The organism is Bacillus sp. ISL-75, from assembly GCF_018613095.1.
In genome coordinates, this window is sequence record NZ_JAGGQX010000037.1 from 1 (window position 1) to 44814 (window position 44814).

44 protein-coding genes, 4 pseudogenes and 3 riboswitches are annotated in these 44814 nt (G+C 40.1%); of the genes and pseudogenes, 6 read left to right on the forward strand and 42 right to left on the reverse strand.

The window, feature by feature from the left end; all coding sequences use genetic code 11:
• Positions 1 to 1200: pseudogene (locus J7E63_RS15780) on the forward strand (IS110 family RNA-guided transposase); the annotation flags it as partial.
• A 146-nt stretch (positions 1201 to 1346) separates the two neighbouring features.
• Here J7E63_RS15780 and J7E63_RS15785 read toward each other — a convergent pair.
• The 4 genes from J7E63_RS15785 to J7E63_RS15800 form a co-directional block, all read right to left on the reverse strand.
• On the reverse strand, positions 1347 to 1808 hold the full coding sequence (locus J7E63_RS15785; protein WP_251033565.1) for a hypothetical protein: 462 nt from the start codon (positions 1806 to 1808) through the stop codon (positions 1347 to 1349).
• A 171-nt stretch (positions 1809 to 1979) separates the two neighbouring features.
• A complete protein-coding gene (locus J7E63_RS15790; protein ID WP_215014034.1) occupies positions 1980 to 3533 on the reverse strand; it encodes a hypothetical protein in 1554 nt (517 codons plus the stop codon).
• Between the two features lie 119 nt (positions 3534 to 3652).
• The gene (locus tag J7E63_RS15795; RefSeq protein ID WP_215014035.1) at positions 3653 to 4195 is read right to left on the reverse strand and encodes a hypothetical protein; all 543 of its coding nucleotides are present in this window, start codon (positions 4193 to 4195) and stop codon (positions 3653 to 3655) included.
• Between the two features lie 649 nt (positions 4196 to 4844).
• Positions 4845 to 5117, reverse strand: a complete 273-nt coding sequence (locus J7E63_RS15800; RefSeq protein WP_215014037.1) for a hypothetical protein — start codon at positions 5115 to 5117, stop codon at positions 4845 to 4847.
• A gap of 253 nt (positions 5118 to 5370) precedes the next feature.
• Between J7E63_RS15800 and J7E63_RS15805 the strand changes: the two genes are divergently transcribed.
• From J7E63_RS15805 to J7E63_RS15815, 3 genes and pseudogenes are all read left to right on the forward strand, one after another.
• Positions 5371 to 6135, forward strand: coding sequence for a DeoR/GlpR family DNA-binding transcription regulator (locus J7E63_RS15805; RefSeq protein WP_215014039.1), 765 nt, complete (start codon positions 5371 to 5373; stop codon positions 6133 to 6135).
• 83 nt (positions 6136 to 6218) lie between these two features.
• Positions 6219 to 6395, forward strand: a pseudogene (locus tag J7E63_RS15810) (HAD family hydrolase); the annotation flags it as partial.
• Between the two features lie 32 nt (positions 6396 to 6427).
• Entirely contained in the window at positions 6428 to 7198 is a 771-nt protein-coding gene (locus J7E63_RS15815; RefSeq protein ID WP_215014041.1) for a Cof-type HAD-IIB family hydrolase, read from the forward strand.
• A 212-nt stretch (positions 7199 to 7410) separates the two neighbouring features.
• On the opposite strand, the gene J7E63_RS15820 is transcribed toward J7E63_RS15815, so the two are convergent.
• Both J7E63_RS15820 and J7E63_RS15825 read right to left on the reverse strand, forming a co-directional pair.
• Positions 7411 to 7848 carry a VOC family protein gene (locus J7E63_RS15820; protein WP_215014044.1) on the reverse strand — a complete coding sequence of 146 codons (438 nt, stop codon included), beginning with the start codon at positions 7846 to 7848 and terminating at the stop codon, positions 7411 to 7413.
• Between the two features lie 87 nt (positions 7849 to 7935).
• Positions 7936 to 8103, reverse strand: a pseudogene (locus J7E63_RS15825) (IS1595 family transposase); the annotation flags it as partial.
• Between the two features lie 130 nt (positions 8104 to 8233).
• Here J7E63_RS15825 and J7E63_RS15830 point away from each other — a divergent pair.
• Positions 8234 to 8707 carry a hypothetical protein gene (locus J7E63_RS15830; protein ID WP_215014046.1) on the forward strand — a complete coding sequence of 158 codons (474 nt, stop codon included), beginning with the start codon at positions 8234 to 8236 and terminating at the stop codon, positions 8705 to 8707.
• A 258-nt stretch (positions 8708 to 8965) separates the two neighbouring features.
• Here J7E63_RS15830 and J7E63_RS15835 read toward each other — a convergent pair whose 3' ends face one another.
• The 8 genes from J7E63_RS15835 to J7E63_RS15865 all read right to left on the reverse strand — a co-directional run bounded on the left by J7E63_RS15835 (position 8966) and on the right by J7E63_RS15865 (position 15486).
• Positions 8966 to 9133, reverse strand: coding sequence for a hypothetical protein (locus tag J7E63_RS15835; RefSeq protein WP_214711685.1), 168 nt, complete (start codon positions 9131 to 9133; stop codon positions 8966 to 8968).
• 45 nt (positions 9134 to 9178) lie between these two features.
• Positions 9179 to 9346 carry a CLC_0170 family protein gene (locus tag J7E63_RS30535; protein WP_374193742.1) on the reverse strand — a complete coding sequence of 56 codons (168 nt, stop codon included), beginning with the start codon at positions 9344 to 9346 and terminating at the stop codon, positions 9179 to 9181.
• Between the two features lie 517 nt (positions 9347 to 9863).
• Positions 9864 to 9972, reverse strand: a riboswitch (TPP riboswitch).
• Between the two features lie 65 nt (positions 9973 to 10037).
• The gene (locus tag J7E63_RS15840; RefSeq protein ID WP_215014048.1) at positions 10038 to 11330 is read right to left on the reverse strand and encodes a M20 family metallo-hydrolase; all 1293 of its coding nucleotides are present in this window, start codon (positions 11328 to 11330) and stop codon (positions 10038 to 10040) included.
• A gap of 136 nt (positions 11331 to 11466) precedes the next feature.
• Positions 11467 to 12663 (reverse strand): M20 metallopeptidase family protein, encoded by a 1197-nt coding sequence (locus J7E63_RS15845; RefSeq protein ID WP_215014050.1) that lies wholly within the window; start codon positions 12661 to 12663, stop codon positions 11467 to 11469.
• Positions 12664 to 12674: 11 nt separating this feature from the next.
• The gene (locus J7E63_RS15850; protein WP_215014052.1) at positions 12675 to 13397 is read right to left on the reverse strand and encodes an amino acid ABC transporter ATP-binding protein; all 723 of its coding nucleotides are present in this window, start codon (positions 13395 to 13397) and stop codon (positions 12675 to 12677) included.
• Positions 13394 to 14056: an amino acid ABC transporter permease gene (locus tag J7E63_RS15855; RefSeq protein ID WP_215014054.1), complete on the reverse strand. Its 663-nt coding sequence runs from the start codon at positions 14054 to 14056 to the stop codon at positions 13394 to 13396. Before J7E63_RS15855 ends, J7E63_RS15850 begins: the two co-directional genes overlap by 4 nt.
• 75 nt (positions 14057 to 14131) lie before the next feature.
• A complete protein-coding gene (locus J7E63_RS15860; RefSeq protein ID WP_215014056.1) occupies positions 14132 to 14962 on the reverse strand; it encodes an ABC transporter substrate-binding protein in 831 nt (276 codons plus the stop codon).
• 218 nt (positions 14963 to 15180) lie between these two features.
• Positions 15181 to 15486 (reverse strand): hypothetical protein, encoded by a 306-nt coding sequence (locus tag J7E63_RS15865; protein ID WP_215014058.1) that lies wholly within the window; start codon positions 15484 to 15486, stop codon positions 15181 to 15183.
• A gap of 569 nt (positions 15487 to 16055) precedes the next feature.
• Between J7E63_RS15865 and J7E63_RS15870 the strand changes: the two genes are divergently transcribed.
• Positions 16056 to 16406 (forward strand): hypothetical protein, encoded by a 351-nt coding sequence (locus tag J7E63_RS15870; protein WP_215014060.1) that lies wholly within the window; start codon positions 16056 to 16058, stop codon positions 16404 to 16406.
• A 367-nt stretch (positions 16407 to 16773) separates the two neighbouring features.
• Here the strand turns inward: J7E63_RS15870 and J7E63_RS15875 are convergent, their stop codons facing one another.
• From J7E63_RS15875 to J7E63_RS16010, 28 genes and pseudogenes are all read right to left on the reverse strand, one after another.
• The gene (locus J7E63_RS15875; protein ID WP_215014062.1) at positions 16774 to 17181 is read right to left on the reverse strand and encodes a hypothetical protein; all 408 of its coding nucleotides are present in this window, start codon (positions 17179 to 17181) and stop codon (positions 16774 to 16776) included.
• A 251-nt stretch (positions 17182 to 17432) separates the two neighbouring features.
• Positions 17433 to 18287: an HAD family hydrolase gene (locus J7E63_RS15880; RefSeq protein WP_215014064.1), complete on the reverse strand. Its 855-nt coding sequence runs from the start codon at positions 18285 to 18287 to the stop codon at positions 17433 to 17435.
• A 318-nt stretch (positions 18288 to 18605) separates the two neighbouring features.
• Positions 18606 to 19406 (reverse strand): HoxN/HupN/NixA family nickel/cobalt transporter, encoded by an 801-nt coding sequence (locus tag J7E63_RS15885; protein WP_215014066.1) that lies wholly within the window; start codon positions 19404 to 19406, stop codon positions 18606 to 18608.
• Positions 19407 to 19416: 10 nt separating this feature from the next.
• Positions 19417 to 19551: a hypothetical protein gene (locus J7E63_RS30180; RefSeq protein WP_285289943.1), complete on the reverse strand. Its 135-nt coding sequence runs from the start codon at positions 19549 to 19551 to the stop codon at positions 19417 to 19419.
• Between the two features lie 36 nt (positions 19552 to 19587).
• Positions 19588 to 20463: a GHMP family kinase ATP-binding protein gene (locus tag J7E63_RS15895; RefSeq protein ID WP_215014068.1), complete on the reverse strand. Its 876-nt coding sequence runs from the start codon at positions 20461 to 20463 to the stop codon at positions 19588 to 19590.
• A gap of 147 nt (positions 20464 to 20610) precedes the next feature.
• Positions 20611 to 21168, reverse strand: a complete 558-nt coding sequence (gene cobO, locus J7E63_RS15900; protein ID WP_215014077.1) for a cob(I)yrinic acid a,c-diamide adenosyltransferase — start codon at positions 21166 to 21168, stop codon at positions 20611 to 20613.
• Between the two features lie 15 nt (positions 21169 to 21183).
• Positions 21184 to 21753, reverse strand: a complete 570-nt coding sequence (locus J7E63_RS15905) for a nitroreductase family protein (RefSeq protein WP_215014079.1) — start codon at positions 21751 to 21753, stop codon at positions 21184 to 21186.
• A 1-nt stretch (position 21754) separates the two neighbouring features.
• Complete coding sequence (gene cobA, locus J7E63_RS15910; protein ID WP_215014081.1) at positions 21755 to 22540, reverse strand: uroporphyrinogen-III C-methyltransferase; 786 nt, start codon at positions 22538 to 22540, stop codon at positions 21755 to 21757.
• Between the two features lie 20 nt (positions 22541 to 22560).
• A complete protein-coding gene (cobT, locus tag J7E63_RS15915; protein WP_215014090.1) occupies positions 22561 to 23601 on the reverse strand; it encodes a nicotinate-nucleotide--dimethylbenzimidazole phosphoribosyltransferase in 1041 nt (346 codons plus the stop codon).
• The gene (locus J7E63_RS15920) at positions 23598 to 25115 is read right to left on the reverse strand and encodes a cobyric acid synthase (RefSeq protein ID WP_215014091.1); all 1518 of its coding nucleotides are present in this window, start codon (positions 25113 to 25115) and stop codon (positions 23598 to 23600) included. Before J7E63_RS15920 ends, cobT begins: the two co-directional genes overlap by 4 nt.
• On the reverse strand, positions 25108 to 26478 hold the full coding sequence (locus tag J7E63_RS15925; protein ID WP_215014093.1) for a cobyrinic acid a,c-diamide synthase CobB: 1371 nt from the start codon (positions 26476 to 26478) through the stop codon (positions 25108 to 25110). Before J7E63_RS15925 ends, J7E63_RS15920 begins: the two co-directional genes overlap by 8 nt.
• An 18-nt stretch (positions 26479 to 26496) precedes the next feature.
• Positions 26497 to 27618: a cobalt-precorrin 5A hydrolase gene (locus tag J7E63_RS15930; RefSeq protein WP_215014101.1), complete on the reverse strand. Its 1122-nt coding sequence runs from the start codon at positions 27616 to 27618 to the stop codon at positions 26497 to 26499.
• Complete coding sequence (cobM, locus tag J7E63_RS15935; RefSeq protein WP_215014103.1) at positions 27618 to 28391, reverse strand: precorrin-4 C(11)-methyltransferase; 774 nt, start codon at positions 28389 to 28391, stop codon at positions 27618 to 27620. The genes J7E63_RS15930 and cobM overlap by 1 nt, the downstream gene beginning before the upstream one ends.
• Entirely contained in the window at positions 28388 to 29089 is a 702-nt protein-coding gene (gene cobI / locus J7E63_RS15940; RefSeq protein WP_098527933.1) for a precorrin-2 C(20)-methyltransferase, read from the reverse strand. The genes cobM and cobI overlap by 4 nt, the downstream gene beginning before the upstream one ends.
• 2 nt (positions 29090 to 29091) lie before the next feature.
• Complete coding sequence (cbiE, locus tag J7E63_RS15945) at positions 29092 to 30282, reverse strand: precorrin-6y C5,15-methyltransferase (decarboxylating) subunit CbiE (protein ID WP_215014139.1); 1191 nt, start codon at positions 30280 to 30282, stop codon at positions 29092 to 29094.
• A gap of 1 nt (position 30283) precedes the next feature.
• Positions 30284 to 31387: a cobalt-precorrin-5B (C(1))-methyltransferase gene (locus J7E63_RS15950; RefSeq protein WP_215014105.1), complete on the reverse strand. Its 1104-nt coding sequence runs from the start codon at positions 31385 to 31387 to the stop codon at positions 30284 to 30286.
• A gap of 3 nt (positions 31388 to 31390) precedes the next feature.
• Positions 31391 to 32038, reverse strand: coding sequence for a precorrin-8X methylmutase (locus J7E63_RS15955; RefSeq protein ID WP_088087492.1), 648 nt, complete (start codon positions 32036 to 32038; stop codon positions 31391 to 31393).
• 17 nt (positions 32039 to 32055) lie between these two features.
• Positions 32056 to 32853: a precorrin-6A reductase gene (gene cobK, locus J7E63_RS15960; RefSeq protein WP_215014113.1), complete on the reverse strand. Its 798-nt coding sequence runs from the start codon at positions 32851 to 32853 to the stop codon at positions 32056 to 32058.
• Positions 32850 to 33785, reverse strand: a complete 936-nt coding sequence (locus J7E63_RS15965) for a sirohydrochlorin chelatase (RefSeq protein WP_215014114.1) — start codon at positions 33783 to 33785, stop codon at positions 32850 to 32852. The genes cobK and J7E63_RS15965 overlap by 4 nt, the downstream gene beginning before the upstream one ends.
• 64 nt (positions 33786 to 33849) lie before the next feature.
• Complete coding sequence (gene cobJ / locus J7E63_RS15970) at positions 33850 to 35475, reverse strand: precorrin-3B C(17)-methyltransferase (RefSeq protein ID WP_215014116.1); 1626 nt, start codon at positions 35473 to 35475, stop codon at positions 33850 to 33852.
• Between the two features lie 53 nt (positions 35476 to 35528).
• Positions 35529 to 35912 carry a (2Fe-2S) ferredoxin domain-containing protein gene (locus J7E63_RS15975; RefSeq protein WP_215014118.1) on the reverse strand — a complete coding sequence of 128 codons (384 nt, stop codon included), beginning with the start codon at positions 35910 to 35912 and terminating at the stop codon, positions 35529 to 35531.
• Between the two features lie 127 nt (positions 35913 to 36039).
• A riboswitch (cobalamin riboswitch) is annotated at positions 36040 to 36216 on the reverse strand.
• A 177-nt stretch (positions 36217 to 36393) separates the two neighbouring features.
• Positions 36394 to 36583: riboswitch (cobalamin riboswitch) on the reverse strand.
• Positions 36584 to 36779: 196 nt separating this feature from the next.
• Positions 36780 to 38081 (reverse strand): annotated as a pseudogene (locus J7E63_RS15980) (MATE family efflux transporter).
• 94 nt (positions 38082 to 38175) lie between these two features.
• Positions 38176 to 38985 (reverse strand): nickel import ATP-binding protein NikE, encoded by an 810-nt coding sequence (nikE, locus tag J7E63_RS15985; protein ID WP_215014120.1) that lies wholly within the window; start codon positions 38983 to 38985, stop codon positions 38176 to 38178.
• Between the two features lie 26 nt (positions 38986 to 39011).
• Positions 39012 to 39839, reverse strand: a complete 828-nt coding sequence (nikD, locus tag J7E63_RS15990; protein ID WP_215014141.1) for a nickel import ATP-binding protein NikD — start codon at positions 39837 to 39839, stop codon at positions 39012 to 39014.
• Between the two features lie 15 nt (positions 39840 to 39854).
• A complete protein-coding gene (gene nikC, locus J7E63_RS15995) occupies positions 39855 to 40688 on the reverse strand; it encodes a nickel ABC transporter permease subunit NikC (protein ID WP_215014122.1) in 834 nt (277 codons plus the stop codon).
• Positions 40685 to 41629, reverse strand: coding sequence for a nickel ABC transporter permease subunit NikB (nikB, locus tag J7E63_RS16000; RefSeq protein WP_215014124.1), 945 nt, complete (start codon positions 41627 to 41629; stop codon positions 40685 to 40687). Before nikB ends, nikC begins: the two co-directional genes overlap by 4 nt.
• A 17-nt stretch (positions 41630 to 41646) precedes the next feature.
• Positions 41647 to 43272, reverse strand: coding sequence for a nickel ABC transporter substrate-binding protein (gene nikA, locus J7E63_RS16005; RefSeq protein ID WP_251033566.1), 1626 nt, complete (start codon positions 43270 to 43272; stop codon positions 41647 to 41649).
• Positions 43273 to 43903: 631 nt separating this feature from the next.
• Complete coding sequence (locus tag J7E63_RS16010; RefSeq protein WP_215014135.1) at positions 43904 to 44446, reverse strand: DUF3231 family protein; 543 nt, start codon at positions 44444 to 44446, stop codon at positions 43904 to 43906.
• Between the last annotated feature and the right edge of the window lie 368 nt (positions 44447 to 44814).

The window sequence follows — 44814 nt, forward strand, 5'->3', positions numbered from 1 at the left end:
GGTATGGATGTCCATAAGGACAACATTACTGCCTGCATTATGACAACTGAAGGAAAGGAGATTAAAACTTTTTCGACTAAAACGGTATTTTTACTACAATTAATTGATTGGATTAAGGAACATAAATGTACCCATGTGGCTATGGAAAGCACAAGTGTATATTGGAAACCCATCGTTAACCTACTTGAAGCTGAAGGAATTGAGTTTTTAGTAGTGAATGCCCAGCATATGAAGGCACTCCCTGGTCGCAAGACCGACGTTAAGGATGCAGAGTGGATTGCTCAGCTTCTTCGGCACGGACTACTAAAACCCAGTTATATTCCAAACCGAAACCAACGAGAGTTACGAGAACTTGTGCGTTATCGTCGGAGTATTATTGAAGAACGGGCAAGACAAATCAATCGAATCCAAAAGGTGTTGGAAGGTGCTAACATCAAACTAGGATCGGTTGTTTCTGACATTATGGGGGTTTCAGCAAAAGATATGCTTAATTCAATCGCAGATGGTGAAGATGATCCTGAGAAACTAGCAAACTTAGCTAGACGTACACTGAAAAAGAAGAAAGAAGAACTTGAGCTGGCTCTTAATGGTTATATTAATCCTCATCAACGTCTGATGTTAAAAACCATTTTAAAACACATTGATTTCCTTACCGAGCAAATTGAAATGTTGGATCAAGAAGTAGCCCAAAGGTTAAGTTCTTATCAAGAAGATGTAGAACGAACTTGATTCCATCCCTGGTATCGCTACACGAATGGCGGAACAAATGATGGCTGAATTAGGAAACAATATTAAAGAACAATTTCCATCTGCAGCTCATATGTGTTCGTGGGCGGGGCTAGTTCCTGGTCATAACGAAAGTGCTGGAAAAAGGAAATCTTCTAAAACCAAAAAAGGAAATAAATATTTAAAATCTTCATTAATAGAAGCAGCTCATTCAGTTAAAGGATCAAAAAAAACTATCTCGGAGCACTGTATAGGCGTACAGCATCACGAAAAGGGAAGAAAAAAGCTGGAATAGTAGTAGCCCATGCGATGTTAAGAATCGCTTATTATCTATTAACCCGTAAAGAAATGTATGTAGATTTAGGCGAAGACTACTTCGATAAACAAAGACAGCAATCTATTGTTCGACATTCCTTAAGAAGACTTGAAAGTTTTGGTTATATCGTATCAATTAAAGAACCAGAAGCATCCTAATCCAACTCATTTTAACAATAGATCAATAAACTGTCGCTCTCTTCCTTTTTTAAAAAATGAATGATCTGCGTCTTCTTAAGTATTGCCTTTTTTCCGATGTTACAGAAGTGAATTTTCATAGTAGTTGAACAAGAAACTGGTTTATATTAGTCATAAAGTAACGTTTTTAAAGCACCCTCAATATCTATTTCTAAATCGTTTTTGGATAAATCATATAGTGTACCAGAACCTTTATGGTGCCCACCAAAGTAATACCATAACTCAATTGTATTTGCATAAAAATCATCATCGATTTTTGGACTGTCATAGTCTATTGCTATTTGAGAACGGTATTCTTTTTCAAGACATTTCTGAGAGGTTAAGTCATTTATTTCATCACCATCAATATCCCTACAAATCCATATTCTTAGATTACTTTTTCCTTGGCTTTCAAATACATTTGCATATTTTCTTTGAAGAACTTTACTGCATTCTTCTCCTAACCTTTCTAATTCAACTATTTTTGTTTTTAACTCTTCGTTTATCTCACTATCTGGAACGAAAACGTACTTCTCATCAATCTCATTACGTTCATCCTTTTTAAACACCCCTTTGAATTTATCAAGCAAGTTGTACCCTCCCATCTAAAGAAAACGTTATATAACATTTCGACTTTCTTATTCAACAAACCTGCTCGTTAGTTCAACAAAAAGGTGCATTACTCCTTCTGAAGTAATGCACCCCGTTAGTAAAAAACTTTATATTCTGACTAATCGAGATATTTTAAATCATATTATGGATTAGTTGCTTAATCTAGTGTCCATCTCTTCCCAACTATAATCTGGTATGGTTGCAATTAATAAAATGTTTTGGAATACATCTATATCCCAAACAATGATATCTTTAGCCTCGTACACTTTATCTATCTTATCGATGGTTTCATTTCCAAGGTCCATTCTGTAAATAGCTGAACCTCTATCTGTAATACCAAATAAATTATGTCCTTTTTTAATTAATCTAGCTATCGGTTCATCGACTTGTCGTTTTTCCCATTTAACTCCACTAACATCACGTTTCCACAATCCAAGATCAGTAGAAATAACAATCTTATTCTTTAGGATTTTCATATCCCAAGGAACACCTGCAATTGAAGGTATAGATATCGGTTTCCATTTATCGCTGTTTTTTCGAAGAATCTTCCGACTTTGAGTTAAGACAAATAACTCTCCCTTATCAGAGATCTGAACTGTGTGTAGGGATTCAGGAACCGGGTGTTTTTCCCAACTATCCCCTTGATTTATAGTTGAGTAAACCATTCCGTCGGATAAAACTGCAATGTTATTATTGAAAGAATAATCTATGTTTTCAATTTCTTTTTTTAAAGTCAATATTTTGGTCCCTTTACTTTTATGCGTTACATTTGACCATATCTCGGATGCTGTTAATACATACAATTCATCATTAGCGTTAAACCACGCGTGTTTTACATACTTGTTTAAATCTAACTCAGACCACCGTTTTCCACTATTTGAACAGACTTCAAGAAATGGATGATTGGTTGTACTAAACTGAGTTGGTTTTCTGTCACCCCAAGTAACCAAGTATTCTTTCCCTGCTGTAATTCCCATAATAGCCATACTTTTTTTGGTTATCTTAGATCTATTTGAACCTGGTTGTAGGGATAATAAACCACCGCCATAGGGAACTTTGTGAATTGCACCAGTGATTTTACCGTTTTTTGCATCGAAAGTAATTCTTGTAAAGAGTTTATCTTTGTCAGTGCCCAACACTGATATAGTCGGTGTATCTTCAATCATCCTTAGTGTAAAATGATATCCTGTTGCCCAGTCTTTTCCTGGATTAAGTCCATATTTATCCTTTGCAATTCTTACTAAGTCAGAACTATCAAACTTAATAGCACTGTAAGCTATCGTTTGTTCCTGACCCGATTGTTTTAACTGTTCGAATACTGTAATTTTCCCTTTAGAAATACCCAGTAATAAATAATCTTCTGTACCAGGAACCATATAGTTCAAGAACCAATTATAACGCTTCCCAGTTTTGCCTCTTGAACCGCCCCTCGTCTCGTCCACACTATTAACATTTATTAAGGATGCTTTATCATTCCATTTTTTCGCTCGATCAATTCCAAGATTGATGGCTTGTTTTAAAGATAATTCTCCCTTTTCAAGGCTTATACTGGATGCTTTAACTTCTCTTATATCGTTACTTATCAGAGTTAACACTATTAATAAGATAATTAATTTAAATACTGTCTTTTTGATGTTTATCAGAAAACCACCTTCCATCCTAAAACAAAAATAAAAACCAGTTTTAACATAAGGTTTTGTCAAAACTGGTTTTTTATTCTATAACCTGCCACCACTGAACAAGAAAAAAGTCCGCCGATAGAGCCCATTTTTAACATAAGCACCCCGTTACTTTAAATGTCTTATTTCACAATCTTTTACTTTTATTCCCGTCTTTCTTTTGATTCTTGAAAATGCAAATAATCTTCATCATATGAATTTTTAGTTTCAACATATGTTGGAATATCAAGCAATTCAACATTTGATACATTTTCGTTTAAGAATTCTTTAACAAATATTTTTACACACTTCTTAATTTCATTTATGTCTAACTCATCTGAAAGTTTAGTCCACATATCGATATAAATTGGTTTATGATTATTTCTATTGAAAGGTGCAAAATGGTCAACTTGATACAATAAATCTTCATCATCTCTCGGATATATATAATGATAAATTATCTGATAATCATCATTCAGAAATTCTTCAATTTTCTTCTTGTAATCATAATCTTCTTGTTCGTTTAATTCGTTATTATATAAATAAGCTAACCCAATATGGGTGGTAATTTCAAAATAACCCAATTTACTGGTCTTATTAGCATCTGAATAAATTGTAATCTCATCATTACAGCTTTTATCATAAAGACCATATTCTCCATACCAAAAATTCATATGACGAATATTAACATATACTGTATCTAACATTTGAAATCCCCTCCTTCTTTATTTTGGTGGATAGTTATTAAGCAAAACTCACCCGTTAGCGGAACCAGAAAAGCGACTGCACTTATTGAACAATCTCCCCCGTTAATGAAATAAGAGAAGATCTTATGGAGTTCATCCTTTTCTTCTCACTAATGTCCATATAGATTTAATACCAATAAATAATAACGTAAAAACAACAAAAGTTATTGGTAGCCAACAAAAGAGTTCAATCCATATGTTATCCGAAAATAACCCATCATAACTTATCCATAAACTGTTCATACCCGTTTCTTTGTAAAGTTTATAAAGCAAATATTTATAATAAGAATAAAGCCCAATTAAAATTAAAATATGTATTAATATTGAAAAAATAATAGCCTGTTTTAATGTTTTCACCCTTGGAGTGTCTCATAAATTACTTCTTATCAGATTATCATTGCCCGAATTATATATATAGTGGGTTTTTCTTTCTTTCAATTATTTGTCAACTAACCTGACTTGTTAGTGCGATAACAAAAGCAGCTACCAAGATTGTAGCTGCTTCTTCAACTATTGCACCCGTTACTTTAAGTACATTTCTTCACAATCTTATTTACTTTTCCAACAAACTGCTAAGAAATAAGGACTCGTCTTCAACCAATTTACAGATTTACTTTAACAATTGCTCATCAAGCAAGTTCAATAATTTTTTTTGAGCTTTCTCATTGTTAATAATCTTATTTACTCGAAAATTACTTTGTAAATAAGCCCTTATGTGTCTATTTGTAAAAAACAATCTATGATACTTCTCATCTTCGAATATTTTTTTAAACCAACCTTGTTGTTTTAATCGTTCAATGTTTCTGTCAATTTTCCTTGTGTCTAAACCTGTACTACCTCCATCTAGGGCTAGACCTAATAATTCAAATAAAAAGTTAATCATTCTACCTCAACTCCAACTCCTACATATAACTATTAATTCTATAATGAATCAGACCAATCCTTCTTTCACTAACGCACCCGTTAGTTTAAGTGAAAACTTTCACAATCTCTTTAACTCATAAAATCGCAGCAATGCCGAAAATCGCGTTAATAGCTTAAACTAACTTAAATGGTAAGTTAGTTTTGATGAATTTACTTAAAACCATTTCCGTAACAACTTAAAATAACTTATTATATAATTGAGGAGGTTACTAATGAATCAAGAAAAACGATTAATACGCATCCTAAATTATTTAGAATCTCATAAAACAATGAACATTAAACAGATGTGTGAAACGTTTAATATCTCACGTGATACCGCAAGACGAGACATAGTTAAACTTTCACAAAATAAAGCAGTGGTTAGAACCTATGGTGGAGTTTCTTTAGCATCTTTTCATAAGAAAATTGATAATTATCAAGAGCGATCACAGACTGAATTTGAGATGAAAAAATTAATTGGAAAGAAAGCAGCAAATATGATAGCTGACAATGAAATGATTTATCTAGATGTTTCCACCACAGTTAATTTTATTGCTCAATCCTTACAGTCAAAACCTGTTACCATTGTGACAAATTCAATTGATACTGCTTATATGTTAGCACGATCTAAAGGTACCAAGATTCAACTCTTAGGTGGAACATTAAATAAGTCAACTCGACATCTCACTGGATATTCAACTATTGAAAAACTTAAAGATTATCACTTCAATAAGGCCTTTATTGGAGCAGCAGGTATTACTGAAAACGGTTTATACTATGCCTTTGAAGAAGATATTCATTTTAAGCGTGAATTAATAAAACATACTGATCAAGTTATTTTATTGGCTGATCATAGCAAATATAATCATCGACAGAATTATAGAGCTTTAACATTCGAATCAATCGATACATTTATTACAAATGAAGTTCCACCTAATGATTTATATAATGTTATGGAGAAATATGGTGTTGAAGTATTAATTGCAAGTAAAGATTAAAGCTGGGAAGTATATCAGAGTTTTTTCCATAATTAATCAAGAGGGAGAGAGAGTATGTATAATACGACTATTTTGATGTTGATGGAACGCTGATAGATACAGAAAAAGTAGTTTTAGGTTCACTTCAAAAAGTGCTAATGACAGACTATGACAAGGTTGTTCCACTTGAAGATTTGTATTTTGTTCTTGGAATCCCTGTGTCTAAATCGTTATCTCAGCTAGGCATTAGTGATGTAGATAGGGCTAATGATCGCAAGTGATAAAATCATTTAATTTGGTGGTGTTTAAGAAAATGCGTAAAAAATTTCTTGTCTTTGACATTGATGGAACATTATTAACGACAGAAATGAAGATTCTCGACAGTACCAAACAAGCTTTGGTTTCTCTTAAAGAAAATGGACATGACATCGGCATTGCGACAGGAAGGGACTACGCAACAGCAAAATCGATCGTTGACGAACTTGAAATTGATACCTATGTTTTATGTAATGGATCAGTCGGGTATGTCCGTCATGAATTAGCACATGAGGAAATATTATCAAAAGAATCTATTATGAAACTAATTGAAATTGCTACGGAAAACAATGATCAGATTGTGTTCCAAACAGCGAACGGATTAAAAAGATATTTCGAAGAACCTGGAGAGTCGTTAACTAAAGCTTACGATAGTTTAGGATGGACCCTCCCTGACTTTGATGAAATGTATTGGAAACAAAATCCAGTTATTCAAGCTATGCTTTTCTGCAAACCAGAAGATCTTCAAAAATACGCTATCAAAGAATTCAGATATGTGAGTTGGCACAAATTTGGTGTAGATGTCATCCCTAGAGAAGGCTCGAAAGCAACAACCATTTTGAAAATCGCCGAACAAAATGGAGTTAAGCACGAAGATATCGTCTTTTTCGGAGATGGAATGAACGACATTGAACTAATGGAACTTTCAGGAATTGGGGTTGCAATGGGAAATGCTGAAACAGAAGTTAAAGAGAAAGCCGATTTAATCACAGATAGTTGCAATGAACATGGAATTTACAATGCTCTTAAGAGCATGTCATTAATATAAAGGCTCTGTTAAATTTAAATGTTGATTTTTTATATAATAAATTAGGGAAACCTTCATTTGTCGAGGTTCCCCATTTTTTTCAGCTAATGCCCCCGTTTGTCCAACAAGGAGAAAGAACGGCTGCCCCTAAAAAAGACAGCCGTCCAGTCTGAAATGTCCGTGTGTTTAGATAAGCGAAAGTGTTTCTCTATATATGTCAGCATATCGTCTGTTTATTTGATTTTCTCCGCCAACTCTAAAATAATTCCCTCTGGACCACGAACGTAGCATAACTTATAACTTTCTTCATATTGCTGTATCTCACTAAAGACTTCCGTGCCCTTCTTTTTCAATTTTGCAACAATAGCTTCAATATCTTCAACAGCAAAGCAAATATGTCGGATACCCAGCGTATTTGCAAAAGGTTGCTGAATATCTTTTTCATCTGACGGCGTATAAAATTTGACTAGTTCTATCCATGCTTGACCATCTGGCATCCCCAATCCTACACATGCCGTTTTAACATCATTAAGCCCAACTATTCTGTCCAACTGTTCTCCATCCAATTCCCATTCCGCTTGTACTTCAAGTCCTAAATCAAGAAAAAACGCTTTAGCCTCTGAAAGATCATTTACGTTTATACTTACATGATCTATTCTATTGATCTTCATATCTAATACCTCCTTGAGATCAAGTGCTCTTCACAGAATTATTCAATTAACTTATTGCAAATTCCTGCAACGATAGTTAAATAAGCACTATACAGCGAATTTTGATAAGCGTAAACTATCGTAAGTATCTGTCATTTCAAAGACAAATGATGATAATAGAAAATCTTTAATATTGTGCTTTGTGTTTTCGTTACTGCGACTATCAACAAACAAAAACCAGGCTAGGTAGTTATCAAGGTACTTCGTTGCTAAAACAGTAAAACCCAATACCCAAACTCCACATTTTTCATTTATCTATCCGATTCTACTCTTCCCCGCTATCATATGAAGGAAATGACTGGTTATACTAAAGAGGAAGAATTGACTCAGAAAGGGGGAAAACGCTGTGACACGGAACCTGGTAGCCTTTTTTCTGTTTGCCGTCCTCTCTTTCGCCGGCGGTCTCCAGACAGACGGCCAAGCCCCGCCCGACCCCATCCAGATGGGGATGGAAGAGGGATATTATGAGGGAATACGTTCGGGGCTAGAAGACCGACATAATTTCCGGATTTCCCGTGCTTGGCAGCAAATGCCACAATCCCGGCTGTCCATGGACAACAAGAAGGAAATCGTCCTGCCCCTCATGAAAATAGGGCTTCTCCGGCAGGTGTATCTCTCTTTTTCTTCCGGGAAGAAATTCTACTCATACCTTCATGCCCACCCGGAATTGACGGCGGAACAGGCGGCCCGACGGATACTCGGGCAGAGGTTTGTAAGGGCGTACGAAAGAAGCTTCCGGAAAGGCTATGAGAGATCCCTCACGGCCCCGCCTGAAGAGGCGGCAAACTATGCGGCCTTTTTGAAGGCGAAAAGCAGATAAGGGGAAAACAATAGGGCAATCTCATACTGATGACATAACCTCTGCATCAAAATATAACTCAAAATCATTTCGATAACGATGATCCATTTTAGGAATTTCCAAGAATATAAAAGGACATTGGAAGTAATAACAAACGACCTGTTGGGTCGCTTTAAATCGTAATCACGCTATTTCATTTTGTAGTTGACTAATTTCTTATAAGGTTGGCGGGGCTGCTTGGGAATCGAACCCACCAGACCTGGGGAGCCACTTTACGTGCTAATCACGTCTAAATGATTTATCAGCTGTAATATCGTTAAATGGCAGAATCAGTTTTTTCACCTTATCAAGGCTCATCGAATCTATTTCCTGTACTAATCGTGGAATGGACTGCTCTGGATAACCGTAATCACGAAGTAATTTTTCCTTTTCTTCATTATGTACCATGTATTGACACCTCCAAAATCTTTTTAGAATTAAACTTTGATATAGTTACCAAATAAAGTGACTGTATATCCAATTTGCCAATAATGATACAAGACCGAATGCAATATTCATCCATGCCAAAATATACGCTGTTATATGGTCTTTTTTCTGTTTAGCTTTTTTGTACATTTTTGCAAGTTTGAATAGTCTTAAAAAAATAAAACATTTTTGCATGGTACTGTCCAAAAATTTTAAGATGCTTCACTTGAAAATGACCATTTTTACCTAAAATGTTTTCTATTAAGGCTTCTGTTTCATTTTAGAGGTGCAGAAATCTTACTTTGAGAAATTGATCTATGTACTCCTCCACCTAATTAATACTTTTTGCCACTTTCTTATAAATATTCCTTATGTCTCTTATATCTGGGATTTTATTATCTAGTTGAACCTTTAAGAATACGCAACTACAGTATGCCATCTCAAAATGTTTAAGGATGATATAAAAAATGCCCTTTTATCAACCAAACACGGTTTGGTGCGACTAAAAATAGTCATTTCATTACCAATCCTCCATTTACATTCAAACATTGACCAGTAATAAAAGGATTAATCAGAAGCTAGAAATAACACACTTCCGGCAATATCATCTGGCCGAGTAAAACAGCGAAAGAGGTTAACTGAATTATGGTTTTAATAGAAAAAAGCCAGATCCTATAATGGACCTGACTCCGCAGCTTATGAAAAAAATAGACTTCCACTTTAGCTACTTTCCTACGCTGGTATATTCCAGATCAGGTCCAAAGGGTTAAAAAACATCTGTTTTTCTCTCAGCCTATACAGGGGGACCCCTAGTAGTATTTCATATTTATTATATTCAATAAGGAAGTATAGGTTCACTTTTTCTCTCAATTTAGTGATTCATCATTTATAATAGTTTTAACGTGGTCCTGAATAGTACCTCGCACCCAAGAGCAACATCTTCAAAAGAACTCCACTCATCTGGATGATGACTTATGCCATTGCGGCTCCTCACAAAAATCATTCCAATATCTGTAAGTTCTCCCAACACCATTGCATCATGAGCAGCCCCGCTTGGTAATTCATAAACAGGATACTGTAATTCTTGCAGAGAATCTTTTACTGCTTCCATCACGATTGGTGAACTCATCACAGAAGATAGGGATTGAACCTGCCTAATTTCACACCCTAAACCACGGTTTGCAGCAATTGTCCGAATTGAATTATAGATTTTAGTAACCGTGTTTTTACGCCGTTCATTAGATATATCCCGGACATCAAGTGTAAAATCCACTCTCCCAGGAATGACATTACTACTTCCAGGTTTTACTTCCAATTTTCCTACTGTCGCAACACTTCCGTTATTGTCCCGTGCTATTTTCTCAATGGCTAATATACATTCTGCTGCAGCTGTTAAAGCATCTTTTCTCTCTTTCATCCAGGTCGTTCCTGCATGCCCCGCTTCACCCATGATGGTTACTTCCGCCCATTCTCCACCAGAGATCCCCGTAACGATTCCAACAGCTAAATCTTTATTTTCTAACACTTTTCCCTGCTCAATATGTACTTCAATATAAGCTTTTACGTCATTTTTACCTAACTGAGCTTGTTCTAAAAGGTCTGGATTAATCTGATTAAAATATTCCCCTTCTAGACTGGCTTGCTTCATGGCCTCCAGATAGGAAATCCCATCTTTATCTGTTGCTGAACCTAAATTTTCCTTTAATTTTTTCGAACCTTCTGTCCCAACCAAAGCGGTACTACCTACAAAAGCATAATCAAAACGAGCCCCTTCCTCATCTGTTAAGGAAACAACCTTTATCGTTCTTTCAGGTTGAATTCCCTTTTCCTTCAACGTACAAAGGACCTCAACACCCATTAGAACACCCATGGCGCCATCGAAACGCCCGCCAGAATTTACTGTATCAAGGTGAGAACCAATAAGAATGGCAGGTAATTCGGGATTTTTACCGATTATTTGCCCAAAGATATTCCCAGCTGCGTCCATATAAGGGGATAAATCAGCTTGTTCCAGTAGTTTCAGAAAAAATTTTCGAACTTCGATATCATCTTGATCAAATGATGTTCGAGTGACCCCGCCATTGTCTCCTTCTCCTATTTTTCCAAGGGCCATTAATTGGTTCCAAAGACGGTTTCCATCAATCGTTAAATTTAAACTCTCCATGAAATTTGCTTCCATAGGATTAAATTCTCCCTTCATTTGAATGTCCAGTATAGAGAAAATCCTGCTGTTTCCTTCCGAAAAAAAGCAGGATTCCTAATCTTTTTGTTTTTATTGGCGAGGAAAATGAGATATTTCTTCCAAAGTTAAAGGTTTATCTCCCCAATAATTTAAGCACTGAATGAACCATTAATTTAACTCCAATTTTAATTGCATCTTCATCTACCATAAATTTCGGGTGATGCCACCCATATTTAATCCCTTTTTCTTGATTCCCTGAACCAAGCCACACATAGCAGCCAGGTACTTCTTTTTGGTAAAAAGAAAAGTCCTCACCACCCATGGTTGGTTCTGCCCGTATCGTATTTACTTTCCCAACTATTGTCTCAGCTGCTGACTGAACAATTTCTGCCACCTGGGCATCATTATAGACAGCTGGCAGCAGAAACTCATACTTAATCTCTACTTCCCCACCATGTGCTGCCACGGTATTTGTAACAAGTTGTGTAAATACCTCATATATTTTCTTTCTCACTTGTTCGTTGGAAGTTCTGACCGTTCCTTTGAGAATAGCCTTATCCGGAATGACATTATTTGTCATCCCTGCTTGGAAGGAACCAATGGTGACAACTGCCGATTCCTTAGATGAAATCGTACGGCTGACCACTGTTTGCAGCTGACTGACAACTGCACTGCCAATTACGATCGGATCAATGGTTTTCTCTGGAAGCGCAGCATGTCCGCCTTTACCTTTAATGGTTAGGGTAAAATCATCTACACTTGCCATTAAAAATCCTTCCTTCACACCTATCTGACCAACAGGAAGTTCTGGAACATTATGAAGACCGATAATTGAACTTATCCCTTCCAATAATCCTTGCTGAATCATAGATTCTGCTCCACCTTCAAATTCTTCAGCTGGCTGGAACAATATCCGAACATTCCCAGGGACTAGATCCTTCATTTCTTCTAAAATAATCGCTGCCCCAAGTGCAATCGTTGTATGAACATCATGGCCGCACATATGACTTACACCATCAATTTTTGAACGAAATGGAACATCTGCTTCTTCTTGAATAGGGAGAGCATCAATATCCGCTCGTATGGCAACCGTTGGTCCCTGTTGGATTCCCTTTACTTCTGCAGCGGTCCCAGTAGCTAGGCTAAGTGGTATTTGTTGAATCCCAAATTCATGTAACCATCCGTTTATTTTTTCGGTTGTTTTAAATTCTTGATTACTAATTTCAGGATACATATGAAGATTTCTTCTTATTTCCACTAATTTAGGAAACCATTGTTCTACTTTATCATGAATAATTGAGGTTATTTCTGACTTTGAATCTTTCAACATGTGGGCTCCTCCTATCTAATATGCCCTAAAAATTCCTTCGTCCGATCATGCTTTGGATTTACAAAAATGTCTTCTGGAATTCCTTGTTCAATTATATTTCCGCCATCCATAAAGATAACCCGATCTGCTACTTCTTTTGCGAAACCCATTTCATGAGTAACTACGACCATGGTCATACCTTCCTTTGCCAGCTGCTTCATGACCGTGAGTACTTCCCCGACAAGTTCCGGATCAAGTGCAGAAGTAGGCTCATCGAATAGCATAACCGTCGGTTCCATGGCTAACGCTCGAGCGATCGCTACACGCTGCTTTTGCCCTCCAGATAAACGGTTTGGATATTCGTCCGCTTTTGCTTCAAGCCCAACTTTTTTAAGAAGCTGGATTCCTTTTTTCTTTGCTTCAGCTTTGGTCATTTTTTTCAATAAAATAGGAGCTTCCATAATGTTTTGCAAAACGGTCATATGTGGAAAAAGATTAAACTGCTGAAAGACCATTCCAATATCTTGACGAAGTTTATTCAACGCAGCCTCTTTGTTTTCTACCATTTTACCATTAATCGTAATACTCCCACCATCAACAGACTCTAAATGATTCATACAACGAAGAAAGGTACTTTTCCCTGATCCGCTAGGTCCAATTATGACCACCACTTCACCTTGCGAGACATGTAAATCGACACCTTTTAAAACTTCTAAATCACCAAATGTTTTAATCACATTTTTGCATGTTATCATTCATAAGCACCTACCTTTTTCTCCACTTTCCCAATGATAAATGTCATGATCGTAGTAAGCACTAAGTAGATTAAACCAACTAGTAAAAAGATTTCCATATAACGGTACGTACTACTTATTATTTGCTGACCAGTTCTGAGTAAATCGTATAAAGCTATAGTAGATACGAGGGAGGATTCTTTAATTAAGGCAATAAATTCATTTCCTAGTGGGGGCAGCATACGGCGAAACGCTTGTGGTATAATAACCCGTCTCATCGCTTGTCCATAACTTAATCCAAGAGACCTTGCTGCTTCCATTTGTCCCTTATCAATCGACTGAATGGCGCCCCTAGCAATTTCCGCAATATAGGCAGCTGCATTAAGTGACAATGCGATGCAGGCGGAAACAAAAGGTGGCATCGTTAATACAGGAAAAACGGAAGGGATCGCGAAATGGATGATGAATAATTGCACTAAAAGAGGAGTTCCTCGAATCACCCAAATATAAAATCTGCTAATTTGTGAAAATAGTTTAGTGTTAGAAACACGGCCGAGACCAAATAGTAATCCTATAATACTTCCTGCGACTATCCCAATAACGGCTATTTCAACCGTTACCAATGCCCCTTGTAATAAGTAGGGAAGATAAGTTAATGCAAATGATATAAAGTCCTTCATTTCCCTCTCTCCTTTTGAAAAAACATAAGCAAAAACAAGACGGATAAATCAGCATTCCGATTTATCCGTATCCTTTTATTCTTTAGATTTGTCTGTTCCGAACCATTTCTTACTAACTTCTGCGTAGTCTCCGTTATCCTTCACCGTCTCTATTGCTTTTTGTAATGCTGCTTGAAGCTCGTCATCACCTTTACGTACAGCAATCCCGACTGGAAGACTTTGGAATGAACTACCTACAACATCGAAAGCATCAGGTTTAGTCGTTTTGTAGTAACGGCCAACGGCTTCTGCAACAATAACTCCCTGTAAACGGCCAAGTCCTAAGTCATTAAATACATCCGTATAACCATTGTATGTCTTTAATTCTTTTATTCCCTTAATCTCTTTCGCTGCACTTTCACTAGTTGAACCTAGTTGTACACCGACTATTTTTCCAGAAAGATCTTCTTTCGATTGAATCTTTTGAGGATTTCCTGATTTTACTGCAACAACTTGTCCTAATTTCATGTACTCTACAAAATCAACCTTTTGCTTTCTTTCATCTGTAATATTCATTGATGACATAATTATGTCATATCGTTTAGCGTCTAATCCTGGTAAAATTCCATCCCATGCAGTTGGTATAAATTCTACTTTCACACCAAGCTCTTTTGATAGGGCGTTTGCAAGATCAATGTCAAAACCTACTAACTTGTTTTGATCATCACGGTATTCCATTGGTGGAAATGTATCATCCACAGCAATTTTAATAACGCCTTGCTTTTTTATATTTTCAAATGTATTTCCTTCGGTTACTTTTTTACTTTGCTCACTCTTTGATTGTGCAGGTAATTTAGGCTGTGTACCACATGCCGTTGCCATTAGAGCCACAGCTAAAACGATTAAAATCTGGATGACTTTCTTCATGATGTTATTCCCCCTATTTCACTTTATTACTTTACCTGTTTATCAAAGTAAAGTGTTATATTTATGTAATCCATTGTAATTTTATACATAAAAAAATACAATACCTTCTAGAAATGTTCGATTAATAAAATTCTTTCAATTATTATGAATATAATATGGACTCCATCAATCTTTGTATATTGTGGTTGAACCACCTTCCAATAGACAATAACCAATTATTAATCAGCATAAAATGCTACTTTAGCCAAATCAAGGTTTGAAAGTTTCTTTATCAATGTATCAACCTTTTTGTGCTGATCCTTCTTGATAAATTCTTTATATCTCTTAAGGTCAACTTCTAGCTGGTAAACCTCATCTCCTATAAATTTAACATCTTTATAATAATCCCTGAGTTTTCTCAGACTGGTATAACTCATATATAGTTTACTATTTTTTGCAAAAATAGCTTCATGCAAAGACTCATCAATAGGAAAGTAATCAATTTCTTTATTATCTTTGTCATACATATAACCATCTAATGGCATATCCATCCCCCATCCTAAGAAAAGGCACAGTTAGCCCCTCCTTTACTGATTTTATTTGTTTTGAAATTCTGTTCCTGCCTACCCTGTATTTAAGAATTTGCTAATTAGGTGGTCCCATAATATATTCTGCAAAAATTGCAAAAGAGCATAAGCCTACACTAATGATATTGGCAACAATTGAAATCACACAAAGGTATTTAGACTGAGTCTTACCTAAAGATCTTATAGAGAACACTAATCCTGCAATAAAAAGTATTAACAAAAAAATATATAAGGAAGAAGGAAATCTAAAATAATTTATAATAAAAATTGTGTTTACTAATAAAATTAAAACCATTATTACATTATATGGTTTCATTTTACTCTCCTTTCTAGATTACAGCTTAAAAAAAATTTATTTTTTCTTGGGAAAAACCTGTTTTTTAATAACAGATACAATAAATAGAACTATTAAACAAAGTATAAACCTAAATATATGAGTAATTATCCAATTATCCAAAATATTCAATAATTTCTGTTAGAATTTGCTCAAAGAGACAATGATGTAAAAGGAATGGAGGACTAGTTAAATGAGACTTAAAGAAATAATTGATACATTCCTATTTAGGATTGGGATAACACCTAAAAAAGCAGGATGGACATCATTTTCCCCATTGAAAATTGTACCTGAATATACAGTTGACTTAGAAAAAGGACAAGTTACAGGCGTAGTAAAACATAATGGAAAGGTATATCTTACTGTTATAGTTGATATTCCTAATGATAAAACTGAGGTAAAAGGGAGTCTTAGAGGCATTGGTAAATTAACAAAACCTTTTAAAAAACAGAACTACATAGAAATTATTAAAAATGAGGCTGAATATTTTATTCAAAACAAAATAACAAACCCAAAAGAATTTTATGATAAATTGAGGTCCTAACAGTGAATAAGAAAGGTAAGAATTATTCATTCAATGAAATGAATTTGTTTGATAAGATAATTGTTGTTGCAGCAATAACATTACTGGATAATAAAAGCAGAACCAAGTTATTATCCTTCCGAGACTAATAAAAGCTATATGACTGTTACTTCCTGTGGTAAGAATTGTCAAACAGCAAATTATCATTATACATCAGTTAAGTCTAAAAAACAGATAGCTTTAGAAAAGTATTGTGAATTTCAGTATTTTTTTTAAGATTTAGAGTTTTATATTTTCCACCCTCTTCCTTAATGGACATACTGTCGCAAAAAGGGCGATGACACCCCCTAGCTGTCATCACCCTTTTTTATACTTATAATCATCTCAACTAAATACAATTCGCGTCAACTACCTGTCCAGATACCGACATAAGTTCATTTATGTTAACCCATCCACCAATATTTTGAGATTGGTCAACACCTTCTATTGTAAAAGTTAGCCTAATATTGTTGGAAATTATCAAAGTGGATCTTTTGCCAATGCAATTCTGTGCTTTTTGCAAAGAATCCACCCTTACACCTTCACACGAAATCGTATACCTTTGCATCGGTACGTAAATTAATACTCCCCTTAAAGGATCATAGGTCCTAATTAAACCTTCAGCAGTTGTTCCATCTCGGAAAGATAATCTAATCCAACGCTTTTGTTGATAACAAGCAAGAATTTTTTGAAATAGTCCTTGTCTAAAGTCATAGATATATGGATAGAAAGGCTGATAAGGATAATTTGGATACAATGTAGCCTCCCCCTTTCTTTCATCATTAAATCTTTTCATGTATATGAGGAAAAAAAGGCTTGGTGCTTGTCATCACCTGGTGTGTATAAGAAAAGCAAATGAATCCCGGCCCATTAGGCTTAGAACTAAAGGTAGCGAAATTATCCCCTTATTTACTTTAGATACAGTAATAATCATTAAACCAGCATTACCGTATGTCAATAAAAAAGCTCCAAACTCTATAAACAATGGAATTTGGAGCTTGTCTAATTTTACAGCATCAATTTAGATTTTAGATAATGGTAAACCCCATCTTCATCGCAATTGAAATCTGTCACGTCATCCGCGATTTCTTTAATACTATCAGGTGCATTCTTCATTGCCACGGAATAATTCACGAGCCGCAGCATAGGCAAATCGTTATCGCTATCCCCGATAGCCATTGTTTCAGTCTCGGACAAATCAAAGTGCTTAAACATCTGTTGGATACCGGTTGCTTTGTTCACGTTCGCCACCATCAGTTCGACGTTATGTTCAGTCGAGATGGAGGTGGTAAAGTCTATTTCTTTCTTTAATTGCTCCAGCTCTACTTTCCAGCGATTAATCTGTTCTTTTGATCTGGAAAAGAAATAGAATTTGGAGAATTCATCTCCCATAATTTCATCCGCCCATGCAATTTTTTCTTTTATCGCTTCCTTACGGGAAAGCCACTCATTCATGCCAACACTTTTCGGCTTAGGGTCTCTTATTTCATTTTCTACATATGGCTGATCCTGTTTTAATGTTATTCGAGGAGTGCCATATGGAAACAGCTCATAATACACTTTGTTCTCCCTTGCCATTTGAATAACAGTTTCTACTAGCTCACGCGACAGGGAATGCTTAAAAATCACTTCATGGCCCGCATATCCGACCATCCCATTGGAGGCTACGACTCCGTCTACTTGAAAACCCGGCGGTACGAGTCCCTCTATTTCCTCAAACGCCCTGCCTGTAGCGATGAAAACTTTGATTCCATGTTCTCTGACTTCATCAATGATTTCTTTCGTATGTATACTTACCTTATTTTGATGGTTTAAGATAGTGCCATCCATGTCTAGAAATATGGCCTTTGGTTTTAAGTTCACTTATATTCCCCCCCAGAAATGTAAAAGAAGTTCATTTAGTAAGTATACACTTTATTGATATTTCCCACAAACAAGCGTTTCTTTTTATGAGGGTCATTTCATGACCAAGCCACCATTTCAGTGTACCGGATTCGATTGAATATTGGGATTTGCAGCGACTCATCTTTGTTTTTCCGGTTTTAGGTGATTGATTCTTTGTTATTTTCAAAAAGGCCTCCTGCTGTTTTTTATAAGAAAAAGCCAGATCCAATAATGGACCTGACTCCGCAGCTTATGAAAAAAATAGTCTTTCCATGTCGATACGTCATTAGTGGACGATTAATTTTTAACTGTTATCTCCATCTGCTTTTTAATCCGATAACTTATGAATAGATAACTTAGAACAAAAGCCGTAAACAGCATAACTCCTAAAATCTCATAATCAAGTTCTGCCCATGGGAAGAAGAACGTAAATGCTTGGTAAAAGGAAACCCCGTAGGCCAAAACCACAATCACCCAGCCCATTACACGGGAAGCGGATTGTCCTAATCGATTGCTTTCTTTTAGCAAGCGAAAGGCGACGATGGAATCTAGGGTGTCTGTAATCATCATCCCAAGCATAAAGATGATCCCTAATAAAACTGGCATATAACTTGCCGTATTACCTGCAGCAATCGCCCACATCGATGTTTGACTAACCGTTTCCGCCGCCAATGCGAATAATCCGCCAATCAGAATCACAAAAAAGGGATTCGTCGTTTCTTTCAACATCTTCGGCAGGAACTTCCCCTTAATTCCGCTAACCCGAAAATCTTCATTTTCCGTCGATTTTTTCCACAAAAGATTAAAAAGATTTAAGGTACCAATCGCGAACAGGGATAGAGTTGAAAACCAAGTCACCAGTGTACTCACGAGATCCGGTATTGTAAAACTCTTCATAAAAATACCTAAGATAGCCGCGATGATGGTTACAACTAACCCGTGCCCAAAGGAGAAGAGCAAACCAACCCAGCGAGCAATCGAACTATTCAAACGCCCGTTATAACGGGTCAATCCATCAATACATGCCAGATGATCGGCATCCAATCCATGACGAAGCCCTAGCACAAATACAAGAAGAATTAACGAAATAGTTTCCATAAATCAATCCTCACTCTCTAATAAACTTTCTTTCCTGGATTTCCCCATTCCTCATAAAACTTACCGGATCGGGGAGAAAAGTGCGGACATCTCTCCTTTTATAAATGACATCGTAAATCACTTCTCGTTCCTCTTGACTAAACATGTTAACCCCCTTTTGAAATTAAACTTTACGAGTCTTTCAAATTATGATCTTTTCCTTGCTTTCATAATGAAATAAATTTATAGGAACACCCTTGAAAGCGAGTGACATTTCCCTAAATAAGTGTGAAACCACCTCATCACCGTTTGGAAGATTTCCATCTAGTAAAATTCCCGCGACCGTTCCACTGTGGGCGACAACGATTCCGCCCTGATAGCGATGGGCCAACTGATCTAATAGAGGAAAAACAGGCTTTGGCAATATTTTTTGATTCACCCGTGCACTGAGGGTTGCTGCCTCCCCAATATAAGTTAAATTTTTCTCCTTAAACCCTTTTGTAACCAGATCATAAGCTTTAATAAATTGCTGTTGATCGTTCTGGCTGTACTCTTTCGGAACTTCATTAAATTCAATTGTGTTGATCATACCCCCAAGGTCGATACCAACGAGGATGAATGGGGGTAAGGCCCCAAAGCTTTCAATCAGCTGACCGTGAATATAGTCATAGACCACGACTTCCTCATACATTACCCCATCGGTAGGTTCCACTTTTGCGGCAATCATCGAGATCATTTCATTTGTGAGCGGAAGACTATAGCTGTCAGCAATTGCTCTTAATGAAGCAACAATATCTGCTGAACTACTGGCCAGACCTTTACCAACTGGGATATTAGAGCGTATCTCGAGATCCCCGCCGCCCTTTACCCCAAACAGTTGGCATAACCATTCCCCTGCTTTTTGAGCTTTTACTTTTGAGTCTGCCACTTTTATTCCGTTAACGATTGGATCTGGAATAAACCTAGCCTCACTTCTTAAACTCGATATCGGCAGGGTGATTAAATAAGGGCGATCACCAATGATTCCTTGGACCAATTCTCCAAATGTTCCATTGCAGCTTCCTTTTCCTAGTTTCATATAATTAGACTCCCAAAGCCTTCAATGTACCGCAACGGTTCGCCCATCTTTGCCCGTTCAGAAGGTACACCGAAATAGAATCTTTACGAAACAACTGTCGGGCCGTCAGTAAATCTCCGCCATGTCCAAATTTTTCAATGTAGACCATTAAAACTCAATTCCCTTCACGGCAGGAATTCCTTCATTATAATAATGCTTAACGGGCTTCATTTCGGTTACTAAATCCGCGCATTCGATAATTTCCTCTTTGGCTGAACGTCCGGTAATGACCAGATGTATCCCCTTAGGGCGCTGCTGAATCAACTCCATTACTTCTGTCAACGGAAGGACATCATCAATCGGGAATTTATCAATCGCGAGTGCATTATTCAGTTCATCTAAAATGACAACATCGTAGCCGCCAAACTGTACCTTTTCTTTCGTTAACGCCCACGCTGTTTTTAGGGCTTCCCGATGTTCCTCAGGTGTTTTCGTCCAGGTAAAGCCGACTCCTGTCTGCACAATTTCAATCCCCAATTTTTCGAACGTAATTTTTTCTCCGTACGTTCGATCAGGTGATTTGATAAATTGAATCATGAGTACCCGTTTTCCCCGGCCGGCGGCACGGACAGCCAGCCCAAGAGCTGCCGTCGTTTTCCCTTTTCCATCACCGGTATAAACTAATGTAAGACCGCGTTTTGCTTTGTTTTCTGTTACCTCTTCCATCCGTTTCACTCCTCGTTACAGCCAGACTGTTTTTTCTTCAAAGGATGTCCGAGCCGGCACTTTCGCCTTTTTTAATACTTCTGGATCGGGATAACCGATAAACAAATTTCCGATAATTTTCTTGTTTTCAGGTGATCCAATAAACTCAACCATTCGTTGATCGCGAACAAGTCCAACGCCCCTTGTCCTCCAAACCAGCCCTAGTCCCAATTCTTTGGCGGCAAGCCACATCGAATGGATTGCACAGCATACGGCATATTCATTATCAGCAGAGGCCTCTTCATCTTCTTGAACGATGTCGGCTGTAACGACAATATGAACCGGTGTGGTTTTCAATACTTTTAAGGAGCTTTCGATTAAATTTGGTTTGGTTGGAAAGCGTTCCTGTAAATATTCATAGGCCAACGCCTCATATCGTTTTTTAGCTTCGCCTTTAATGACATAAAAACTCCATGGTTCCCGCATCCGGTCATTCGGTGCCCATGTCGCTGCTTCTAATAAGCTGTGAATCTTTTCATCTTCGACCTCTCGCGCCGTATAATCACGGATCGCTCTTCGATTTTTGATTTCCGCTATAATCGACATCTTAGTCCCTCCCTATTCCAACAATTTGTTTTTCTTCTGCTTCTTGAAACCAGCGTAATTTCTCGCGCAGGCCGACCACATCACCCACCAGAACAATCGCCGGATGAGTAATCCCAGCTTCAAGAACCCGGACTTCGATATCCTTTAAACTTCCGGTCACCGTCTTCTGATTGGCCGTCGTCCCCCATTGGATAATGGCGGCTTTTGTATCAGGGCTTTTTCCGTTCTCGATTAATCTCGAAACAATATAGGGTAAATTCCCAATTCCCATATAAAAGGCAATCGTATCGATTCCTTGAGCGAGGGCTGGCCAATTTAATTGATCCTCATCCTTTTCCGCTCGGCTGTGGCCAGTGACGATCGCGAAGGAGGAAGCATAATCGCGGTGAGTCACCGGAATTCCGGCATAAGCAGGCGCTGCAATACCAGCTGTAATCCCCGGCACCATTTCATACGGGATCCCATGTTCCGCGAGAATTTCCGCTTCTTCACCGACACGGCCGAAAATGCAGGGGTCGCCTCCTTTTAATCTGGTGACAGTCTTGCCCTGACTGGCTTTTTCAATTAACAGCTCGTGGATTTGATCCTGAATGATCTGGTGTTTTCCTGGCTGCTTGCCACAAAAAATCAGCTCTGCCTCCGCCTTTGCATATTTCAGCAGTTCCTCATTTACTAAGCGGTCATATAAAATCACATCCGCCTCTTGGATACACTCCATCCCATAAACCGTAATCAGCTTAGGGTCTCCTGGTCCAGCACCAACAAGATACACTTTTCCATTTGTCATCTTCTCGCTCCTTTCCTAAGTTACTCATTTGAAATTCCAGCCGATGCAAAGGTGGCCATTTCTTTCAGCATTAAGGTCGCTGATTGTAAGATAGGAAAGGCCACTGCTGCCCCGCTCCCTTCTCCTAGCCGCAAATCTAAATCAAGTAGTGGCTTCTTGCCTAATAACTGCAGCGCAATTTCATGTCCAGGCTCGACGGAACGATGGCCAACAATCATATAATCCGCTGCTGTCTCACAGATTTCCCTTGCCAAAAGAGCTGCTACCGTGCAAATAAATCCATCTACCAATATCGGGATTCGGTTCCGAGCGGCGGAGAGCATTGCACCGGTCATACCGGCTATTTCCAAACCGCCAATTTTAGCTAAGATATCGTTTGGATCCTTCCGGTCAGGGTTTCTTTCCTTTAGTGCCCGTGTGATGACCTCTTGCTTATGTCGGATTTTTTCTGTCGCAATCCCTGTTCCCCGGCCGACAAGGGCACTGATGTCCTGTCCGCTTAAAACCGCTGCGATCGCACTGCTTGGCGTCGTATTGCCAATCCCCATTTCACCAACAATTAAGCATTTGATTCCCTGTTGAATCATCTTTTCCGCCCGTTCATAGCCAACGGCGATGGCTTGTTCGGCCTCTTCTCTTGTCATTGCATCCTGCTGGCAAATATTGTTGGTTCCATAGCGAATTTTCCGATTCACAAACCCTTCAGCCTCAATATCTGCTGCCACACCGATATCGACGACCTCAAAATTGGCTCCGATTTGCCGGCTAAAAACATTGATGGCCGCACCGCTGTTTAAAAAGTTCATAACCATTTGCACAGTTACTTCCTGCGGAAAAGCGGACACCCCTTCTTCGACCACGCCATGATCAGCGGCAAACACGATCACTCCAGGCGGTGACACGACTGGAAAGGCTTCAGATGTCATTTCCGCCAGTTGAATGGCTAATTCCTCTAATCTCCCCAAACTGCCCGGAGGTTTGGTCAACGTATCGATATATTCACGAACTTGCTGCCCCATTTCTCTATCGAGAGGCTTGATGGCTGTTTTTACGCTATTCATTGGGTGATCCCCCTTTTCTGGTAATCCTTCATTAATTGTTCAATGACATCGAGTTTTACATGTTCCCTAACATGTTCTGCCAGACGGTCAAACGCTTCTTCCCTCAATTGGTTAAAAGATGGGCGCTTGTGGATGGGCTCCAACCCCTTTTTGCGTCGGATCTGATTAAGCAATTCCTCGCGAAATTCATCATTATGGAAAATTCCATGAAAATAAGTGCCGATGATGGTTTCGTCTGAAGAATGACAGCCATCCCATTTTTCATTCGTAAAAATAAGCCCTTGGGACACTCCTGTCCTCAAGGTTTCACCCATATGAATCTCGTAACCTGTCACATGAAAGTTTTTTCCGAAAAGATGCAACATCCCATTTGATAGGATCGTCGTCTTTTCTTTCGTAATGGTCGTTTCAATTGGCAGTAACTGAAGACCTTCGATTTCTTGATGGAGAGACTCGATCGCCAACGGATCCTCAATTTTATCACCGAGCATTTGATAGCCGCCGCAGATCCCGAAAAGAAGGGTGTGTTTCTTTTTCTGTAAATCTGCTATTTTTTGAGCGATGCCGCTCTTTCGTAAAAACAGCAAATCTTCAATTGTATTCTTGCTACCTGGGAGAATCACTAAATCTGGGTCGTGTAATTGATCCGCTCTCGTTATAAAACGGACATGACAATCAGGCTCGGCAAAAAACGGGTCGACATCGGTGAAATTGGAGATTTTCGGATACTGAATCACCGCGATATCCAATTCTTTTTCGGTATTTTGAGTGGAGGTATATTGATTTAAAATCACGGAATCCTCGGCATCTATATTTAGATTCTCCAAGTAAGGAATCACGCCGAGAACGGGTTTACCTGAATACTCCTCAAACCACGTTAATCCGGATTCCAGCAGGCGGATATCGCCGCGGAATTTATTGATAATCACGCCTATCACTCGGTCACGGTCCGCTGGTTCCATCAGTTGAAGGGTTCCTACTAAACTAGCAAACACTCCGCCTTTTTCGATATCCCCAATCAGGATCACAGGGGCATCCGCCATTTTGGCGACCCGCATATTGACCATTTCCCGATCATTGAGATTAATCTCGGCCGGACTGCCTGCCCCTTCAATGACAATCCGTTCATAATTTTGGGACAGGGTGGAGAGTGATTGTTGAATCAGTTCCAATCCAGTTTGAAAGAATTCCTGGCGATACCTTCCTGCTTCCATATTCTTATATGGTTTACCATGGACGACAATTTGGGATTGGTTATCCCGGTTCGGCTTTAGTAGAATCGGGTTCATATCGGTAGTTGCCTGAATTCCTGCTGCTTCGGCCTGAACTCCCTGGGCTCTGCCGATTTCTTTTCCGTCCACGGTGATATAGGAATTTAACGCCATATTTTGTGATTTAAACGGAACCGTTTTATATCCGTCCTGGGCGAAAATCCGGCAAAAGGCTGTCACGACGACACTTTTGCCGACATCCGAATTGGTACCTTGAAACATAAGTGGAAGAGCTTTAACCATTTTCTTTGAACTCCTTACATTTCTTCACCCAATTTTCCACTAGCTCAGGGCATGAGCCAAAATGAAAATGCGTATAACCTGCAATTAAATTGCCGTTCCGATAGCCCTCCTGCTTAAACCCGCGCATTCCTTTCGTTTGGTATGCCGGGTCAAAATCCGTTCTCGGATGAAAGGTAGAGTAGTGAAATTCATGACCTCTTGCACTCAGATTTCCCGCTAACAAGAAATTTTCTCCTTCTGCGGTGATTTCACGGTATCCCAAAGCCGCTAGTTTTGTCTGCATTTTCACCTTTCCGGGAATGATCCCGACCATTTTGTAACTCGTTTCATCCGTTGTTTCCAACGATTCGGTTAAGTACATAAACCCGCCGCATTCAGCCAAGGTTGGCAGTCCTTTTTCAATGGCCGTTCGAATCGAGTTGTTTACCTCTGTCTGTTTGGTCAGCTCTTCCGCAAATTCCTCTGGGAACCCGCCGCCGATATACAAGCCATCGACTTGTTCCGGCAGGCATTCACCCTTTAATGGAGAGAACTCGATCAGCTCGGCTCCAGCGGCTGATAACATGTCGAGGTTTTCCTGATAGTAAAAATTAAAAGCGGCATCTCGTGCGATTGCAATTTTTACAGTTGCCTGCTCCGCTCTCTTAAACTGGGATTCTTTTACCTTTAAAAGGGAAGCTTTCGCTAGCTCATATAAAGAATCTACATCGATGGTTTCAAGCACTAAATCACCAAGCTGCTCAAAAAATGGATCCAATTCTCCCCGCTCAACGGAGGGTATCAGCCCTAAATGCCGTTCCGGAATCGAGAGTTCCTCGTTTCTTTTCAAATAGCCAAGGACAGGAATACCGCATTCTTGCTCAATCGCGGTTTGAACGATTTTAAAATGGCCTTCGCTCCCAACGCGGTTAGCAATCACCCCGACAATATTGGCTTCCTTCAGTAACGTTTGAAATCCCTTCACAATGGCCGCCGCACTACGGGCCATACTGGCACAATTCACGACCAAAATAACCGGACTTTCGGTGATGAGACTGATTTCAGCTGTTGAACCCGTATTGTTAAGTGGATTTTTCCCATCAAAGAATCCCATTACCCCTTCGATGACGGAAATATCCGCCCCAACACTTGCGCGGTTGATAATCTCTTTGACCATCTCGTGGTTGAGCATCCAGCTGTCAATGTTTCTTGACGTTCTTCCCGTGACGGCCGTATGATAGGTCGGGTCGATATAATCTGGACCGCATTTAAAGCCCTGGACGGTATAACCTTTTTTCCTTAAAGCAGACATCAGCCCAATGGTCAGAGTAGTTTTTCCGACACCGCTGCCTGTTCCTGCAATCACAAGTCTGCGATTTGACATCTTATGTTCCCTCCTCCATCAATGGGGAATGACCGCTACTGAAATGGTGACATTACCTGATTTCTTCTTCATTAGCGCTAACTGTTCCGCACCGCTGTACAATAAGGCAGCCGGCTCACTGACGCCGTATGCACCGGTATATTTAAAAACCGTTTCAGAAGGGTTCTGAAGTTCAATGGCATTCAATTCAGCTGGTGTGTAATAAATAAACTCCCAGCGGTTTTTATTCACCACTTCCAGCAGCCCCGCTTCATCCTTTTTTAGATCAATCGTGCAAACCGCTTTGACACTTTTTTTCGAAAACCCTAATTCCTCAAGCGTTTCGTCGATCACTGCTTCGATTTCAGCACGAGTGGTCCCGCGGTTGCAGCCCATTCCAAGGACAATCACCTTTGGTCGATATAAAACACCATTATTTAAAATCTCCGTTTCGTCTTCGGATAAATTCCGATGGGTTACCACTAGGGCAGCATCCGGCTTTTGTGCCAGTGCTTCTTGGATCGATGAATAGGGCTGAATATTTTCAGGGAGCGCCCTTCCATATGGCCACCAGTCTTTTTCGCCTGACTCTTGGACCACGGCGATTTTTTCTTCGTTCACAACCGAAGCGCTAACGGGCGTCAGCTTTTCAGCCGAGTCCCAGATCCAGCCAAACCGTTTTCCGAACAAATCAACCGCAATCGTTTCCTGTACATCTGAAGCGGTGGTAATAATGGGGCGGGCCTTTAGGGCGGCCGCCACTTCTTTCGTTAGTTCATTGGCACCGCCGATATGGCCTGACAGCACGCTGATCACATGTTCGCCCTTATCGTCTATAACGACAACGGCAGGATCTGTTTTTTTATCCTTTAAAATAGGCGCAATCATTCGGACCACGGCTCCAAGGGAAATGATGATGATCAGCCCCTTATAGGCCTCAAAAAGAGAAGGCAGAAGAAGGCGAACGCTTCCGGTGAATAATTGGATGTCCTTGTTCCTTTCATCACCTTTTTCAAATTTCGCCATATAGTACACATCGGCATGTTGAAACGAATGTCCCAGTTTGCGGGCCAGTTCGACCCCATGCTTTGTAATCGCAACAACGGCATAGTCACCCTTCTGCTGAATGACCGCCCTTTGCGCTTCTTGGAGCTCGATCATTACGACTCCACCCCCCGGCGGAATCCATGTGTAAATGTTTTGTCATACAGCTTGGAACGATAATCTTGTTCGTGAATGTTTTCATCTAGCGCCCAGCCGGCTAAGATCATCGCCTGTTTACGAATCCCATTAGTCCGCATATCTTCATCCAACCGTTCCAGTGTAGTCCGGACAATTTTTTGATCCGGCCACGACGCTTTATAAACGACCGCAACAGGGGTATCCATGCTCCAGCCAGCCCCGGTCAATTCCTTGACAAGCTTTTTCGTTAATGTCGCACTTAAGAAAAGCGCAATTGTGCAATGATGTTTTGCTAAATCCGCCAGCTTTTCAAATTCTGGCACAGGTGTCCTGCCTTCGGCTCTTGTCAGGATCACGGTTTGCGTTAAATCAGGAATCGTCAGCTCAGCTTGCGCGGCCGCGGCGGCTGCAAACACAGAGCTCACACCCGGAACAATCTCTACTTCGATTCCTTTCTTCTTTAACAAGACGATTTGTTCCATAATCGCCCCATAGACAGCCGGATCGCCCGTGTGGACACGAACGACCTTTTTCCCTTGCTGGATTCGATCAGCCATGACGTTAACCATTTCTTCTAAATGCATCCCGGCGGTTTTTAATATTTCGGCAGAAGGTTTTGCTTTGGCAATTAAGTCTTCGTTTACAAGAGAATCTGCATAAAGAACGACATCTGCCTGCTTAAGATGTTGAAGACCTTTTACCGTGATTAAATCAGGATCGCCTGGTCCGGCACCAATGATATAAAGCTTCATTTTCTCACCACCATTAATGTTAAGTATTCAAGCTCCGCTCCTTCGAGCTCATCTGCCCGCCAAATAATCTCCTCATCCGACGTTACCTTTGTGACGACTGAAGCCTTGTCAAGCAAATCTAAATCACGTAATACTTCCAGCATTAAATCAATGACTTTCGCTACTTTTATAAAAATGACACAATCATTGTCCTGAATGACTTTTTTCATGGTTTCATAGTCATCCCGTGCTGGAACAATCGCCACATGCTCATCCCCATCTGCCAATGGAATTCCCAGCCTAGAAGCCGCCCCATTGATGGACGAAATCCCCGGAACGACTTCAATCGGAACCTGCGGATACTTTTCCTGCATCAAACGCATCATATGAATAAACGTGCTGTATAAAAGAGGATCCCCTTCCGTTACAAAAGCGACATCCTTTCCCTCCTGCAGCTTCGCCCATACATTTTCCACGGTTTCCGTCCATTTTCTTTCCAATGTGGCTGGATCCTTTGTCATCGGAAAGACAAGGCCCAGCATTTCTTTTTCGTTCGGCTGAAAATAGACATCAATAATTCGATGGGCATAGCTTTTGCTGCCCTTTTGTTTTTTCGGATAGGCAATCACTGGTGATTCCTTTAATTTACGAAACGCCTTAACGGTAATGAGCTCTGGATCCCCCGGGCCAACCCCAAGGCCGTATAATGTACCTAACATGTTTACTCCCCTTCCTTGCGCCATGCTTCTATTATGTAAATCGGATTTAATGCATCAAATCTTGTCAGATTCAAAATGGGCTTACTTCTGGATATTTGCGCAAGCGTAATGTTCGTCTCATAACCCCGCTCTTTAAACGCAAGCATCGCTTCGGAAAGATTTTCAATCGTGACGGCATTTAAGACAATGCGTCCACGCGCTTTCAAGCGGCTGCAGCAAATATCCAAAATGTCTTCCATCCCGCCTGCCGTCCCGCCAATAAAAACCGCATCCGGATCTGGGAAGGTATCTAATCCCTCTGGTGCTTTCCCGTGAACGAGTGTGGCATCCACACGAAACTTAGCTAAATTTTGCTTACAGTTTTCCAGGTCGCCCTCGTTCTTTTCGATGGCAAACACTTGTCCTTCCCTAGCGATTTTCGCTGCCTCAATCGCAACAGAACCTGTGCATGTCCCAATATCCCAAACCGTACTGTCTTCCATTAACCTTAGGGCACTAATGCTTAGTGTGCGGATTTCCTTTTTGGTAATTAAGCCCTTATCCGGTTTGCGCTGAAAAAACTCCGCATCGTCAATGCCGATCGGCCAATGCGGGCATTCCCCCTTTTTCTTGAGAATCACCACATTGAGCGGTGAAAACTCTTCATCCTTCATTTCAGCAAGGGTAAACCAGCGGCATCGTTCCTTGTCACTGCCAAGGTTCTCTCCCACAAACGCCTCATATTCAGTCATGCCAAAGGAAAGCAAATACTGAGCGATTTTATTTGGGGAATTTTCTGTGTCGGTTAAGATTGCGACCGTTTTTTTTCCATCCACTCGCTGGGCCAGCCCTTTTATACTCCTGCCGTGAACGCTGGTGAAATAAGCATCCTGCCATCTTTCTTTCATTCTGGCAAAAGCAAGCTGGATCGAACTTAAATATGGATAAATATCCAAATCGATTTTAGAAGATAAATAGCTTCCAATTCCATAGAACAACGGGTCTCCAGAAGCTAGAATCACTACGTTTCTCGTCTCCGACTGCAACCGTTCGACGAGTGAAGAAAGCCCTCCTTCAATCGCCATTTTTTCGCCGGCGAATTCAGGAAAAAAAGAAAGCTGTCTCTTTCCTCCTATTAATAGTTCACTTTCATAAATCCATTTTTCGTACATCGGGAGCAGGCTCACTTTGCCTTCATCCCCAATGCCGATCATTTTAATTGATGCCACTCTTACACACCGCCTTTCCTAACAATTCCCCCTTCATGGTATAAAGGGTCGTATCTATATCGATCCCGCCATCGACTTCCTTTAACGCAGCAAGGCAGCAATGGTCGCTTAGCATTTCGAAAAAGGAAAGATGGCCCTGTGCTGTCATCATATCGCCAACCTGTGATGCCGTATTGGCCGTTCGAATTTGCTCAACCAGAGCGGCATCAGCACCGGTACTGCTTGCCACCTCCGATAAAAAATCAAAATCTACCGGGGCGCTTTTCGAGTGGACCATCATGATCCCCATTGCCACCTTTGAGAATTTCCCCATCATGCCGACCATCGACACTCTTTTTACCCCTTGCTTCTTGCATTGTTTAAGGGTAAACCCGACAAAGTCACCCATTTCGATAAAAGCTTCCTCAGACAGCTCGGGGAATTGCTTCATGGCATTTTTCTCGCTCCGCCCGCCTGTTGTAATGACAACGTGCTCGCAGCCACTGGCCCGGGCAACACTAATCGCTTGGATGATGCTGGCCTTATAGGCGGCTGTGGAAAAAGGAACGACAATCCCGCGGGTTCCAAGGATAGAAATCCCGCCAATGATTCCTAAGCGTCCATTGAGTGTCTTTTTGGCGATTTCTTCACCGGCTGGTACGGAAATGACGATCTTAATCCCTCTCGTAATCCCGAATTCTTTTAAAACCCCTTCTGCCGTCTCACGGATCATCCTGCGGGGAACAGGGTTAATCGCGGCTTCGCCAACAGGAACGGGCAAGCCGTCCTTTGTGACCCGGCCAACCCCAATTCCCCCGTCAAGGACGATACCTGGTTCATCGATCCATGACACGGTGGAAACGATTAAGGCCCTGTGGGTGGCATCCGGGTCATCCCCCGCGTCTTTAATCGTACTGGCGGTAGCCGTTTGTTCCGTCACCTCACAGCTTTCTATCTGAAAGGTTGCAAACCGCTTGACGGGCAAGTAAATGGTCGATTCTGTTTGCGGCTCACTGGTTATTAATGCCGTTAGCGCCGCTTTTGTTGTCGCCGTTGCACAGGCCCCTGTCGTATATCCTTCCCGCAGCTTTCCTTTTGGTACTTCCTGCATGGGTTATCCCCGTTCAGCCATAATGGAAATGGCGTTTAATGCAGCAACAGTCACGGTACTGCCGCCTTTCCTGCCAATATTCGTAATGAATGGGATATCGAGCTTGGCTAATTCTTCTTTTGACTCAGCGGCGGAAACAAACCCAACTGGCAGACCAATGACAAGACCTGGTTTCGCTTCTCCTTCTTTAATCAGGCGGATGAGTTCGAGTAAGGCGGTTGGGGCGTTCCCGATGGCAAAAATGCCGCCGTCCGCTTCTTTGATCGCTTTTCGCATCGAAATAATTGCCCGTGTGGTATTTAACCGTTTGGCTTCTTGTACCACATCCGGGTCAGAAATATAGACCTTGATTTCTCCGCCGAATTTTTGAATTCGCGCTTTATTAGCCCCGCTTTGAATCATTTGAACATCGGCAACTACCATTTTCCCGCTCCGAATCGCGCGGATGCCGGACTGAATAGCGTCAGGATGAAAGAGGACGCTTTTCCCGAGTTCAAAATCAGCGGATGCATGGATGATGCGCTGGACAATCGGATATTGCTCCTCGGTAAACGGGTGTTCCCCAATTTCTTCATTAATCATTTCAAAACTTCTTCCTTCGATCTGTTCCGGTTGGACGGTTAACGGTTTAAATTCGGTACGAAAATCCATTTCTCTCACTCCTGTATTTAAAATGATTGTTCTGTTGTGACGGTTGGTGTGGAACCAATCCTTTTATCTAATTCTGCGATGACATCAATAAAATTAGCATAGACGGTGACATAATTCAGTTTCGGGCGGCCAATAAGGATGACCTCAATCCCCAGTTCCTTGGCCGCTTCCACCTTTTCATCGACCGATCCGACTTTCCCGCTCTCTTTCGTCACCATTAAGGTCACGCCATATTGCTTATATAGGGCTTTGTCGAACTCTTTTGAAAATGGTCCCTGGATCGCAACAATATTTTTCTGCGGCAGCCCTAGCTGCTCACATTTTTCCATATTATCCACACGAGGCAGCATCCTGGCGATCAAGCGGATGTCCGGGTTTCCTAATAGTTTTTCTGTGAAAATTTGAAGCGTCTTGCTGCCAGTCGTCAACATCACCACGCCTTTTTTGGCCAATGCAAGCTCCGCTGCTTCCTCGTAGCTTTCGACGACTATCATGTTGTCATATTGAAAAGTTTGTGACTCCCGTTCATACCGGATATAGGGGATTCCCGCCGTTTGGGCCGCCTTGATTGCGTTTTTCGAAGCTTCTTCCGCAAATGGATGACTGGCATCGACAACCGCTAGAATCCCTTTTGTTTCAATCAACCCCACCATGTCTTCATCCGTTAATCTTCCTACTTGAACAGGTATCCCTGACTCCCTTAATTCAACCGCTGCATTTTCTGTGACAACGGAGGCCAAGAGATCGAAGCCCTCCTTTTTTATTTCTAAAGCAAGGGCTCGTGCATCACTTGTACCGGCTAATACGAAAATCATCCTCTATCTCCTGCCTTTTGCTCTGCATGTTCGTGATCATGGTGATGGTCGTGGTCATGGTCATGATGGTGATGGTCATGGCCGTGATGATGATCGTGATCATGATCATGGTGGTGGTGATGATCGATATGTTCCATCACATTGAGACGGTATTGGCAGGTATCGCAGTTCATCTTCACCTCATCACGGAGGGCTTCTTCCACCCGATCGATTAAAATCGTCTGTAATTTTGGATGATAACCAAAATAGTCAGCTAACAGAAATTCAACCGCGGAATATTGATTTTGAATAGGAACCATCATATCTTCTAACCGTTTAATCAGGATGCCGGTGAATAGAAAGTAAGGCAGGATTACCACTTTTTTTGCTCCAAGCTTAATACAGCGCTCAATCCCTTCGTTCACAAGGGGATTCGTCACCCCCATAAAAGCAGGTTCGACGATTTTATAGTTTGTTTTTTCCCATAGTAATCTAGCAATTTTATATAAATCACTATTCGCATCGGGATCGCTTCCGCCCCGTCCTAACAAAAGGACAGCCGTATCGTCTTCGATTGATTCTAAATTCTCGCCAATTTCCATTAATCTCGTTTTTAGAATTTCAAATGTTTCCTCATGAACACCAATTGGCCGGCCATAAATAAATTCAACAAGTGGATATTTATTCTTTGCCTCATCAATAGCTGCTGGAATATGAATTTTGGAGTGTCCTGCCTGTAAGAGCATGATTGGAATCACGACAATATGGTCGGCTCCTTTCTCCACACACAGATCGATTCCTTGATTAACGGTTGGTCGTTCAAATTCTAAAAAGCACGTCTCAACTAGGAAAGAATCGTCCCAAGTCTTTCTCATCTCACCGATGAACTCGCGAACCTGCTGATTTCCCTCTTGATCTCTGCTCCCATGCCCCACAAATAAAATTGCTTTCAAAATATTTTCTCCCCTTTGTTTGTAAATGCCTAACCTACCAATTGACCGCTAGTCGTCTCTCCCTTTACTCCCCGCAAACAGCCGCTTCGATTTTAAGGCTTGGTGTGATATCCTGGTACACAAAACCTTGAACCTCTTTGGCCCGTTTAAAAAATTTATAGAAACGTTCATTTGGATAGGCCTTTTGTTTGTACTCTTGAACAATCCCCTCTATGACCCCGACAATTTGGTCCGGTGCGATTCCTTCCGCTACAATTTGGCCGGGATGTGCCGATCTTCCGGCTACCTTTGCCCCTAGAAATAAATCAAACGCTCCTTTTCGGTAAACAATGCCAATATCCTCTTTTACAGCTCCGTAGCAGGCCATACCGCAGCCATTTACACCCAGTTTTAATTCCTTAGGAAGTTCCATTCCGCCAAGCTTTTCATGCAGTTCCTCTGCATATGGAATGGAATCCTTCTTTTCTCCGTCACAAAAATCACAGGCTTTTACGGTTAATACGTCGCCAACAGGAGCAATCAAAAAGTTGGCCGCCGTTAGTTTTTCAACAATCTCATCAGGCTTAGAGGTTAAAATTTGCAGCTTCATAAAATGGTCTTGTGTGTATTCCATGACACCTTCTTCTCCGACAATTTCGGAAAGAATGACCATCTGAGTCGCGGTAAATTTTTTATTGGCGACCCCAGGGCTGATCGCTACCTCAAAAATAGATTGAAAGTCTTGCTTCACCGTTAAACCTTGGGATAGGCCATAGTTCTCACCAAGGATCATTTGCAAAGCTTCCTCAGCCAGCTCTCTTGGCGACTCTTTCACTGAGGTTGGGGTGACTAGTTTCTTGTTCACCGATGTTACATCTTCCATTTGCTCCAGTGCCCATGGTTCGGCTTCCTTTTGCAAACGTTGATGCGGTTTCAACGGCTGTATTGCCTGATTTAATGTATACTTCCGCTGATAACCGCGCGGAGTGATGATCAAGCCGTCATAGAAAAATGTGGAAGAGTTGCCAATTAAAACGGTGGTTAACATGCCAATTTCATGTTCGAGCATCTCTTGTAAATTGGTTAAGACGATCTTTTGACTATCACGGTAAGCACTCTTTACCAATCCTACAGGAGTTTCTGGCGAGCGATATTTTAGTAGAATTTTTTGAGCTTCCATGATCTGCCGTGTTCTTCTCCCGCTTTTTGGATTATATAAGGCAATCACAAAATCAGCTTGAGCGGCCGCTTCGATTCGTTTCTCGATTATGCTCCAAGGTGTCAAATGGTCACTTAAGCTGATCGTACAGGCATCATGCATAACCGGCGCGCCTAATAAAGCAGCACAGGAGTTAATGGCAGAAATACCAGGGACCACCTCCACTTCTACCCCTGAGTCTTTTTTCCAGCCTTTTTCGATTAGCACTTCGTAAACCAGTCCTGCCATTCCATATACACCGGCATCACCGCTCGAAATGACGGCTACCGTGTTACCGAGTTCTGCCTGTTTCACTGCCTCCTGGGCCCGGCTCACTTCTTCTGTCATTCCTGTGCTGATGATTTGCTTTCCACCTATTAATCCCTTGATTAAATCAACGTAGGTTTTGTAGCCGATGATGATATCACTTTCTTGGATGGCTTCTTTTGCCCGTCCGGTGATATGTTTTTCATCACCAGGGCCAAAACCAATAACCAATAATTTGCCTTTCACACTATTACGCCACCTTCCAAAATTTCAAACTAGAATCCAGCTACTATCCGCTGTTAAATCTTTTCTTTAACCGCTTTTTGTACTCCTGCGATACATTCCGACCCTTCTGTCTGTATGAATCCTTCTTCGGAATATTGATAGATCGCATGCTCCTGAAGGCAATGACCTTCCGCCAGATGACGCCTTACAATCGTAGTTCCCACTTCTGACGTCACGTTTTTATACCAGGTCCCATCTGGATAAACAATAGCAACGGGAGCGTCCTTACATCTCCCATTGCATCTCGTTCTTGTTGTATGTACGAGTGAATCTAAGTTTAAATTGGTGATTTCATTCCGAATCGCTTGTGTCGCTTCCTCCCCACCCTTTCTCATACAGCTGCTGCCGTTGCAAATGAAAACATGGTGTTTCGTCCCTTGTAAATTCCAAGTAGTCATGTCACACTCTCCTTTTCGTTTTTTACGTAAAAAAAGCACCCCTATGGACATAGGGGTGCAGAATATATACACACAAAAAAATAGCGATGTATGTTCAGCACTTCTACCTATGTTCCCGTAGGTTGATGGAAGTTATTAGGTAAAGGCAGGTCTCCTGACTTAGGTTCATCATTCATTGCGTCTTCCCGAATTCCTTCAGTGACATCTGCAATGAACTCCCCATACAGTGGCGGGTACCGTGACGGATTTAAACCGTACTTCCCTATTAAGCACATATTCGTGCACCTATCCTAATCTATTCAATTGTTAAAAAGGCTTGTTCCTTCTAAAGCTAAACTATGCGAATTAAAAATGATTTAGAATCATCCAAACGAAAAAATCCGTTCAACATTAGTTGAACGGATAAAACGTCAGAACAAAGAAAGTTAATAAATAATCCTTTTTGTCCAAACGTTCCATCTTCTCAACCCCCGAAGAAATCGAAACATTAAAAGTTAAGACAGGTCTCCTGACTTGTGTTTCTTCCTACTTTAGACCCTTCCCGAATCGTCAATAAAATAAACGCTCCGGTGGTTTGTCTATTTCGTCCACACTTACAGTTGCGGGGACAGTTCTGGCCTTTCACCAGATTCCCTATTAAGCCCTAAGGCATCTTAACTAATTGTTAACAAATTCATATGTAATTTTAAGAGATATTAATTATACTAGTCTAACAAATAGAATATTTCAAGTGCTTTTTTAATTGGTGTTAGAATTGATCCTTCCTCTATAGATATTTCATTTGTATGCCTAGCTATTTTTTATTCCTCCTTGTTACATGACAAATGATTCATTTTAGAAGTAGCTGTAATTTTTAGATTCCTTTGTTTATAATAATAATCTTTTATTTAATCTAGGAGTATACATGACCAAGAATCCAGAACGCCCAAAAGTGTATAGAATGAAAGCCAGCCATAGGCCATGATTATGCCAGATAGGTGTTGCCGTAAATTGTATAAGGATATATAAGATCATTGCGTAAATCATAGAGTTTCGAACAGGAGCAATTTCAGTTGCACCTGTGAAGACACCATAAATGACAAGGCCAAAACACGCGGCAAAGGGGTAAAGGATAAGCCATGTTCCATATGTAGTTGAAAGTTCGATTACACTTGGTAGATTGGTAAAAAGCCCAATAATTTTTTCTTGAAATAATCCATATATACAAGCTATCACAAAAGCCGTAATCACCGACCATTGCTTTGATAAACTAAGTGTTTTTTTATATAAATCCTTGTCGTTTGCTCCTACCGCTTTGCCGACGAGAATACTCGTGGCATTGGCAAACCCCTCAAAGAAATAAGCCATAATGTAATGAATTTGAAATAGAACCGCATTGGCCGCTAAAAAGTTTGTACCAAACGAAGCACCTTTTGCTGTAAACATATTAAAAACGACTAATAAACAAATCGTTCGAATAAACAAATCCTTATTCACGTTAAACATCTTTTTCATAGACTGTGTATCTATAAGTTCTTGAACGGATGGTAACCTCCATTCAAACGGTGCTGCCTTCATCACAATGAACAGCCCTACTATAAAGGCTGTCACTTCAGCAATCAAAGCGGCAGCAGCAACCCCTTTTACAGCAAAAGAAAAGACATGGACAAAAAGAATGGCCAAGATCATATTCAAAACATTCATTAAAACTTGTAGTATTAAAGATTCTTTAATCTTAGCCATCCCCATTAGCCAGCCAAGGATAACATAGTTCAGCAATGTAAAGGGTGCTCCCCAAATTCTAATTCGAAAATATTCAGCTGCAAACTGACTGACATCAGAATCATTTGAAAACAATATCAAAGCAACATATTCAATCGGCCATTGCAAGAGAATAAAACACATCCCAACCACAACAGCTAATAAAAATGGACGCGATAAAGCAAGTATTCCTTAGGCTTGATCGCTTGCCCCATTCGCTTGTGCGGCAAAAGCAGATGTACTAACCCGTAAAAAACCGAAAACCCAATACAAGGTATTAAAAATAAGAGTCCCGACTGCAACTCCTCCAATATATGCCGCATCAGGAAGCTGTCCCACAACGGCTGTGTCTACAGCACCTAATAAGGGCGTTGTCATGGTCGAGATTGTTAGGGGAATCGCCAAAGTGAGGTACGCACGATGATTCATTAGGAATTTCCTCCTTCTATCCATTCAAATAAGACAATAGCCCCGATTATGCAAATGAAATCGAGGCATTCGAAAAGTGTTTATAATGTTTAAATTAAACAGGTCTAACCGAACGAAAACGTGGGTGCTCGGCCAGCATTGAATCTCTCATCTCATTTACTACCGGATGTTCAGAAGTAAAAAACTGTTTTTTTGCATCGTAAAGCTCGACCAATGTTCCTTTTTCTAGTACACCTAATCTATCACTAATCGTATAAGCAGCTTTAATATCATGCGTAATAAAGAGATATGATAACCCGAAGTCTGCTTTTAACTCCTTGAGTAATTCTAAAATAAGGGTTTGATTCACCATATCTAGACTACTGACGGATTCGTCTAAGACAATCAGCTTTGGCTTGAGTGAGATGGCTCTTGCAATATTGATTCTTTGCAATTGGCCACCGCTAAATTGATTAGGGTATTTTTTTAAGTCCGCATCACTTAGACCTACCCTTTCTAATAATTCAATAACGGTTCGGTTTTGCTCAGCCACTGTTAGCTTTTCATAGTTTTCTAGCGGCTCTGCAATAATTCGTTCGGCCGTCATTCGAGGGTTAACCGATGAGTATGAGTCCTGAAATACAGCTTGAAGATCACGACGAATTTTTTGACGAGTATGCTTATCTGCGGTATATATATCATGCCCTTGAAACAGAACCTGTCCACATTGCGGCCGTTCCAGACCAAGAATCACTCTTCCTAAGGTACTTTTACCAGCTCCGCTCGTACCAAGCAAACCTAAACAGGTCCCTTCCTCAATAGAGAGAGAAATGTCGGAAAGTGTTTTTTTAGAGCGATCTTTCCAGTTGAAAAACGTTGGAGATCCAAAGCTATGGGTTACATCATTTACTTGTAATAAACTCATTTTTTCACCCCTTATAAATGCCTAAGTCAAGCCAAATGGATGACAGGTTCATCTAAATGTACTATTGACCGTGCATTTAAAAGTTTTTTTGTGTACTCATGCTCCGGCTCATCAAATAATTGGAATACACCAGCTTTTTCTACTATTCGACCATTTTGCATAACGGCAACTTCATCAGCCATTTCAGAAATGACACCGAGATCATGGGATATTAATAATATGGCTGAGCCATATTCAGAGCGAATTTTATCTAAGTGGTACAGCACTTTCTTTTGATTATTTACATCAAGTGCGGTGGTCGGTTCATCGGCAATAATGACCTCAGGATGTAAGCATGCTGCAATAGCAATCATCACCCGTTGAAGCATACCACCACTCAATTGAAAAGGATAGTATTTTAATAGCTTAACAGGATCTGGTAAGTTCACATGATGCATCGCCTCAATGGCAAGCTCTGTTGCTTGTTTTTTATTCCAATGTGTATGTGAACGAATGGTTTCAATAAGTTGGTGGCCAATTGTAAAAACAGGCGTAAATGCATTCATCGGATTTTGCATTATAAAAGCTATATCCTTACCACGAATCATACGCATTTCTTTCTCTTCTAAACCGTTCAATTCGCGTCCTTTTAATACGATACTGCCTTCAATCGTTGTCGTTTTCCGATTGAGAAGCTGAAGAATGGACATACTCGTAACGGTTTTACCGCATCCACTTTCCCCAACAAGACCCAGTACCTCCCCACGCTTCAGTTCAAAATTGATATCCTCAACAAGCGTGGTAGCACCCGTTTTTGTTTTTACCTGTACATGTAAATCTCTCACTTGTAACACATTCGACTGTTCTGTACCCAACATTCTCATTCCTTTTTATGATCGACGTTTGACACCGTAACGTTCGGATAACGCTTCGCCCAATAAATTGAAGGTCACAATTACGAGCATAATCATCAAACCTGGAAAAAGCATTAATTCAGGATTCGTCCGAATATACGACTTTCCTTCGTGAATCATCGCTCCCCATTCAGCTGTAGGCGGTTGTACTCCTAAACCAAGAAACGACATGGCGGATATATCCATGATGGCCCAACCCATTTCTAATGTACCCATGACCACAAGTGGCGGGAGCACATTTGGGACAATATGATTTTTAATGATCTTCCATTGCGATGAACCGCTTATTTTCGCCGCTGCAATAAAGTTTTGTTCCTTCAGACTTAGAACCATTCCTCGGAACATTCTCGCGTAATATACCCATTGCACAAGCATCAGCGCTAAAATGACCTGCGAAAGTCCAGGACCGAAAATACCAACCAGTCCAAGTATAAGGATAAGACTAGGAAAAGCCATCACACCATCACAAAATCTCATCAAAACCTGATCCACCCAGCCGCCTTTATATCCAGAAAAGGTTCCAATCATTAAACCAATCGTTAAAGATGAAATGAAAATGAGCATGGCAAAGCCTAAAGATATTCGTCCCCCATATAAAAGGCGTGATAAGTTGCATCTTCCTAAATGATCCGTTCCTAATGGGAATTCCCAGGAGGGAGGCTGTAGTTTATAAACTAAATTGACCGCAATCGGATCATTGGGTGCGATCCAGGGAGCTAATAACGTGATGATAAAAAGAATCCCTAATATCATGGTACATATCGGAATCACTTTTTGACTTATAAATATCCTGCGTAAACTGGTTATCATCGTTGTTGCCCTTCTTTCTTGGATATGCGCGGGTCAATAAACATTTGAAACAAATCCACCATTAGGTTGCTAAATATAAATAAACTAGCGGCTATTAGTACATAGCATTGAATGATAGGTATGTCACGGTTAAAAATCGCTTCAATAAAATAACGGCCAAACCCAGGCCAAGAAAAAACGGTCTCCACGATAATCGTTCCTGTCAGCAGTTTCCCAAGATTCATCCCCAGACCAGTAATCATCGGGGAAATGGCAATTCTTAACACATGCTTGGCCATAATGGTTTTTTCTTTTATCCCCCTTGTCCTTGCGAATAGCACATAGGGCTCTTGTAAATTTTCAAGAATACTAGCACGCAACAATCTTGTGTACATCGCTATTAAAGGAAGAGCAAGCGTAATGGATGGCAATACAAGATGTTGCCATGTTCCAAACCCCTCAACTGGGAAAAGATCAAGTTTTACAGAAAAGAAAAAAATCAATAAATAACCTAGCCAAAAAGAAGGAATGGATGCCCCGAAAAAGGAGAGTATGCGACTGAAATGATCCATCGCGCTGTTTTTCTTTACTCCTGCCAGAAAGCCAAGAGGGACACTGACAAGCACCGCGATAAATAAACTCCCTAGCGCTAGCTGGAGGGTTGCTGGAATTCGGTAGATCACCTCGTCCCAAACGGGCTTATTCGAAACATAAGATATGCCAAAATCAAGTTGGCATATCTTCATAATAGAGTTTACATATTGAATGAAGAATGGTTGATCTAAACCAAACTCATGTCTTTTCTGGGCCAAAATCTCATCGGTCGGTTCGATATGTGCTGCTGTTAAATAAGCCTCGGCCGGATCCACCGGTGAAAAGTGAATCATTCCAGTTGTTAGAAGTGCGGCCAAAAGAAAAACCGGGATAATGGACATTATTCGTTTTATAATATAATTGCCCATAATAGCCTCCTACCTGCTTACTGCTCGATGATAATTCCTGTGAATGGATTTTCGTCCCGATTCGCAGAGAAATTGAAGTTCGTGACATCTTTTTGATAAATCGCTGTTTTCTTAATATAAGAGATAGGAAGAATTGCTCCTTGGTCCTGCAGTGATGTTAATATAGATGTGTACAGCTGTTGACGTTCATTTTCGTCAGTTGTCTGAGGAACCCGGGCTATTTGTTGGAGTAATTCCTCTTTGTTTGGATAGGCTGAAATGGCTTCATTAAATCCAAATCCTTCTTTTGCCACAATGTTTATAAATGTATGCGGATCATATGGAGCACCGTAATTACTAAAGAAATTAATATCAAACTTATTATCTTTAAATCTTTGAACTTGAACAGCAAGCTCTACCCCAACAATATTTAATTTCACACCAATGGCAGCCCATTCTGATTGTAGCGTTTCTGCCATTGCTTTTTGAATAGATTCTGCTGAATCGTACATCATTTCAATTTCAAGTAGATGTCCATTTTTTTCCCGAACCGTTTTCCCCTTAGGAAGTGTCCATCCTGCTTCGTCTAATAACGCTTCTGCTTTCTCAACATCATATCCAATCTTCGTAACATCAATTTCGGAAGTATAAGGCAAGTTTGTCGGTAGAATAAAATCTGCTGCTTCTTCTAGTCCAGAAGTGATTCCTTTCACCATTGCCTCTTTATTAACTCCATAATGTAACGCTTGGCGAACACGTTCATCGGAAAGCTGTTCTCTGTTTGTATTCATAACAAGCTGTCTTGTCGCGACTGGCTCAGAAATGCTAGTTTCATATTTATCAGTTGATTCTAATTGTTTGAAAGCGTCTAAACTGATCACACCTTCTCCGTAAATTAAATCTAGCTCACCTTTTTCAAACGCTAGTACTCTCGTTTCTGCATCAGGAATGACTTTCACTTGAATTTTTTCTACTTTTGGAAGCTCACCCCAATAGTTTTCGTTTCGTTTGAAAATCGCATATTCATCCGCTTTATACTCTTCCAAAATCCATGGGCCTGTACCAACTGGTTTCACAATTCCTTTTGAGGTATCACCATTTTCAGGGAAACCAGCTTCACCCAAGAAACGAACTGGTCGAACAACAGCTAGCTCCTGAATCGTTGGATAATAGGCTTCAGTTAATGTCATTTTAAACGTATTTTCGTCGATAACTTCCATATTTTCAATTTTCGAAAGGAAACCCAACCAACTATGTAATTCCATGTGGTTCAAAATTGTATCAAAATTCTTTTTCACAATTTCTGCATTAAAGCTTGTACCATCAGAAAATTTGACATCTTGACGCAGATGAAATGTATATACTTTTCCGTCTTCAGAAATTTCCCATGACTCAGCAAGGTGCGGTTTTATCTCTCCCCCAGCTCTGTAACTTACTAACGGTTCATATACCATTGACTGAGCAAATAATTGTGAAGGATTATAAACATGGGGATTCATTTCACCCACATCCCTCGCCCAAGCGATCGTAAGCATATTTTCGTTTACGTTCTCTGACGTTGTTTCCTTATCACTAGCATTTGTACAACCAAGTAATACTGATGATAATAAAAAAATAAAAATAAATGTTAATAAAATATTCCGACTATTAATTGCATAAAACATATAACTTCCCCCAATTGACATTGATAATCATTTTCAATTGTAAGAGCATTACATAGTCTTGTCAATATAATGTTGGATATTTTATTTTTTTAAACCCACTAGCCCCCATAGATAAAATTATTTTAAATTGCAAGGAAGCAGTTGAGGCAAACACCACCTTTCGCATTAATTCTTTATGCCATGTACTTTCTAACTGTTCAGGTTGAATGACGGTATCTGGAAGTAAATACTCCACCTTCATCAAGCTTGCTAATCATTGATTTCACAAGGTTCTATTAACATAATGTGTAAAATTTGTGTAAAATAAAATATCTTATCTTTTTTATAAAATTCCTTTACGTCGCACACTCCTTTTGTTACACAATTTTGGTAAATGCCACATAAATAGAAGAATTTCATCTCTTCCTTCGACTAAACTGCCCTTAGTTCAATCACAAAAAAAGCTGCCTCAATGACAGCTCCGATTTAAAACTCTTGCATCCGTTAGCTTAACAAAGATTAATCATACATAAAACTTAATAATTCTTTTTTCCTTGGAAAATACCCAACTATGTTCGGAATAACTTTCTTTAATTTTTTAATTTCAAATATATCCCAATTGTAACTAGTTACGTTACCCCTAACTTAATGGTTACTGGGAACCAGGTGGAACGTAAAAAGGTGGTACTTTAATCCATCCGCGTTTACGCATTAAATGTTTTAATCTAGTTGCGAAAGCAAATTTTTCTGTTTGAAACTGAATAAACAATAAACCAACATCTGTACGAATCGATTCAGAGGCAGAACCAGCTGCACGCATAATTAAACTTACGATTTTTAATGATAATTCGTTTGCAATCACATCATCCGTTAATTTAACTCCAAGAGGGATACTATTAGTGTCTGATTTTGGCATATCTGCAGGGGCAGGAGGTAGCGGAATTCCTTCCTTAATCATGAAATCATGGAGTCGTTCTCTTTGACTGGTACCTAATTTCATATCTACTTCAAGTATTGCTTTTAATTCTTCATCTTTCGTGGTATTTATACCTGCTTGCACAGATACTTTAGCTAATTCAAGTCCTGCTAAGTAAATCCAGCATGACATCACTTCTCCAACATGAAGTGGTTGGTCTTCGTCTTGAACTGTCAGTGATTTCATAGCATCAATGACAGTTTCCAATATATTTACCATGCGAAACCCTCCTGAGTTGGTAGTATTCATACATATTGTTTGTACGGTAAGATTTTTTATTCAGATGGGTACCACCAACATTTCAGAAATTATGTATACTTAGTAAATTTCAGCCTAAAAAAGAAAAAATTTGCCCTACAAATAAGGCATCCTTATCTTCAACTCTTGCACCCGTTAGCCATCCATGCAGCGCAAAAATCGGCGCTGCACCACAGAGAATGAAAATGGATTATGCGGTCGATACTGTTTTAATGGCTGGCGAGGAAGGTCGATGAACTATGGTGCCATAGAGCCCGTCCGTTAGTCTGACTCCAGCGACCACGGTGCACCACTGACTGTCGCACCCTATGCTCTTTTTTAGATTTTTA

Excerpts from the sequence above, each read along its gene's own strand:
- J7E63_RS15795 (WP_215014035.1), bottom strand. The coding sequence starts at position 4,195 with ATGTTAGATACAGTATATGTTAATATTCGTCATATGAATTTTTGGTAT.
- J7E63_RS15800 (WP_215014037.1), bottom strand. The coding sequence starts at position 5,117 with ATGATTAACTTTTTATTTGAATTATTAGGTCTAGCCCTAGATGGAGGT.
- J7E63_RS15805 (WP_215014039.1), top strand. The coding sequence starts at position 5,371 with ATGAATCAAGAAAAACGATTAATACGCATCCTAAATTATTTAGAATCT.
- J7E63_RS15815 (WP_215014041.1), top strand. The coding sequence starts at position 6,428 with ATGCGTAAAAAATTTCTTGTCTTTGACATTGATGGAACATTATTAACG.
- J7E63_RS15820 (WP_215014044.1), bottom strand. The coding sequence starts at position 7,848 with ATGAAGATCAATAGAATAGATCATGTAAGTATAAACGTAAATGATCTT.
- J7E63_RS15835 (WP_214711685.1), bottom strand. The coding sequence starts at position 9,133 with ATGGTACATAATGAAGAAAAGGAAAAATTACTTCGTGATTACGGTTAT.
- J7E63_RS30535 (WP_374193742.1), bottom strand. The coding sequence starts at position 9,346 with ATGCAAAAATGTTTTATTTTTTTAAGACTATTCAAACTTGCAAAAATG.
- J7E63_RS15840 (WP_215014048.1), bottom strand. The coding sequence starts at position 11,330 with ATGGAAGCAAATTTCATGGAGAGTTTAAATTTAACGATTGATGGAAAC.
- J7E63_RS15845 (WP_215014050.1), bottom strand. The coding sequence starts at position 12,663 with ATGTTGAAAGATTCAAAGTCAGAAATAACCTCAATTATTCATGATAAA.
- J7E63_RS15850 (WP_215014052.1), bottom strand. The coding sequence starts at position 13,397 with ATGATAACATGCAAAAATGTGATTAAAACATTTGGTGATTTAGAAGTT.
- J7E63_RS15855 (WP_215014054.1), bottom strand. The coding sequence starts at position 14,056 with ATGAAGGACTTTATATCATTTGCATTAACTTATCTTCCCTACTTATTA.
- J7E63_RS15860 (WP_215014056.1), bottom strand. The coding sequence starts at position 14,962 with ATGAAGAAAGTCATCCAGATTTTAATCGTTTTAGCTGTGGCTCTAATG.
- J7E63_RS15865 (WP_215014058.1), bottom strand. The coding sequence starts at position 15,486 with ATGCCATTAGATGGTTATATGTATGACAAAGATAATAAAGAAATTGAT.
- J7E63_RS15870 (WP_215014060.1), top strand. The coding sequence starts at position 16,056 with ATGAGACTTAAAGAAATAATTGATACATTCCTATTTAGGATTGGGATA.
- J7E63_RS15885 (WP_215014066.1), bottom strand. The coding sequence starts at position 19,406 with ATGGAAACTATTTCGTTAATTCTTCTTGTATTTGTGCTAGGGCTTCGT.
- J7E63_RS30180 (WP_285289943.1), bottom strand. The coding sequence starts at position 19,551 with ATGTTTAGTCAAGAGGAACGAGAAGTGATTTACGATGTCATTTATAAA.
- J7E63_RS15895 (WP_215014068.1), bottom strand. The coding sequence starts at position 20,463 with ATGAAACTAGGAAAAGGAAGCTGCAATGGAACATTTGGAGAATTGGTC.
- cobO (WP_215014077.1), bottom strand. The coding sequence starts at position 21,168 with ATGGAAGAGGTAACAGAAAACAAAGCAAAACGCGGTCTTACATTAGTT.
- J7E63_RS15905 (WP_215014079.1), bottom strand. The coding sequence starts at position 21,753 with ATGTCGATTATAGCGGAAATCAAAAATCGAAGAGCGATCCGTGATTAT.
- cobA (WP_215014081.1), bottom strand. The coding sequence starts at position 22,540 with ATGACAAATGGAAAAGTGTATCTTGTTGGTGCTGGACCAGGAGACCCT.
- cobT (WP_215014090.1), bottom strand. The coding sequence starts at position 23,601 with ATGAATAGCGTAAAAACAGCCATCAAGCCTCTCGATAGAGAAATGGGG.
- J7E63_RS15920 (WP_215014091.1), bottom strand. The coding sequence starts at position 25,115 with ATGGTTAAAGCTCTTCCACTTATGTTTCAAGGTACCAATTCGGATGTC.
- J7E63_RS15925 (WP_215014093.1), bottom strand. The coding sequence starts at position 26,478 with ATGTCAAATCGCAGACTTGTGATTGCAGGAACAGGCAGCGGTGTCGGA.
- J7E63_RS15930 (WP_215014101.1), bottom strand. The coding sequence starts at position 27,618 with ATGATCGAGCTCCAAGAAGCGCAAAGGGCGGTCATTCAGCAGAAGGGT.
- cobM (WP_215014103.1), bottom strand. The coding sequence starts at position 28,391 with ATGAAGCTTTATATCATTGGTGCCGGACCAGGCGATCCTGATTTAATC.
- cobI (WP_098527933.1), bottom strand. The coding sequence starts at position 29,089 with ATGTTAGGTACATTATACGGCCTTGGGGTTGGCCCGGGGGATCCAGAG.
- cbiE (WP_215014139.1), bottom strand. The coding sequence starts at position 30,282 with ATGATCGGCATTGGGGATGAAGGCAAAGTGAGCCTGCTCCCGATGTAC.
- J7E63_RS15950 (WP_215014105.1), bottom strand. The coding sequence starts at position 31,387 with ATGCAGGAAGTACCAAAAGGAAAGCTGCGGGAAGGATATACGACAGGG.
- J7E63_RS15955 (WP_088087492.1), bottom strand. The coding sequence starts at position 32,038 with ATGGATTTTCGTACCGAATTTAAACCGTTAACCGTCCAACCGGAACAG.
- cobK (WP_215014113.1), bottom strand. The coding sequence starts at position 32,853 with ATGATTTTCGTATTAGCCGGTACAAGTGATGCACGAGCCCTTGCTTTA.
- J7E63_RS15975 (WP_215014118.1), bottom strand. The coding sequence starts at position 35,912 with ATGACTACTTGGAATTTACAAGGGACGAAACACCATGTTTTCATTTGC.
- nikE (WP_215014120.1), bottom strand. The coding sequence starts at position 38,985 with ATGAGTTTATTACAAGTAAATGATGTAACCCATAGCTTTGGATCTCCA.
- nikC (WP_215014122.1), bottom strand. The coding sequence starts at position 40,688 with ATGATAACCAGTTTACGCAGGATATTTATAAGTCAAAAAGTGATTCCG.
- nikB (WP_215014124.1), bottom strand. The coding sequence starts at position 41,629 with ATGGGCAATTATATTATAAAACGAATAATGTCCATTATCCCGGTTTTT.
- nikA (WP_251033566.1), bottom strand. The coding sequence starts at position 43,272 with ATGTTTTATGCAATTAATAGTCGGAATATTTTATTAACATTTATTTTT.
- J7E63_RS16010 (WP_215014135.1), bottom strand. The coding sequence starts at position 44,446 with ATGGTAAATATATTGGAAACTGTCATTGATGCTATGAAATCACTGACA.